Here is a 53,892-nt window from a genome sequence, read left to right on the forward strand (position 1 = left end):
GACTGATCCAGAAACTCCCGCCACTGAAACGGCCGCACAAAGATGAACTTCACCGCATCCGCCGACATCGAAAACAGGCCACCAATCGCCGACATCGGCCCCTTGGCGCTCTTCAGCGCAGGCATACCCACGGACCACCGGTCCGGACCCTTATTCGCCATGGGTTGTCGGCCCCTCGAGGATTGTCACGGCTGATACTGCGGTCGGACCACCGATGTTGTGCGCCAGGGCAATCCGCGCACCATCGACCTGGTTCACAGCTTCACCCCGCAACTGTTCGAAAAGCTCGACGCACTGTGCGACGCCCGTCGCGCCCGGCGGGTGGCCTTTTGCTTTCAGACCACCACTCGGATTCACCGGCAGGGCGCCACCAACGCTGGTCACCTCGGCCTCGAGCAGTTTGTGGGCCTCGAACCGGTCGGCGAAACCCAGGTCTTCATAGCTGATCATCTCGACTCCGGTGAAGAAATCATGCACCTCCGCGACATCGACGTCCGACGGCGACAACCCCGCCATCGCGAATGCCTGCTTCGCGGCCCGCACCGTCGACGGGAAGGACGTCATATCCCGTTTGTGTTGATGCATAACGGAATCCAGCCCGAGGCCCACGCCGCGGATCCACACCGGCCGGCTGGTGAAGCGGTCGACGACATCCTCGGCGGCCAGGATCAATGCGGCGGCGCCATCGCTCTGCGGTGCGCAGTCGAACGTCCCGAACGGCGTGACGACGGTCGGGGCTGCCAGCGCTTCTTCCAGGGTGATCTCAAAACGCAAGCGCGCCTTGGGATTTTTCACCCCGTGGCGATGATTCTTGACCGCGACCATCGCCATGTGTTCACGGGTGGCCGGCGACTCGTAGAGGTACCGCTTGAGGTGTAGGGCGAAACCCGCGGGCGCGACCAGACCGAGTGGATAATCCCAGGCCATATCGCGGGCCATCGCCTCCCACTCCCACAGCATCGCCTTCGATGCGGTTTCGCGCAGCTTGTCGGCACCCATCACCAAAGCCACGTCGAACGCGCCGGAAGCGATGCCGAACAACGCATTACGCACGGCATCGTTACCGGTCGCACACGAGTTCTCCACCCGCGTGACCGGCAGGTCGGGCAGACCGAGTGAGTCGGCGAGGATGCCGGAGGGAAAGCCGTCGGTGGTACCCATCGAGCCGAACCAGGCGGCTTGCAGATCGGCCTTGTCCACGCCTTTGTCGACGCTGGCGGCGCATTCGGCAAATGCCATCGGCAGCAGGTCCTTGATTCCGAGCGCGAAATGCTCACCAAAGGACGTCATACCCGCACCGACAATGGCAACCTTCCTCACGCTGCCCCCGCTTCCGGTTGGAACGCATACCCGTAGTCGGGAACACCGGATCGCACTGCCACTCTGCGCAGAACCAACCGGCCCCGATCCCCGATCTCCACCGAATCCGGCTCCGCGCCAGTCACCTTCACCAATGCCCGCACACCGACGTGGTCGAGCTCGACGATCGCCAGGGCGTAGGGGGTGCGCAGTCCGGGGACAGGCAGATGTACAGAAACCGAGGTGTACACCGTGCCGACCCGTGGCAGAGCCACCAGTTCGTAGCCGGTTGCCAACGCTCCGTTGTCGGCAACGCGATACCGCGGCGGGAAGTCCAACTGCTCACTGTCGGCGAATTTGCCGGCTTCCCAACGAGTTTTGGCCTCGAATGCACGTTCGTAGGCGGCCAGCGAGATGGGAATGTCGGCTTCGGCAACGAAGATGGTGCTCGGCTTGGGGCGTGCCGGCGACTCGCGCCGGTACACCGCCGCGCTGCCACCGGCGACGGTCAGCCCGGACAGGTTCGCCTGTTCCACCGCGACCAGTGGCCCGGTGGTGCCCGTCTCTGCGAGATGGGACAGCGCGAACAAACCGGCGCTCGCGCCGGTGGTGGGTAGTTCAGCGGGCCTGCCGACGCACAGCTCGGCAGCCTGACCGTGATCCACGCCGGCGACCGCGACGGGGGTGTCGAGCCACGCCGCTTCCAGTGAGGCCACCAGCCCGCGCTCGTGTAACAGCCGCGGGTCGCCGTAGTCGTGCACGACGCCGACTGCGTTGCGGGTGCGCACGGGAAGGCTCCGCGCCACCCGGGCGGCTGTACGCACCTGTAGACCGCGGTCCGCGGTGACGATCGCGGCCGCTCCGGCCGGGTCGACGTCGACACCGACGATCATGGTCCGTGGCCGCGCCGAGCTGAGCGCATCCAGTGTTGCGGGGGCGCCGCCGAGTCGCTCGGTCACCTCAAGCTCGGGGTCCAGTCCGAGCCCGGCCAACAGGACGGCCGCGTTGCTGCTCTCGGTCAGCGGCAGATCACGACTGACCAGCACGACGTTCTCCACCGTCGCGCCGCCCTGCAGGGCAGCCCGGCCCGCCTCGACGGCAAGTGTGATCGCATCCTCGTCATCACCGATAATGCGACGTACATCACAGCCCCAGCAGGGCAGATACGTACCAATCGCGGCGATGAACGGCATGGGAGTCTCCAGCGACCTAGGTGACCGCACCAGCAGTCTTGAGCTCGATGATGCGATCCCAGTCCAGGCCGAGCTCGACCAGAACGTCGTCGGTCTGCTCGGCGAAGGCCGGGGCCGGCCCGGTGTGCGGCGCCGTAACGTCGAACTGCACGGGATTGGCGACGAGGTCCAGTTCGCCTGCGTGGATGATGTATTCGTTGGCCAGTACCTGAGCGTCGTCGGCCGCCTGCAAGGTGTCCTGAACGGGAGCCCACGGCCCCGCCAGGGTGGCGAACCGTTCACTCCACTCCGGCAGGGTGCGGGTGACGATCACCTCCCGGAGGATGGCGACGGCGTCGGCGGTGTGCTCGGCAATCGACTCCGCCGTGGCAAAGCGCGGATCATCGGCAAGCTCAGGTCGGTCGATGTGCCTGCAGACGTCGGCCCAGAATTTTGTCGGCTGCATCATGACCAGCGAGATGTACCGGTTGTCCTTTGTCGCGTACACGCCGACCAGTGGGTTGACCGGCGAGCCGTGTACGCCCGGCGTCGGAGCCACCATCCGCTGATTGAGGTGTGAGGTCAGCGCGATGGTGTGGCCCATCGCCCACAACCCACTGCCGAGCAGTGAGACATCCACGGTCGACGGCTCACCGGTGCGCTCACGCTTGAGCAGTGCAGCGGCGATCCCGCCCGCGAGGTTGGTGCCGGAGATGGTGTCGCCATAGGCGGGGCCGGGCGGGCCGATCATGCCTTCGATGCCCGGCGGGGTGATGGTGGCGGCGGTACCTGCGCGGCACCAGAAGGCGGTCATGTCGTAACCGCCCTTCTCTGCTTCCAGGCCGCGGGGACCCAGCGCGCTCCCCCTGGCGTAGATGATCTTCGGGTTGACCGCGCGGATGTCGTCGAGATCGATGCCGAACTTCCTGCGGTGCCCGGGCAGGAAGCTGGTCAGGAAGACGTCTGCGCGACGCGCGAGTTCCAGGAGCACCTCACGGCCTTCCGGCTTCGACACATCCAGGCCGACGCTGCGCTTGCCGCGGTTGGCATGTTCGATGTTCGGGTTGGGATCACCCTCGACCCGCAGCGCTCCCGTCTGGCGCAACCCGCGCTGCGGGTCGCCGTTGACGGCGTGCTCGATCTTGATGACCTCGGCGCCCCACTCGGCCAGCACGGCGCCGGCCGAGGGCACGAAGCCGTACATCGCGACCTCCAGGACGCGGATACCTTCCAGCGGCAGACTCATGCTTGCCCTCCGGGAACGACCGTCGCGAACGTCTTATGCTCCTGGAACTCCTCGAGCCCGGCCACGCCCATTTCGCGGCCGATGCCGGACTGCTTGTATCCGCCGAACGGGCTCTCGGCCCCGAAGTAGTTGCCGCCGTTGATGCTCAGTGAGCCGGCGCGGATCCGGCGGGCGATGGCCAGTGCGCGGTCCTCGTCGCCGAAGACGCCGCCTGCCAGGCCGTAGATCGAGTTGTTGGCGATGCGCACCGCATCGTCGTCGTCCTCGTAGCCGATGACGACCAGCACGGGGCCGAAGATCTCTTCCTGCGCGATCTCGCTGTCCGGATCCACGTCGGTCAGCAGGGTGGGCGCATAGAAGAAGCCCGGGTCGAGCTTCTCGCCACCGGTCACCAGAGTGGCCCCGGCCTCGACGGCACGCTGGACGATGCCGTGCACCTTGTTGCGCTGCTGCTCGCTGATCAGCGGGCCCATGTACGTCGTGGGATTGGCCGGGTCGCCGTGGCGCACGTGGGCCAGGTTGCCTGCGACCTGCTTGACGATCTCGTCTTTCCGACTGTTGGGCACCAGGAGTCGTGTGGTGAGTGCGCAACCCTGTCCGGCGTGCGTGACGATCGTGAACGCGGCCATGAGTGCACATGAGGCGATGGCTTCGTCATCCAAGTCGTCGAGCATGATCATCGCCGACTTGCCGCCGAGTTCCAGGAACACCCGCTTCACCGTCGCACTGCCTGCGGCCATGATGGCCCGGCCGGTCGGGGTGGAGCCGGTGAAGGTGACGACGTCGACGTCGGGACTGGCCGTCAGGACGGGGCCGACAGCCGGATCGGCCGAACTGATTACGTTGACGACGCCGGCCGGGATATCGGTGTGGTTGGCGATCAATTCGCCAAGGGCCAGTGTGATCAGCGGCGTGTCAGGGGCACCCTTGAGCACCACCGTGCAGCCGGCGGCCAGTGCGGGCGCGACCTTGGCCAGCGCGAGCTGGTTGGGATAGTTGTAGGCGATGATCGCGGCGACGACGCCGGCAGCTTCCTTTTCCACCCAACGGTGATGGAGCTGGCCGCGGCTTTCGACATTGCCGATGTCTTCGGTCATCGGATAGGTCTTCAGCAGGTCGGCGTAATAGCGGACGATGCGGATCGGATCGTCGAGCTGGGGGCCGGCCAGGAGTGCTGGAGTGGCCCCCACTTCCGCGATGGTCAGGTCACCCAGCTCGTCGCGATGCTCGACCAGCGCCGCGTGCAGTTGCTCGAGGCAGTGCACCCGGAACTCGACGTCGGTGGCCCAGGTGGTGTTGTCGAACGCACGCCGGGCCGCGGCGATGGCGGCCTGCGCATCGTCGACATCCGCGTCGGGGGCGTAACCGAGAATCTCGCCGGTCGACGGGTTGAGGCTGGCGAAGACCGCGGATGCATCCACGAGCTGCCCGTTGATCAGCATGCGGCGATCTGCGGCGCGCGCCTGACCGTTCTGAGCGGGCTTCCGAACTACCTCAGCGGCCTCGTGGGATGCCATCCGACCTCCTGATCGCATTCGATAATTAGATTCTCATCCTAGGCGAAGATGACATTCTCCATACGAGAACTCATGCAACTAACCAGTACCGGCGGGGCGCTGTCAACACGGGCTGGGCCCCTTGTCCGGACCATTTGCGCATTTCAAGACTGTTCGTTCGCAAACCTTGCGTGACACTTCAGTCCGAGAGTACGGTTCTCACAATCGAAAGGGAGATTCTTGAGGTTCGAGACTATTCCCCTCGCTCCACGCGCCAGACAGTTCAGGTTCCGCAACGCCATCACGTGCGACGAGCCCCGGTCGTGATTCAGCCATCTAACGAGAGGAACTTCTGTGGGACGTGTTGAGGGCAAGGTCGCATTCATCACCGGCGCTGCCCGTGGGCAGGGCCGCAGCCACGCGATCCGGCTCGCCGAAGAGGGCGCCGACATCATCGCCGTGGACATCTGCGCCGATATCGACACCATCGGCTACCCGCTGGCCACGCTGGACGACCTCGAAGAAACCGCGGCGTTCGTCGAGAAGGCCGGCCGCAAAGCCGTCATCTCACAGGCAGACGTCCGCGAGGCCGGCCAATTGAAGCAAGCACTGGAGAACGGCATCGCCGAACTGGGCAAGTTGGACATCGTCGTCGCACAAGCCGGGGTCGCCGCCATGAAGGGCCAGCCGCCGATGCAGGCGTGGACCGACGGAATCAACACCAACCTGATCGGCACCATCAACGCCATCCAGGTCGCGCTACCGCATCTGCACGAGGGCGCCACGATCATCGCGACCGCGTCGGCGGCCGCATTGATGGACGCCCACAACAAGCCCAACCCCGGCGCCGATCCCGGCGGCATGGGATACATGGTCTCGAAGCGGATGATCTCCGAGTACGTGCACTATCTGGCCACCGAACTCGCCGTCCGCGGCATCCGGGCCAATGTCATCCACCCGACCAACTGCAATACCGACATGCTCCAGAGCGAGCCGATGTACCGCTCGTTCCGGCCGGACCTGGAAACACCCACCCGCGCCGATGCGGAGCCCGTCTTCAGAGTCCAGCAGGCGATGAAGGTGAACTATATAGAACCCGAGGACATCAGCAACGCAGTGCTGTGGCTGGCCTCGGACGAGTCACGATTCGTCACCGGCATGCAACTGCGGGTCGACGCCGGCGGCTACCTCAAGTGGTACGACTACCACGTCTGACCCGACTGCCCAGTCTTAATTGACTGTGGCACAACCGAACTCGCAGTGCTGAAGGGATGAAGGGATGCCAGTGAAGGCTTGGGTTGACTCGGACCGCTGCCAAGGACACACGCTGTGCGCGATGACAGCCCCGGACGCGTTTGAGCTCGACGACGTCGACGGCCACGCATCGGTGGTCTTCGACGTGATCCCCACCGATCAGGAGGCCCTGGTCCGCGAAGCCGCACATTGCTGCCCAGAACAGGCCATCACCGTCGAAGACTGATAGCCGCGAAAACCACTGCACCGCACCATTTATCGGCTAGGGAGACCACACCGTGAGCGTCGACGACACCGTTGCCGACAGCGATCCGAAGAAGCGTCCGTATCACTTCGATCGGCACACCCCGGAGTACCGCGACCAGTTCGACAAGATCACCGAGGAGATGCACGCCAAGTGCCCGATGGCGTGGACGGAGGTCTACGACGGGCACTGGATCGCGGCAGGTAGCAAGGAAGTCTTTGAGCTGGCCCGCTGCCCGGCGGTATCCAACGACCACGATCTCCACGGGGAGCGCAAGGGATATCAGGGCATCACCATCCCCAGGGCCCAACGCGCCACCGTCGTGCGAGGCGGCATCCTGGAGATGGACGAACCCGAGCACAGTACCTACCGCGGCGCGCTCAATCCCTATCTCTCCCCCGCCGCGATCAAGCGGTGGCAGCCGTTCGTCGATGAGATCACCCGGGCGGCCATCGATGAGAAGATCGAATCCGGCCGTATCGATTTCGTCGATGACCTGGCCAACGTGGTGCCCGCCGTCCTCACGCTGGCGATGATGGGTATCGAGCTCAACAAGTGGATGATCTACAGCGAGCCCGCCCACCTCGGGGTGTCCACACCGGAACACTCCCCCGATGCCCCGCGGGTCGCCGAGATGAACCGGCAGATGGGTATCGACATGATCACCACGATGATGGAGATCCGGGAGAACCCGCGACCGGGCCTCGTCAACGCGCTGCTGCAACTGCGTATCGACGGCGAGCCCGCACCGGATCTGGAGATCCTGGGCAACCTGGGGCTGGTCATCGGCGGCGGCTTCGACACCACCACCGCATTGACCGCACACTCACTGGAATGGCTGTCGGAGAATCCCGACAAACGCGAGCTGCTCAGCAGGGAACGCGACACCCTGCTCAACCCGGCCACCGAGGAGTTCCTGCGGTACTACACACCAGCTCCCGGCGACGGCCGGACGTTCGCCGAGGACACCGAATTCGAGGGTGCCAAGTTCAAAGAAGGTGAGCGCCTGTGGATCTCATGGGCGATGGCCAACCGCGATCCGGCCGTCTTCGAGCGGCCCAACGAGATCATCTTGGATCGAAAAGGAAATCGGCACTTCAGCTTTGGCATCGGGGTGCACCGTTGCGTCGGCTCCAACGTCGCCCGGACGGTGTTCAAGTCGATGCTGACCGCCGTGCTCGACCGGATGCCCGACTACGTCTGCGACCCCGCAGGCACCGAACACTACGAGACGATCGGCGTCATCCAGGGCATGAAGCATCTGCCCGCGACGTTTACCCCGGGCAAGCGGCTGGGCCGCAACCTCGACGAGACGCTTGAACAGCTGCAGCGGATATGTAACGAGCAGGAGCTGGCCCGGCCGATCACGGAGCGCAAAGAGTCAGCGGTCATCGACTGGTAGTGATTTCGGCGTGCTGATCGCCGGTCAGCGGTCGGCAGCACGCCGAAATCACAACTCAGCGCGGCAGGCCCAGTCCGACCGTCGCGATGATGTTGCGCTGAATCTCGTTGGTACCGCCCGCAATTGTTCCGGCAAAGCTGCGCATGTACCGCTCGAACCAGCCGGCCGAGAGGTAGTCGAGGTCGTACGGCGCGAACGCGGACGTGGTCGACGGATGGTTCAGCGCTTCCACTCCGCCGCAGGACAGCGCCTGCTCAGTCGCATCGCGCTCGGCCTCGGAGCCCAGCACCTTCAGCACGGCGATCGACGCGAGATCCACCTCGCCGCGGGCGGCCCCGGCGACGGCGGCCGAGCCGAGCAGGTGCAGCGCCTGAGTGTCCATCAGCAGCGTGGCGTACTTGTCGCGATCCAGGGCGCTGACCGGACGGAAGTCACGACTCAGGTTGTGCAGCCGGTCGGCGAACTGCATCCACATCATGGTGCGCTCGTGACCGAGGGCGCCATTGACCACCTTCCAGCCACCGTTGAGTGGGCCGAGCAGGTTCTCTTTGGGCACCCGGACGTCGGTGAAGAAGACCTCATTGAAGTCCAGATCGTCCTTCTCACATACCGTCGCGAACGGCCGGCGAACCAGGCCTTCACTCTCGGTCGGGATGAGCACGACGCTGATGCCCTTGTGCTTGGGTGCATCGGGATCGGTCCGCACCAACGTCATCAGGACATCGGCATCGTGCGCGCCCGAAGTCCACACCTTCTGGCCGTTGACGACGAAATCGTCTCCGTCGGAGACCGCCCTGGTACGCAGCGAGGCAAGATCCGAGCCGGCACCGGGCTCGCTCATGCCGACCGACGCCGTCAGCTCCGCCCGCAGGATGGGCACCGCCCAGCGCTGCTTCTGCTCCTCGGTGCCGAACGAGAGGATCGACGCGGCGACGATGCCCACGCCCTGCGGGTTGTAGCTGTGGTAAATCCGCCGCCGGGACAGCTCCTCCTGGTGTACGTACTGCTGGATCACGGTGGCGTTGCGCCCGCCGTATTCCGGTGGGTTGCCCGGCAGCAGCCAGCCGTTGTCGAACTGGAACCGCTGCCAGCGCCGCGCCCATTCAGGCACGTCCGAGCAGGACTGTGAGCGCTCACCGGTCTCGGACTCGGGCGGGAGGTGCTGGTCGAGGAAAGCGACGAACTCAGCCCGGAACTCTTCGACGTCGGCGTCAAACGTGAGTTGCACTGCTCTCCTCAGGGGCTGGATCGACTACCACAGACCATGCGAGAATATCATTCTGTAATACAAGAAACAGAAGTCTCACCTTTGCCCCGGCGGATTCCGCACCGCTGCGCCGGACTGAGAACTCCATTCTTGCCGTTGAAGAACCGGGTTGTACTATGGAGGACATGTCCGACTGTGGGCCCAGTGCGCCAAATCCCTCCGAACAGCGTGTTACCGCAGGTGGGTGGCACTGATGATCGAGTTCGACGACGGCAGCGGAAGCATCTCGAAGACCCCGGTCATCGACACCAGCGTCCACATCTTCTGCAAGTCCAACAAGGATCTGCGCGGGACGTTCCTGCGCGAGCCGTTCGCCAGCCGGGGCTTTCCCGACTACGAGATGGACTGGTACGGCGCGCCCGGCGGTGAGTACGTCACGGGCAGCAAGGGACCCGACCGGCAGTACCCCGGCTCAGATCCCGAACTGGTCGCCCAGGAGCTGTTCGACAACCGCGGCGTCGACATCGCGATCCTGCACCCGATGACCCGGGGCATCATGCCCGACCGGCATCTGGGCACCGCGATCGCCGCGGCCCATAACGAGATGCTGGTGACCCGTTGGCTCGACGGTGAATTCGGCGATCGGTTCCGCGGCACCATCCGGGTCAATCCCGACGACATCGCCGGCGCCCTCCGCGAAATCGACAAGTACAAGGACCACCCCGCGGTGGTGCAGATCGGCATCCCGCTACAGTCGCGCGAGCTCTACGGCAAGCCGCAGTTCTGGCCGCTGTGGGATGCCGCGGTGACGGCCAATCTTCCTGTGGCAGTGCATATCGAGGTGGGCGCGGGAATTCAGTTCCCGCCGACACCGTCAGGAAAGACGCGGACCTATGAGCAGTACCTCTCCTTCATGTCCCTGAACTACCTCTATCACCTGATGAACATGATCGCCGAGGGTGTCTTCGAGCGATCCCCGGACCTGAAGTTCGTCTGGGCCGACGGTGCCGCGGACCTGTTGACGCCGTTCATCTGGCGAATGGACTGCTTTGGCCGACCCCACCTGGAGCAGACACCGTGGGCGCCGAGGATGCCCAGCGACTACCTGCCCGAGCACGTCTACTTCGTGCAGGGCCTCTTCGACGGACCCGGCGACACCGATTTCGCCGGAGAGTGGTTCGGCTTCACCGGCAAAGAAGACATCACGATGTTCGGCTCGAGCTACCCCCATTGGGACAGCAACGAATTGACCGTTCCCAGTAGCTATTCGGCTGAGCAGCGCGACAAGTTCTGCTGGCGCAATGCCGCCGAGCTGTATGGCCTTGAAATGCCGGCAAGTCCCGTCGTACCGTCCGCCGTTCCGGCACAGTAGAGGGAAGCGAGGAAGCCACCATGACGACTACTTCGAGTACGTCAGCCCAACCACGAGTACCCGCCGCCGAGCGCATCGCGGTGCGCTGCGTCGACTCCGACGTGCACCCGATGCCCAAGCGCGGCCAGTTGATCGACTACATCCCCGAGCCGTGGCGCAGCAAGTACTTCCTCAACCATCCGGTCGGCGATACAATTTACTACGACGCGCCGGACTACGCGCACTCCTACGCGATGCGGGTCGACAGTTTCCCGCCGGACGGCGAATTCGCTTGCAGCGATCCCGATATGGCGTTGCGCCAGCTGATCATGGAGGCCGGCTCCGATATCGCGATCCTGGAGCCCACCCACGGGGAATCCCGGTTGGCCGAGGCCACGTCCGCCTACTGCACGGCGACCAACTCCTGGCTCGCGGAGAACTGGCTGGACGGTCACAACAACTGGCACGAGCGCTGGCGTGGGTCGATCTGCCTGGCCATCGAGGATCCGGTCGGTGCCGTTGCGGAGATCGAGAAATGGGCCGAACACCCGTACATGTCGCAGCTGCTGATCAAGGCCGAACCGCGCCCGTCCTGGGGTGACCCGATCTACGACCCCATCTGGAAGGCCGCCACCAAATACGACATGCCGGTCAGCTGCCATCTGTCGCGCGGTGTCTACGAGACGCTGCCGATCCCGCCGGTCGGACTGCCCAGCTACAACCACGATTTCATGGTCACCTACTCCCTGCTGGCGGCCAACCAAGTGATGAGTCTTATCTTCGACGGCGTCTTCGACCGCTTCCCCACCATGAAGGTCGTCTTCATCGAGCACGCCTTCACCTGGATCCTGCCGCTGATGTGGCGGATGGACGCCATCTATCAGAAGCGCAAGTCGTGGCTGGACATCAAGCGAAAGCCCTCCGAGTACGTCAAAGACCACATCAAGTTCAGCACTCAACCGCTGGACTATCCGGAGGACAAGACGGAGCTGTCGCGCGCCTTCGAGTGGATGGAATGCGAGAAGATCCTGCTGTACTCCTCGGACTATCCACACTGGACGTTCGACGATCCCCGCTGGCTGGTCAAGCACCTACCCGAACATGCCCGCGAGGCCATCATGTTCCGCAACGGAATCGAGACCTACAAGCTGCCGGATACCGTCCCGGTGCTCGAGGGTCAGGTTCGGGTCTTCTGAGTTGGCTACCGAAAGCACCCCGCCCCGGCTGGCGCAGGGGCGTGAACACATCGTCGCCACGGTAGACGAAATACCATCTGGCACACACAAACTGGTGCCGATCGGACGGCACGGCGTCGGGGTCTACAACGTCAACGGCACGTTCTACGCGATCGCGAACTACTGCCCGCACGAGGGCGGCCCCCTGTGCTCGGGCCGGGCCCGCGGGCGCACCATCGTCGACGAGGACGTCCCGGGGGACGCGGTGATGGTCCGGGACAAAGAGTTCATCTTCTGCCCATGGCACCAATGGGGTTTCGAGCTCGCAACCGGAACCACCGCGGTCAAACCCGAGTGGAGCATCCGCACCTACCCCGTCCGGGTCGTCGACAACGACGTCCTGGTCATGGCCTGACAGTTACAGGAGAACGTTGTGCCTACCCAGGCTTCCAAGAAGGCGTCCGAGAAGGCCACCTTGCGCCGCGGCGAGAAGACCATGGAGATCAACGGCGGCCAGGTCGTCTACGAAATCCTCGGTGCAGGTAACGAAGCAGGCCCTTTCATCGCCCTGACGCCGGGCGGGCGATTCAGCAAGGACATCCCCGGCCTGCGCCCACTGGCTCGGGCGCTGGTCAACGGCGGCTACCGGGTGCTGTTGTGGGACCGGCCCAACTGCGGAAAATCCGACGTGCAGTTCTCCGGGCTGAGCGAATCGCATATGCGGGCCGAGACGCTGGCCGCACTGATCAACGGCCTCGGCATCGGGCCGTGCATCATCGCCGGCGGCTCCGGCGGCGCCCGGGATTCGATGCTCACCACCATGCTCTACCCCGAACTGGTCACCAAGCTGGTGGTCTGGAACATCGTCGGCGGGGTCTACGGCTCGTTCGTCCTCGGCGGCCACTACATCGTGCCCAGCATTCTCGCGGTCCGCGGCCTCGGAGTCGAAGGGCTGCTACGGGTGCCTGAGTGGAAGGAGCGGATCGCCGAAAACCCCGGCAACAGAGCTCGTTTCGAGGCCCTTGATACCGACGAATTCCTCAAGGTGATGCTGCGCTGGCTCAACGCCTTCGTCTCCAAACCTGGTCAGACCATTCCCGGTGTGCCCGATGACATGTTCGACAACATCAAGGTGCCGGCGCTGATCATCCGTGGCGGTGAGAACGATTGGGACCACCCGAAGCGGACCTCGCTCGAAGTGAGCTGCCTGATCAAAGGTTCCGAGCTCATCGACCCGCCGTGGCCGGAGGATGCCTGGGAGCGTGCCGGCGAGAAGTTCACCGCCACAGGCAAGTTCTGCCTGTTCGACACCTGGGTACAGGCCGCCCCCGCGATCCTCGAGTTCCTCGGCCGCTGATGGTCAGCCACTCCGCCTCAGGCTCGCCCCTCGTCGACCAGGATGCGCACCTCACAGTTGAGCGACGCCTCCAGCGCCGTGTGGATGCGACTCTCCGGCACCCCGGCCAGGTCCTCTCTGCGCAGCGTCACGTCGACGATGTCCCACCCGTCACCGCCGGGACGCCGCTCGACCTGCCCGGTCAAACCGAAACCGGACAGCACTCCGTGGGCGTCGTCGTCGGTCCCGCGACTGACGAAGGTCACCACACCGGGCACCGGCGTGGCCCCCAGCGGACCGAACACCGTGGTACACAATCGCATTACAACAGCCAGCGCAGCATCGCGGTCGTCAGCGGCCAGCAGCACCTCAACCTCACGCCGACTCGGCGGCAGCGCCGCCAGATCCGCGCCGAGCACCTCGGCGCCCACGCCACGAGCCAATTCCCCGAGCGCTGTCATGGCCGCTCCGAGCTGATCGGCGGACAGCTCACCGCGGGGATCGACGCCGACTCGCACCACCGCGGTTCGCATGCGCGCAAGCGTAACGGCGACGCCGTGGCGGCAGGCCCGCAGGGCAGGAGCCCATCATAAACACTCTCGACGTGAACGAAGGTGCCGAAATCGCCGTTGCCACATGGCCCGGCCTGGTCCCGCGGCTACTGCGCACCGCTTCGGGCCTCGAGGATCTGGCCGACTACCGCGAGAGCGGTGGCTACCAGCCGCTCACGGACCCCGACGCCCTCCTGGCCGAAGTCGACCTGTCCGGTCTGCTCGGCCGCGGTGGAGCCGCATTCCCGATCGGGGTCAAACTGCGTACCGTGCTCGACGCCGGTCGGCGCGGCCAGGACACCGTCCTGGTCGCCAACGGCGAAGAGGGCGAACCGGCCTCGATCAAAGACCGGTGGCTGCTGCGGCATCGGCCGCATCTGGTGCTCGACGGTGTTCGACTGGCCGCGAGGATCATCGGAGCCGAACACGCGCATGTGTACGTCTCGGATCGCCAGGCGGCCTCGGCCATCGAAACCGCGTTGCGCGAGTTGAGCGGTTTCCCGGCCGGTCCGGGCAGCCTGACCGTCAGTGTGCGCGTCGTCGATCCGGGTTACGTCGCCGGCGAGGAGACTGCCGCGGTGCGGGCCATCAACGGCGGGCCGGCCAAACCGACCGACAAGCCACCACGCCCGTTCGAAGTGGGCGTCGGCGGGCTGCCCACCCAGGTCAGCAACGTCGAAACCCTGGCCCACCTGCCCTATCTGCACCAGCACGGGGCCAAGGCCTATCGCGCGGCGGGCACGCCGGGTTCCGCCGGCACGTTCCTGGCCACCGTGACCGGAGCCGGGCGACCCGCGACGCTGTACGAAATCCCCTACGGCACAGCGATTGCCGATCTCCTCCGGCAGCACGGCGTGGGCGCCGACCAGGTCCGCGGAGTGCTGATGGGCGGCTACTTCGCGGGTCTGCTGAACCGCGAGGTTCTCGACGCCACCCTCGATCACGAGGCCATGCGCCATCTCGGGAGCGGTCTGGGCTGTGGAGCCATCTCGGTCATCACCGACGAATGCCCGGTGGCGGTCGCCGCGTCGGTGATGAGTTACTTCGATCGCGAGAACGCCGGTCAGTGCGGGTCGTGTTTCAACGGCACCGCGGCGATGGCGGCAGTCACCGAGGCGCTGCGCGACGGTGTAGCCACCGGCGACGACCTTTCCCGGCTGGAACGGTGGTCGGTGGTACTACGCGGGCGCGGCGCGTGTGCCACGTTGGACGCCGCGGCCAACATCGCCGCCAGCCTGCTGGTGAAGTTCCCGCAGGAGGTGGCGCGCCACCTCGCCGGCAGCTGTACCGACTGCGGAACCGGCCCGTTCACCGCCGCACGCCCCTACGAAGTGGAAGTGGTGAGTGCACATGAGTGACGTTGTCGGCATGCAAATCAGGCTCGACCGGACCATGTGCGACGGCTTCGGGCTGTGCGCCAAGCATGCGCCCGGATACTTCTCCCTCGACGACTGGGGTTATGCCTCACTGATCGGCAACGGCACTGTGCCGGAACAAGATCAGGACGCAGTGCACCGCGCGCTTCTCGACTGCCCGGTGCATGCCATCATCGCCGTGCCTGTCCCCGCTACCGGACCGCCCCGTTGACCAGAAGCGCGGTTTCCGAAGTCCTGGTGGACGGCGGCATCTTCGGTGGGATCGACCGTGACGCGGTGGCGACGTTGACCCGAGAACTCACACCGGTCACCTTCCGGCGTGGCCACACCGTGTTCGTCGAAGGACAGTCGGGCGACGAGTTGTACATCATCGTCACCGGCAAGGTGAAGATCGGCAGGCGCAGCCACGACGGCCGGGAGAACCTGCTGGCCGTGCTCGGCCCGTCGGACGTCTTCGGCGAGTTGTCGGTGTTCGACTCCGGTCCGCGGACATCCACGGTCACTGCAGTCACGGCGGTGAGCGCGGTGACGATGGATCGCGACGCCCTGCGCGTATGGATGGCAGCACACCCCGAGATCGGCGAGCAACTACTGCGCGTACTGGCCCGTCGCCTGCGCGATACCAATGACAATCTCGCGGACCTGATCTTCACCGACGTGCCGGGGCGCGTCGCCAAGCTGCTGCTCCAGTTGACCCGTCGCTTCGGCGTGCCCCACCGCGGCGAGCCGGTTGGGCCCAACGGGGCCGACCGTGAGGCCATCCGCGTCGAACACGATCTGACGCAGGAGGAGATCGCCCAATTGGTCGGCGCCTCGCGCGAAACCGTGAACAAGGCGCTTTCGGAGTTCGCCGAGCGCGGCTGGATCCGGTTGCAGAGCAAATGTGTCCTCGTCCTCGACCGGCCGCGGCTGGCCCGGCGCGCCAGGTGAACCCGATCGCACCTAGATCCACCGTACTTCACACTGATAACGTGATTCTCCAAAGCGAATAAGCACAATATCCTCTCCGACTCTGGAGGCCGCGATCCCATTCCTCGAGCACCAGCCGATATCCAGCCGCGTGGTACTTCCCGAGCTACGGATGGACACCGAGTTCTTCTGGACCTCCGGCGCCGACGGGCAGTTGCGGTTCCAGCAATGCCAGGACTGCACTGCGCTGGTCCACCCGCCGGCACCGCTGTGCCGCCAGTGCCGCGGGCACAACATCGAGATCAAACCGGTCTCCGGACGCGCCACGCTATCGGCGTTCACCGTCAACCACCGCTTCAGTCTGCCCGGCCTGCCCGCCTCGTATGTGGTGGCCCAGGTCGCCATCGAGGAAGACCCGCGGGTGCGGTTGACCACCAACGTGGTGGGCTGCAACCCCGACGAGCTCACCCTCGGCCAGCAGCTCGAGGTCGTCTTCGAACATGCCCAGGACGTCTGGCTTCCGGTGTTCAGGCCCACTGGGGACACCGAGATCGCCCCACGGGTCGCCGATGAGATCGCGCCAGCGGATTTCGCCCGGTTCGTCCGGCCACCGGTCAGTGGCGACCGGTTCGAGGACAAGTCCGCTATCACGGGCATCGGCGCGTCCCGACTGGGCCGCCGGTTGATGGTTCCGCCATTGACCCTGACGGTCGAGGCCTGCGAGGCGGCCGTCGCCGACGCCGGACTCACCTTCGCCGATATCGACGGGTTGTCGACGTATCCGTCGATGGACGCGGTCGGAATGGGCGAAGGAGGCGTGACGGCACTCGAGGGTGTGCTCGGCCTGCGGCCGACCTGGATCAACGGCGGGATGGACACGTTCGGGCCCGGCGGTTCGGTGATCGCGGCGATGATGGCCGTCGCGACCGGGATGGCCAGGCACGTGCTGTGTTTCCGCACGTTGTGGGAGGCGACGTACAGCCAGCTGATGAAGGAAGGCAAGCTGTCACCGCCGGGCGGCGCGCGCACCACCAGCTGGCAGATGCCGTTCGGCGCGACCTCGGCGGCGCATACGTTGGCGCTCAACGCCCAGCGGCACTTCGCCCGGTACGGCACCACTCGCGAAACTCTGGGCTGGATCGCGATCAACCAACGGGCCAATGCCGCACTGAATCCGACGGCCATCTATCGCGATCCGATGACGATGGCGGACTACCTCTCGGCGCGGCCGATCACCACACCCTTCGGACTCTATGACTGCGATGTGCCATGCGACGGCGCGGTCGCGGTGATCGTCTCCACCGTCGACGCCGCACGTGACCTCGCCAAGAAACCGGTGCTCTTCGAGGCGGTGGGCACCCAGATCATCGAGCGGACCGACTGGGACCAGACGACGATGACGCATGAACCCCAGGTGCTCGGCCAGTCGGCCCACCTGTGGACTCGAACATCGTTGCGCGCCAAGGATGTCGATGTTGCCGAGCTCTACGACGGCTTCACCTTCAACTGCCTGTCGTGGCTGGAGGCACTCGGTTTCTGTGGAATCGGCGAGGCCAAAGACTTCCTCGACGGGGGGAAGAACATCGCCCGCGACGGGATCATCCCTCTGAACACGCACGGCGGACAGCTCTCCCACGGCCGCACTCACGGCATGGGCCTGATCCACGAGGCGGTGACCCAACTCCGCGGCGAGGCCGGTGATCGCCAGGTCAAGGACGCGCGGGTGGCCGTCGCCAGCAGCGGCGGCCTGACTCCCAGCGGCGTGCTGTTGATGCGGACCGACACGTGACGGGCACACCGATCCCCCGCGTGGTCCTCGTCGACGGCGTACCGATGTCAGGCCTGTTGGCCGAAGCGCCGAATCCGCGTGCCACGATCGTCGCCATCCACGGCGGTGCGACGACGGCCCTGTACTTCGACTGCCCCGGCTTTCCCGCCCTGTCGCTGCTACGGACCGGCACTGAACACGGGTTCACCGTGCTGGCCATCGACCGGCCGGGGTTCGGCAGCTCCGCGTTGTACGCCGACGAATTCACCAGCACGCCAAAACGAATCGATGCGGCCTACGGGACGATCGACACAATCCTCGGTACCCGCGACCGCGGCGCAGGGGTGTTCCTACTTGCCCATTCCGCCGGCTGCGAGCTGGCGCTGCGGATGGCCGCCGACGAGCGCGGCGACGCGCTACTCGGCATCGAGATCTCCGGCACCGGTGTTCGGCAACAGCAAGAGGCCATGGCGATCCTCTCGGGGGCCTCCATCGAGCGCATTCCGACCGGTCTGCGCCAGCTGCTCTGGGAGCCCGCACACCTGTATGCCGACGGTGTCGACCGTGCGGTGCGCATCCAGGGCGGCCCCGCCGGCGTCCGGTACGAGGCGTCGGTGGTGAGCGGGTGGGCCAGGGATCTGCCCGATCTCGCGGCCCTGGTGCAGATCCCGGTGCGCTTCAGCCTCGGCGCCTACGAGCGGGTCTGGGAAACGGGTCCCGCCGCGCTCACCGAGGTGGCCGCGCTGTTCACCGCCGCACCCCAGGTAGTTGTCCACGAGCAGGCCGAGGGTGGGCACAACCTCAGCCTCGGCCACACCGCGGCCGATTATCACGCGAGCGTGCTCACGTTCGTCGAGCAGTGCACGACCGGCAAGACAACCGATTTCACGATGGAAGGAAGCTGATGCGGGTCGGTTTCATCGGACTTGGCAGCCAGGGCGGACCCATGGCACGGGCGATCGTCGATGCCGGGCTTCCCCTCACCCTGTGGGCTCGCAGGCCGGAATCGCTTGAGCCATATGCCGATACCGCCGCCAAGGTGGCGGGCTCCCCCGCCGAGCTGGCTGCCGACAGTGACCTGGTCTGCGTCTGCGTGGTCGGCGACGCCGACGTGCACGAACTCGCCGACGGCGAGAACGGCCTGCTGGCCGGTATGGCCGAGGGCGGCATCATCGCCATCCACAGCACGGTGCACCCGGACACCTGTCGCGAGCTCGCCGAAAAAGCTGCTGCCAAGGGGATTTCGGTCATCGATGCACCTGTCAGCGGTGGCGCGCCCGCGGTGGCGGAAAGGCGTCTGCTGGTGATGGTGGGCGGCGCCGGGGAGCATGTCGAACGCGCGCGGCCGGTGTTCGCCACCTACGCCGATCCAGTGGTCCACCTGGGCCCGCTCGGCGCCGGCCAGGTCGCCAAGATCCTGAACAACCTGCTGTTCAGCGCGAACCTGGGCAGCGCGATGAGTCTGCTGGAACTCGGTGAAAAACTTGGAATTCCGCGCACCAAGCTGTGCGAGGTGGTCGCCAGAGGCTCAGCGAACAGTATGGCGCTGGGCAGTATCGCCGCATTCGGCGGCACGCTGGAGCGACTTGCCCCGATCGCGGGCGCACTGCTCCAGAAGGACGTCCGGCACGCCGCGAATCTCGCGGGAACCGCGGATACCCCGGAGGGGGCGGTGTTCACGGCCGCCGACGCGGCCCTGGTTTTGATGGATCATCCACGATGACCCGGATCGGCTTCATCGGCGCGGGACGACTGGGCGCCCCGATGGTCCGCCGACTGATCGGCGCCGGCCACCAGGTGGGCGTGCTCGGCCGCTCCGATGAGAAGTGCTCCGCCATAGCCGAATTGGGCGCCACGGCGGTCACCACGTTACAGGAGGCGGCCGACCGGGCCGAGGTCGTGGTGGTCTGCGCGTTCACCGACGAGCAGGTAAGGCAGGTATGCCTGACTGCCGGCCTGATCACCGCGATGGCACCGAAATCCGCCCTGGTGCTGCACACGACCGGAAGTCCCCGCACCGCAGAGGCGATCGCCGCTCGCGGGCAAGCCCTCGGCGTCGACGTCGTCGACGCACCGGTCAGCGGTGGACCACACGATATCGCCGCCGGGCACGTGACGATATTCGCCGGCGGTGGCGACGATGCCCTCGCCCGGGTGACCCCGGTGCTCGCGGCCTACGGCGATCCGATTCTGCATATCGGTCCGGTGGGGGCGGGCCAACGAGTCAAGCTGGTGAACAACACCCTGTTCGCCGGTCAAATCGGCCTACTCGTCGAGGCGGTCCGACTCGCCCGCAGCCTCGGAGTGCCCGAAACGGCGCTGCTGGCGGCACTTCCCCACGGCAGCGGCGCCAGTCGCGCCCTCAGCGGGGTCGCGACCAGAGGTTCTGTCGAGCAATTCATCGACACCGCCGGCAGCTTCATCGCCAAAGACGTCGAGGTGGTCCGCAAGATCTCGGCCGAGCTGGGGGCTGATCTCGGCGTCCTCGACGACGTCGTCAGCACGTGGCTGGGGTCCACCTGAACCACGAAAACCCGGGCCCATTCCGGGCATTTCGCCCTCTCCGATAGTCGCTACTGTTAGCGTTACAGTTGAAGAATCTTTCGTAACATTCCGCTTACCGGCCACATGCGGAGGAGAACGCAGATGACGAAGCCGAAATTGGTGTTCCATCCTTACGCGCAGAAGTATTTCGACGACCCGTATGAGGTGTACGCGCGGATGCGCGAGGAGACACCCCTGTACTACGACGAGGCCGAGGACTTCTACGCGCTGACCCGGCATGCGGACGTCGCCGCCGCGCTCAAGGACTGCAAATCGTTCTCGTCATCTCGCGGGTGCGACTTGGGCATGGTTCGCAGCACCGAGCCGCCGCAGAAGTCCATCATCTTCATGGATCCGCCTGATCACCGGCATATGCGCAGCCTGCTGAACAAGGCGTTCACCCCGCGCGCCATCCAGTCCCAGCGCGACACCGTCATCGAGTTGATCGAGCACTATCTGGGCAAGGTCGATCCGGACCGGTTCGACGTCGTGCAGGACTTCTCCGGTCCGTTCCCGGTGGAGGTCATTGCCCGGATGGCCGGCGTGCCCGAGGAATACCGCCAGCAGGTCCGGCACTGGATCGACGCCAGTTTGCATCGCAAGCCGGGCCAGATCGAGATGGACGACGACAACATGGCGGCCAATATCGACTCCGGCGTGTACTACTACGGCTTGGTTCAGGAGCGGCGGGAGAATCCGCAGGACGACATGATCAGCCGGCTGATCGCGGCGGAAATCCCGGACGACCACGGCATCCTGCGCAAGCTCGACGATATCGAGATCACCGGTTTCACCCTGCTTCTCGGTGGCGCGGGCGCGGAGACCGTGACCAAGTTGGTCGGTAGCGCAGTCGTCGAATTCGCCCGCCATCCAGAGCAGTGGCAGAAGCTGCTCGATGACCGAAGCAAGGTACCCGCCGCCGTGGAGGAGCTCCTGCGCTATGTCGGGCCCGTGCAGTACAACGTGCGCTACACCCTCAAGGACGTCGAAGTGCCGAGCGGCACCATACCCGCAGGCAAGGCGGTGTTCCTGATGAAGGGGTCAGCCAACCGCGACCCGCGGGCGTTCACCGACGCCGAGACGTTCGATATCGATCGCGACCGAACCCAGGCCCAGAATCTCGGGCTGGGATATGGGATTCACAGCTGCCTCGGGGCGGCGCTGGCCCGCATGGAAACTGCACTCGCACTGGAACATCTGCTGGATTTCATGCCCCGTTACGAGGTGGACTTCGCCGGACTGACGAAGGTCAACATGCAAAATGTCGCCGGCTACAAGAATGTGCCAGTGAGAGTGCTGAAGTGATGGCCAAGATCGCAGTGGACTTCGGCCTGTGCGAAAGCAACGGGATCTGCATGGGCATCATCCCGGAAGTCTTCGATCTCGACGAGGAGGACTACCTCCACGTGCTCTCCGACGAGGTGACGCCGGAAAATGAGCAGCAGATCAAAGAATCGGTGCGGCAGTGCCCCCGGCAGGCCATCGCGATCGTCGACTAGTCCGGCTCTCGCGGTCGCCGGGCTCAGCTGGCCGGGACAAGATCGGCGGCAACCGGACAGCAGGCCGGTGTGCCGCTGCGGAACGTTTCGGTGAACGCAATCCGGTCCACCGGCGCCGATGCGGCCGCCAACGCCTGAGCCTTGAATGCGCGGGCGGCGACGCTGAGCCGGTGTTCCACCGAGTCGACGCGATCCAGTTCGGCGGGCCAGGTGTCGCCCCACAGGGTGACCTCGGTCTGACCGCTCTCCAGCGCCTGACGAACGCCCTGCCGCACCCGGGCATCGCGATCGTAGAGTTCTGTGGCCACCGCCAGTGCGTGCGGACGTGGGCCGGTCAACCCCGATAAGCCCGAAGCCAGCGCCGTCTCGAGGTTGGCCGCTTCAGCGCCGAGGATCTGCAGCGGCCGGTCATCGCAGTTGTCGGCGACGAGCACGGTGACATCCCAGCCGGCCATCACCCGGTCGAACAGCCAGCCACCGGCGCAGGTGACCACCTCGACGACGCTCGGGGCAACGACGTCCAGCCGGTACCTCACGATCTGCCGTCCGGCGCGAACTCCCGTTCCAGCGATCTCGCGTACTCCTGAATCGATTCCTGCAGCGGGACTGACGGATCCAGCAACCATGAGATTTCCATTCCGGTGATGAGGGACACGATCTGGACGGCCTTGAGAGTCGGGTCGAAGTCGGTGCGATAGGTACCGGCCTGCTGGCCCCGCCGGATGAGATCGGCGACGATGTCGACGGCGGCGCGCTGACGGTCGAACAGTCGGTCATGCAGCGGAGCATCGGGCATCAGATTCTCGACCAGCAGCACCGCATAGGTTCCCACCAGTTCGGGCGCCCGGCTGATGCGCTCGCCGACGTGCGCAATGCTGGCGATCAGATCGCCCCCTCGATCGGCATTGGCGTCGTCATCGGCGTCACGAGCATCCACCACCGCGTGCAGCAGCTGTTCCTTGGACTGAAAGTGGTGCAGCAGCCCGGCGGGGCTGACCCCCGCCTCTTTGGCGATCTGCGCCAGGGTGGTGTTGCGCCACCCGTTGCGGGTGAGCAAGCGCTGCGCACCGGCGAGAATCCGCGCTTTGCGGTCCTCGCCCTTGGCGAGCAGGCTCGCATACGGCCTCGGGGAAGTCATCGTGCAGTCAGAGCCTTCGCTTTGCTGAACCAACCTAGTGAACACACAGTAGGTTAGTTTGACCCCTGTGACAAGGGTCTCACTTGATGAATTTTCCGGCCCCGGTCACCCAGGTCTGAAACGCAGACTAATCACGCCGCCGAGTTGATACCGGCGCTTTGGGCAGAATTGCCACAGGCGTCCGGTGTCGACGGTTTCAGCTCACAAGCCCAGCGATTTGGCGATGATGACCTTCATGACTTCGCTGGTACCGGCATAGATTCTGGCCACCCTGGCGTCGGTGTACAGGCGGGCGATCGGATACTCCGTCATGTAGCCGTAGCCGCCGAAGAGCTGCAGACACCGGTCGATCACCCTGGCCTGCATCTCGGTGCAGAACAGCTTCACCCGAGCGGCGTCCGCACCGGACAACTCGCCCTCGACGTGCAGACTCACCGCCCGGTCCAGCATCGCCTGCGCGGCTTCGACCTCCGTCGAGCACGCCGCGAGTTCGAATTTGGTGTTCTGAAAAGCCGCCACCGTGGAACCGAACACTGTGCGGTCCTTGGTGTAGTCGATCGCCGCACCGATCGCCGAGCGCGCCTGTGCCACCGATCCGACCGCGACAGTGAGGCGTTCCTGCGGCAGGTTGTGCCCCAGATAGCCGAACGCCTCGCCCTCCTCCCCCAGCATGTTGGCGGCGGGAACGCGGACATCGACGAAGGACAGCTCGGCGGTGTCCTGCACCTTGCAGCCCATTTTTTCCAGCTCGCGGCCGCGGGTGAACCCCGCCATGCCATCCTCGACGACGAACAGGGTCAGCCCCTTGCGCCGGTTGTCCGGATCGGTTGTCGTACGGGCGACGACAACCACCAGATCGGCTTGCATACCGCCGGTGATAAAGGTCTTGGCGCCGTTGACAATCCAATGGTCACCGGCGCGCACCGCCGTCGTGCGCATCCCGGCCAGATCTGAACCCGTGCCCGGCTCCGTCATCGCGACCGCGGTCAGCAGCGTGCCCGCGGCCAGGCCCGGGAACCACCGTTGCCGCTGTTCGTCATTCGCATAGTGCAGGAAGTACGGCAGGATCACCTCGAGTTGGGTGCGCACCGTCGAGAGGGTGACCAGCGCCCGTGCCGCTTCTTCCTGCAGGACGACGTTGTAGCGGTAGTCGGGCATTCCCGCGCCGCCGTACTCCTCGGGGATGGCCATCCCGAGCATCCCGAGCTCACCCATCTGCTTGAACACATCGCGAGGCAGCCGACCGCCCTTCTCCCACTCGGGATAGTGCGGCACCACTTCCTTCTCGACGAAGGTGCGGGCCAGCCCACGGAACGCCTCATGGTCCTCGGTGAACAGGTCTCGACGCATGGTGCTTTCCCCTCCTGCTACTGAAGGAGTTCGACCACGGTGGCATTGGCTGTGCCGCCGCCCTCGCACATGGTCTGCAGCCCGTAGCGAATCCCGTTGTCGCGCATGTGATGAATCATCCTCGTCATCAGCACCGCCCCCGAGGCGCCGAGTGGATGGCCAAGTGCGATGGCTCCACCAAGCGGATTGAGGCGGTCGGCATCGGCGCCGGTTTCGGCCAACCAGGCCATCGGAACGGGTGCGAACGCCTCGTTGACCTCGAAGACACCCACCTCATCGATGCCGAGTCCGGCCTTGCGTAACACCTTCTCGGTGGCCGGGATGGGTCCGGTCAGCATCAGCACCGGATCGGCCCCGGTGACCGCGCCTGCCACATAGCGGGCCAGCGACGTCAGTCCGAGATCACGGGCGCGGTCGGCAGTCATCACCAGCAGTGCCGCCGCACCGTCGGAAATCTGTGATGAGTTGCCCGCGTGAATCATTCCGTCCTCGGCGAAGGCCGGTTTGAGTCCGCCAAGCTTCTCCGTGGTGGTACCGCGGCGGATGCCTTCGTCTGTGAGCACGGGCTGGGCGCCATCGGGGGTGACCGCGACGATCTGTGCCTCGAAGGCACCACTGTCCTGCGCATTGGCAGCGAGTTCGTGTGAGCGCGCCGAATATTCGTCGAGGCCGGCGCGGGTGAATCCCCATTTCTGCGCGATCATCTCCGCGGAGATGCCCTGGTTGAACGAGAAACCGTCATAGCGAGCAAGCGCTTTGGGTCCGTACGGTATCCCGGTGGAGCGCGCCGCGCCGAGCGGGACCCGGCTCATCACCTCGACTCCGCCGGCGACGACGACCTCCTGCTGGCCGGACATCACCGCTTGGACCGCGAAATCCAGTGCCTGCTGCGATGATCCGCACGCCCGGTTGACAGTGGTGCCGGGAATGCTCTCGGGCCAGCCCGCGGCGAGCACCGAGTAACGCCCGATATTGCTGGACTGGTCGCCGACCTGCGACACGCACCCCCAGACGACATCGTCGACGATGCCGGGGTCGATACCGGTGCGCTGCCGCAACTCCTCGAGCACGATGCCCGACAGGTCCGCGGCATGCATGGCTGACAAACCGCCGTTCCGCTTACCGACTGCAGTCCGCACCGCCTCGACGATGACCGTTTCCCGCATTACTGTTCTCCTGTTCTCGCTACGATTTACGTTGCGGTACAGCCCATTTTCCGGTGAACGAGGCTTCGCGCTTTTCGGCGAACGCCGCATACGCCTCGGCGGAGTCGACGGTGGCGAAGTTGCCCGGCTGGGCACGTGCCTCATTGGCCAGTGCCTCCGCCAACGTGCTGTTCGCGCCCGCTTTGAGCAGTGCCTTGCTATGCGCCGTCGCCACCGGTGGCCCGGCAGCCAACCGGTCGCCAAGATCCTGCACGAAGTGGTCGATCTCCTCAGCCGACTGAACCCAGGTCACCAGGCCCATTGAGTGCGCCTCGCCGGCGTCGATGGTCTCGGCAAGCATCACCAACCGGTTGGCCTGTTGCATACCGACGAGCCTGGGCAGTAGCCACGACCCACCGAGATCGACCGACAAGCCACGCTTGGCGAAGATCTGGCTGAACGTCGAATCGGGTGTCGCGACCACGAAGTCGCACCCCAGGGCCAGATTCCAGCCGGCACCCACAGCCACGCCGGTAACCTTGGCGATCGTCGGGATCGGCAATTCGTCGAGTGCCAATGCAACGTCGGTCAGCCTGCGCAGCTTGCGATTGGGGTGCACATCTTCGGGCACCGAGACATCGGCCCCCGAACAGAAGGCTCCGCCGGCACCGGTGATGACCAGCACCCGCACGCTGTCATCATCGGTGATCGCCCGCAACGCATCGCGCAGCTCGACCCATAGTTGCGGGGACAGGGCGTTCTTGCGCAGCGGCCGGTTCAGGGTCAGGGTGCGCACCCCGTCGCGATCCTGCGTCAGGAGTATCTGGCGTTCGCTCACCGGTACAGCGGTCCGACCGCACCGTGCGCATGCAGGGCGGCGATGGCCGCGCGACCGTAACCCAGTTCGGCAAGGACGGCGTCGGTGTGTTCACCCAGTCCCGGCACCGCGCCCATCGCCGGCTCGTACCCGGAGATCACCGGTGGCGGCAGCAGCGCCGAGATCTCTCCCTTCGGCGTGTCGACCTGGCGCCAGCGGTCGCGCGCGGCCAGCTGCGGATGGGCGACCACTTCGCTGGGTAGGTTATAGCGCGAGTTCCCGATCCCCGCCTCATCGGCCGTCTTCTGGATGTAGGCGAGATCGTGCTGGGCACACCATGATCCGATCGCGTCATTGAGCACGTCCCGGTTGGCAACCCGGTCGGCGTTGGTGGCGAACCGCGGGTCCTGCGCCAGATCGGGCCGCCCGATGATGTCATTGGCCAGGCGCTGCCACTCGCGGTCGTTGGTCGTTCCGAGTACTACGGTCTGCCCATCCCCGGTCGGGTAGGCACTGTAGGGCGCGACCGCAGGCGAGCTCATCCCCAATGGCTGCTGGTCGACACCGGAGTGCTGCGCGTAGGTCAGCTGGTAGCCCATGATGTCGGTCATCGTGTCGAACAGGCTGACCGCCACCGCCGGAGCGGCAGTCGCGCCGGCGCGGGCCCCCTTGTGCGGACGGGCGATCAACAAGGCCATGATCGACAGCGCCGCATACAGACCGGTGGTGATATCGGCGACGGGCGGACCGGCTTTGGCAGGCATGCCGGGAAACCCGGTCACCGCGCACGCCCCGGATTCGGCCTGGATCAGCAGGTCGTACGCCCGTTTGTGGGAAATCGGGCCACCGGGTCCGTAACCGTCGATCTCGACCGGGATGACGTCGGGATGGCGCACTGCGAGGTCGGCAGGTCCGATGCCCAGCCGTGCGGCGGCACCCGGTGCGAGATTGGACACCAGAACATCGGCCCTCTCCAGCAGGCGATGCAGAATCTCCACTCCCTCGGGCGATTTCAGGTCGAGGGTGACCGATTCCTTGCCACGATTGGCCCAGACGAAGTGCGCCGCAAGGCCACCCGGTCCGTTGACGACGTCGTCGTAATCACGCGCGAAATCGCCGCCCTTGGGGTTCTCGACCTTGATGACCCGGGCGCCGAAATCAGCGAGGACGCGGGTGCACATCGGCGCCGACACCGCCTGTTCCATCGCGACGATCGTGATACCGGCCAGCGGCGCAGAATTCACCGTCAGTAGCTCCTGGGCAGGCCGAGCACATGCGAGCCGAGGAAGTTCAGAATCATCTCCTGGCTCACCGGTGCGATCTTCATCAGGCGGGACTCCCGGAAGTAGCGTGAGATGTTGTACTCCTCCGAGTAGCCCATGCCGCCATGGGTCTGCAGAGCTCGGTCCGCCGCGGCGAATCCTGCGTCGGCGCAGAGGTATTTGGCCATATTCGCTTCCCTCCCGCACGGCTTGCCGTTGTCGTAGAGCCAAGTGGCTTTGCGCAGGATCAACTCGGCGGCGTCGAGGCGAGCCAGGGAGTCTGCCAGCGGGAACTGAATGCCCTGGTTCATCCCGATCGGCCGGTCGAAAACTACCCGTTCGTTGGCGTACTTTACCGCCCGGTCGAGTGCGACGCGGCCGATTCCGAGTGCCTCGGCCGCGATCAGCATCCGCTCTGGATTGAGTCCATGCAGGATGTACTGGAAGCCCTTGCCCTCATCACCGATTCGATCCTCGACCGGTATCCGCAGGTCGTCGATGAACAGCTCATTGGAGGAGACAGCGTTGCGGCCCATCTTCTTGATCGGGCGGATCTCAACGTGGTCGCGGTCGAGGTCGGTCAGGAACAGCGTCAGACCGTCGGTCTTCTTGGTGACTTCGTCATACGGCGTGGTGCGGGTCAGCAGCAGGATCTTCTCGGATTCCAGCGCCTTGGAGATCCAGACTTTCCTGCCGTTCACCACATAGTGGTCACCTTTATGGTCATGACTGCGCTTGGCGAAGGTGGTGATCCGCGAAGTATCAAGGCCGGCACCGGGTTCGGTGACGCCGAAGCAGACATGCAGGTCGCCGTTGACGATGCGCGGCAGGGTCGCCTTCTTCATCTCCTCGGACCCGTACACCACCACCGGCTGCATCCCGAAGATGGACAGGTGGATCGCGCTGGCGGCATTCATCGCCCCACCGGAGCGCGCCACCTCCTCGGACAGGATCGTGGCCTCGGTGATGCCCAGCCCGTGGCCACCGTACTGCTCGGGAATGGTCATGCCGAGCCACCCGCCCTTGGCTATGGCGTCGTAGAACTCCTGCGGGAACTCGTGGTTGAGGTCCTTTTCCATCCAGTAGTGGTCATCGAACTTCGACGCCAGTTCGGCCACCCCTTTGCGGATCAGTTGCTGATCCTCGGTGAGCTCGAAACTCATTCCGCTAGACATACATTCCCTTTCACGCGGTGCGAATCACTTCGCGCCCGAGATCTCCTTGGCACTGGCCTGGAAGTCGGCGAAGCTGACCTTCTCGCCGGTGCGGTCGTGGCTCAGGGCTTGGATGGAGACGTCGTGCCCCGCGGCGGCCCGGCGCAGCGCGCCGACGGTGGCCTGCTCCTTCGGGATATGAATGAACGGCTCGAAGTGGTAGAGCTTCATCGCGTTCTCGTGGGTCATCTTGTTGATCTCGTCATCGGCGACGTCGTAGGACTTGAACACCGTATCGAGCTCTTCGGGCGCGCCGGGCCACATCGAATCACTGTGCGGATAGTCCATTTCCCAGCAGATGTTGTCCACCCCGATCTCGTGACGCAGCTTCACCCCGACCGGATCGGAGATGAAACACGTCATGAAATGCTCGCGGAACACCTCGCTGGGAAGTTTCCCGCCGAAGTCCTGATGGGTCCAGGTCGAATGCATGTCGTACGTCCGGTCCACGCGCTCCAGAAAGTAGGGAATCCAGCCCGTCCCGCCCTCACTCAAGGCAATCTTGAGGGTGGGGTACTTCTTGATCGGCGCCGACCACAGCAGATCCGCCGCGGCCTGAACGATGTTCATCGGCTGCAACGTGATCATCACATCCATCGGCGAATCCGGTGCCGGGATGCTCAGCCGTCCTGAGGACCCGATGTGCACGTTCATCACCGTCTCGGTTTCCACCAGGGCTTCCCACAACGGCGTCCAGTAATCGTCATGAAAGCTGGGATAGCCCAGCGCGGCCGGATTCTCGGTGAACGTCAACGAATGCACCCCCTTGGCCGACACCCGCCGGACCTCGGCCGCACACAGGTCGGCATCCCAGATCACCGGGACCGCCATCGGGATGAAACGGCCCGGATGCGCCCCACACCACTCGTCGATATGCCAATCGTTGTAAGCCTGCACCAACGCCAGCGAGAAATCGGCGTCCTCGGTGGCGAACAGCCGCGCCGCGAAACCAGGAAACGACGGAAAATTCATCGTCGCCAGGACTCCGCCGGCATTCATATCCTTGACCCGCTCCGCAGCGTCGTAACAACCCTTGCGGATCTCATCCAAGCCCTGAGGTTCTAGGCCGTACTCCTCTTTCGGCCGGCCCGCCACGGCGTTGAGTGCGACGTTGGGGATGACCGTGTCCCGGAACTGCCAAGTGTCCGAACCATCCACGTTGTGGACCAGCCGCGGCGCCTCGTCGGCGTACTTCGCCGGCAGATGATTGGCGAACATATCCGGCGGTTCGATGATGTGATCATCGACGCTGATCAAAATCATGTCGTCTTTGTTCATTGCCGTGCCTTCCTATCGCGCTTCCGGCGTGCTGGTCGCTGGTCCGCTGGCGTCGGGGTATGACCGGGACTCGCGCACCCGGCGCCAAGACCAACCCACCAGGCCACCTACCGGATACGTTCTCCCATCTAGAAAACTAGCTTCTCGCAAGGAGAGAATCAACGTCCGGAGAGTCCCCCTATGCGCCACATCCACCGAAAGCCGCCGATGAGGCGCCAATCGGCGCTCCGGCACGAGCTCACTTTCTTCAGCTGAGACGTTGACCAAACGGCCACTTCATGAAAATCTGTTATCCGGATATGAGAATATGATTCTCAACAGTGAGAGGCCCCCGGTCAGATGCCCAGCTCGCCGGCGGCGCCTCTCCCCCGTTCAGGACGAAAGGTAGACCGATGGCATTTTTTCCCAAACCCGCTGAGGGCAGCTGGACCGAGCATTGGCCCGAACTCGGCACCGCCCCGGTCAACTACAACGACTCGATCGACCCCGAGCACTACAAGCTGGAGCAGCAGGCCATCTTCAAGAAGACCTGGCTGAAAGTCGGTCGCGTGGAGCAGCTGCCCAAGAAGGGCAGTTACTTCACCCGCGAGATGCCATCGGTCGGGGCCGGTACGTCGGTGATCATCGTCAAGGACAAAGAAGAAAAAGTCCGCGCCTTCTACAACCTGTGCCGGCACCGCGGGAACAAGCTGGTGTGGAACGACTATCCCGGCGAAGAGGTCTCGGGCAGCTGCCGCCAGTTCGTCTGCAAGTACCACGCCTGGCGCTACGGGCTCGACGGCGACCTTACCTTCGTGCAGCAGGAGGGTGAGTTCTTCGACCTCGACAAGTCGCAGTACGGCCTGGTTCCGGTGCGCTGCGAGGTCTGGGAAGGCTTCATCTTCATCAACTTCGACAACAGCGCCGAGTCACTTGAGGACTACCTGGGGGATTTCGGTAAGGGCCTGCAGGGTTACCCGTTCCACGAGATGACCGAGCACTACAGCTACCGCTCGGAGATCAACGCCAACTGGAAGCTGTTCATCGACGCTTTCACCGAGTTCTACCACGCACCGATCCTGCACATGAAGCAGGCGGAGAAGGAGGAGGCCGAGAAGCTGGCCTCGTTCGGCTTCGAGGCGCTCGCCTACGACATCAAGGATCAGCATTCTATGGTGTCGTCGTGGGGCGGGATGTCACCACCGAAGGACCTCAACATGGTCAAACCCATCGAGCGCATTCTGCACAGCGGTCTGTTCGGTCCGTGGGATCGGCCGGACATCAAGGGCATCCTGCCCGACGAGCTGCCGCCGGCCATCAACCCAGGCCGCCACAAGACCTGGGGCACAGACTCGTTCGAGTTCTTCCCGAACTTCACCCTGTTGTTCTGGGCACCGGGCTGGTACCTGACCTACAACTACTGGCCGACCGCCGTCGACAAGCACATCTTCGAGGCCGACCTGTACTTCGTTCCGCCGAAGAACCTGCGCGAACGGCTCTCCCAAGAACTCGCCGCCGTGACGTTCAAGGAGTACGCCTTCCAGGACGCGAACACCCTGGAGGCCACCCAGACACAGATCGGCACCCGGGTGGTCACCGACTTCCCACTGTGCGATCAAGAGATCCTGCTGCGCCACCTGCACATGACCGCCCACGAGTACGTGGATCGGTACCAGGAAAGCAAGAACGCCAATGGATCTGCCGCACATGGCACGCCTGTCGCGGGCGCCGAAACCAAAGATATCGAGAAGGATGCAGTGAATGTCTAGGTTGCCGCAAGAATTCGCCGATCTGGAGCGGTTCGCCGACTGGTGCCTGCCCACCGAGGAAGAGCGCTACTCCAAACGCCTCAACTCCACCATGGCCGAGATGCAGGAACTGTACGACGCCGGCATGGCACGACTCGAGGACATCATGGTCTACGTCGATGCGCGCTTCCCACTCAAAGGGATGCCGGAGGATGCCAAAGCGCTTGTCCATCTGGGACAGTCGATTGTCATGGTGTCGTTCCCGGTAGAGGTGTGGAAGCAGCCCCGCGTGCTCGACAGCGGCGCCGCGTATATCCAACTCATCAAGGAGCCGGTGGTCTGACCGTGCTGACCCTCAAAGCGGCGGGTCTGCTGGATATCGACAGCGGCGAAATCGTCCGTCCCGGCATCCTCACAATCGACGGCGACCGGATCGTCGCCGTTGGTGGCGACGCACCCGAAGGCGCGGAAGTCATCGATCTCGGCGAGCAGATCCTGCTGCCCGGGCTGATGGACATGGAAGTCAACCTGCTGATGGGTGGGCGGGGCGAGAATCCCGGCCTGTCCCAGGTGCAGGACGATCCGCCGACCCGGGTGCTGCGTGCGGTGGGCAATGCCCGCCGCACGCTGCGGGCGGGGTTCACGACCGTCCGAAACCTCGGTTTGTTCGTCAAGACGGGCGGCTATCTGCTCGACGTCGCTCTGGGCAAGGCGATCGATGCGGGCTGGATCGACGGACCGCGCATCGTGCCTGCCGGGCATGCGATCACCCCGACCGGTGGACACCTGGACCCGACGATGTTCGCCGGCTTCATGCCCGGCGCGTTGGAGCTCACGGTGGAGGAGGGCATCGCCAACGGCGTCGACGAGATCCGCAAGGCGGTGCGCTACCAGATCAAGCATGGCGCCCAGCTGATCAAGGTCTGCGTTTCCGGTGGCGTCATGTCGCTCACCGGAGAGGCTGGTGCCCAACACTATTCGGACGAGGAGCTGCGAGCGATCGTCGACGAGGCACACCGCCGTGGCATGCGGGTGGCCGCCCACACCCACGGCGCCGAAGCGGTCAAACACGCCGTGATGTGCGGTATCGACTGCATCGAGCACGGCTTCCTGATGGACGACGAAGCCATCCAGATGCTGGTGGACAACGACCGGTTCTTGGTCACCACCCGCCGACTGGCTCAGGCAATGGACGTCTCGAGAGCACCGAAAGCTCTGCAGGACAAGGCAGCCGAGATGTTCCCCAAGGCCGAGACGTCGATCCGGGCGGCCTACGAGGCCGGGGTGAAGATCGCCGTCGGCACCGATGCGCCGGCGATCCCCCACGGCAAGAACGCCGACGAACTCGTCACCCTGGTCGAATGGGGCATGCCGCCGCTGGCGGTACTGCGGGCGGCGACCATCGTGGCCGCCGATCTGATCAACGTCACCGACCGCGGTCGACTCGCCGTCGGCCAGCTCGCGGATGTCATCGCGGTGCCGGGCGACCCACTGGTGGACATTACCGTTACGCAGAACGTAGGTTTTGTAATGAAAGGAGGCAAGGTCTTCCGAAATGACAGCACCAAGTAAGCCCACCCGCACCGAGGATCTCGTCGAGATCCAGCAGCTCCTCGCAAAGTATGCCGTCACCATCACCCAGGGCGACGTCGAAGGCCTGGTGTCGGTCTTCACTCCCGACGGCACCTACAGCGCGTTCGGGGAAACCTATGCACTGGAACGCTTCCCGGTGCTGGTGGACGCCGCCCCCAAGGGGCTATTCATGACGGGCACAGCACTGATCGACCTCGACGACGCCGATCCCGATCAGGCCGGCGGCACCCAACCTCTGTGCTTTATCGAGCACTCCCAGCACGATATGCGCATCGGCTATTACCGCGACACCTATCTGCGCACCCCCGATGGCTGGCGACTGAAGACCCGGGCGATGACGTTCATCCGACGTAGCGGCGACCACGACCACGGCCGCCCGCACGCGATCGGGCGTCCGAGCGCATGACCGAGCGACTGTTCGTCGAGGAGTTCCGCTCGAAGTTGGTGGCCTGGCTCGACGAGCACGACCTGACTCCCCCGCCGGGAGACCATTCACTGGATGCGCACCAGGTCCAGCACTCCCGCGTACTGCGGGCACTATATGACGCCGGCTGGATGCGTTGGGGCTGGCCAGAATCGGCCGGCGGCCTGGGCGGACCGATGATCCTGCGGGCGATCGTGGGCGAGGAGGTCGTCGGTCGTCGGCTCGACGAACCCGGACCCTATTCGATGCTCGAGGTGCTGACCCCGACGATCATCGACTACGCGCGTCCCGAGCTCGCGGCCGAGATGGTGCCAAAGTTGTTGTCGGGAAAGGAAACCTGGTGCCAGGGGTTCTCCGAACCCGGCTCCGGCAGCGATCTCGCGTCGCTGACCACCCGTGCCACCCAACGCGCCGCGAACACCTGGGTGGTCACCGGCCAGAAGGTGTGGACCAGCTTCGCACAGTACGCGTCCCGCTGTGTGTTGCTGACCCGCACCGGAGCACCCGGAACCCCGAACCACGAGTCGATCACCGCGTTCTTCGTCGATCTGGACACCCCCGGGATCACCGTCTCGCCGTTGCGCACGATGCACGGGGTCGACGAATTCTGCGAGGTGTACTTCGATGATGTCGAAGTGCCGGCCGACCGCATGCTCGGGAACGTCGGCGACGGTTGGCAGCTGGCGATGGATCTGCTGCCGTATGAACGGTCGACCTGCTTCTGGCAGCGCATCGCCTACCTGTATTCACGACTTGACGCACTGATAGACGAAGTCAAGGCCGAACTGGGGCCGGCTGCGGACGCGGATCTGGGAGCCGCGTATCTGGCGTTGCACACGTTGCGTTGCCGGTCCAGGGCCACCCAGCTGCGGCTGGCCGACGGCCAGAAACTGGGGCCGGACACCTCCATCGACAAGGTACTGCTGGCCGGTGCCGAACAGCAGCTCTACGACATCGTCCGGGATCTGTTGCCGGGCGCCGTCGAACTCGACGACACCCCATGGCGCACCGAGTTCCTGTACTCGCGGGCAGCCAGCATCTACGGAGGAACCGCCGAAGTGCAGCGCAACATCATCTCCCGCCGTCTATTGGACCTCGGGAAGGAGTGACCGTGGACGCCCAGATGGATACGAAGTCACTGGCTTTGCTCGAAGACAGCCTGCGCAAGACGATGTCGTCGGTATCGGGCGCCGAGCTGGATGCGGCACTGGCCGACATGGGCTGGACGGAGATGCTCTCGGATATGCCCGAGGTGGCGATTCCGCTGGTCTTCCGACTCCTCGGCGAAACAGGTTCGCACGCTTCGATCCTCAATGATGTCGTGCTCCGGTCATCGCGCCGCCCGACGGGCGGGATTCCGGTGCTGCCCTACGCCGGCGGAGTCCAGGTGATCTGGGAACGAGCCCCCGAGGATCAAGCGGCGGAGTGGCTGCTTGAGGATTCCACGGAGCTCCGTGTCCTCGGCGGCCTGCCACTGCGGCGGGTGGATGAAGGTGAGCTGCTCCGGTTGGCCGAGGCTCGTCGCGCTCTGGGCTGGTGGCTTGTCGGTAGCTCGCGTGCGATGCTCGCCTTGGCCCGTCAGCACGCGCTGGACCGGGTCCAGTTCGGCCGTCCGATCGCGGGGTTCCAGTCAGTCCGGCACAAGCTGGCCGAGACGCTGGTGGCCATCGAAGGTGCGGAGGCGACGCTGAGTCTGCCCGGCGCGGCGAACAACGACCTGACTGCGCTACTGGCCAAGGCCGCTTCGGGCAAGGCCGCGCTGACCGCGGCCAAACACTGCCAGCAGGTGCTCGCCGGTATCGGCTTCACTGCCGAGCACCCCTTGCATCACCACGTCCAGCGCGTCCTGGTCCTCGACAAATTGCTGGGCAGCTCACGGGAACTCACGAAAAAGGCCGGCGCCGGTCTGCGGGCCCGCGGCTCGACGCCGAGGTTGGCTCAGCTCTAACGCGGTAGGCCGAGCACCCGTTGGGCGATGATCGACCGCTGGATCTCCGAGGTGCCGCCCGCGATGGTGCCGCCGAAACTGCGGGCATACCGCTCGAACCAGCTGACCGATGTCGCATCCTCGCCGAACGGCGCGTGGGCTGCCGTCAGCGCCGGGTGGTGCAGACCGTCGATCCCCTCGGCGGTCAGCGCGTGCTCGCTGGCGGCCTGAACCGCCTCGGCACCAAGCAGTTTCAAGATCGACAGTGACGGGACATCCTGCTCGCCGCGAGCTTCGCGGGCCAGCGCCGCCGAGCCGAGCAGGCGTAGCGCGCGGGCGTCCATCAGCAGCGTCGCGTACTGGTCGCGCTCCAGCGGCCCGTCCGGCCGGAAATCGGCCACCAGGTCGTCGAGCCGGTCGGCGAACATCAGCCACAGCAACGTCCGCTCGTGACCGAGTGAACCGTTGGCCACTCCCCAGCCACCATTGAGCGGTCCGATCAAGTTCTCGGCTGGCACGCGCACGTCGGCGAAGAAGACCTCGTTGAAATCGAGATCGTCGCGGTCACAGATGGAGGCGAAGGGCCGGCACACCACACCCTCCGTCGCGGTGGGGATCACCAGCACGCTGATCCCCTTGTGCTTGGGCGCATGCGGATCGGTGCGGACGAAGGCCAGGATGAGATCGGCGTCATGGGCTCCGGAGGTCCAGACTTTCTGACCGTTGACGACGAAGTGGTCACCGCCCGGAGATGACGTGAGGACCGCGGTCGTGCGCAACGACGCCAGATCAGAACCGGCGCCGGGTTCGCTCATCCCGAGCGCGGCGGTCATCTCGGCCCGCAGGATCGGCACCGCCCAGCGGTGCTTCTGCTCCTCGGTGCCGAAGGACAGCAGCGACGCGGCGATGATGCCGAGCCCCTGCGGGTTGTAGCTCTGATAGATCCTGCGTTTCGAGAGCTCTTCGAGGTGGACGAACTGCTGCAGGATCGTCGCGTTGCGGCCGCCGAACTCCGGCGGATTGCCGGGCAACAACCAGCCGTGGTCGAACTGCAGTCGCTGCCATTGCCGTGCCCAGTCCGGGACATGTGCGGTGGACCGGGACCGCTCGACCGCGACACCGGGGTCGGGCAGATGCTCGTCGAGGAACGCCACGAACTCCGCGCGGAATGCCTCGATATCGGCGTCGAACGTCAACTGCACCGAATCCTCCTCACTATGCGCGGCTGTCGGCCAGCGACTGCTCGGCGATCAACGCGCGGTGATGCGCTGCGCCACCGAGGAGCAACTCGCCCGCCTTCGCCCGCTTCAGCGCGAACTGGACGTCGTTCTCCCAGGTGAAACCCATGGCACCGAAGAGCTGGACACCGTGGCGAAAGACCAGCGACTGACACTCCCCGGCAGCGGCCTTCGCCATCGCCGCCGCCAGCCGCCGCCGCGGATCGTCGGCGGCGATGGTCAGCGCGGCGAAGTACGACAGCGCCCTGGCCCGTTCGATGGCGATATGCATATCGGCGGCCTTGTGCTGCACGGCCTGGAAGGAGCCGATCGCCACTCCGAACTGTTGGCGACCCTTGACGTGCTCGAGCACCAAATCCAGCACCCGCTGGCAGGCGCCCACCATGGTCAGCGCCATCCCGGTCAGCGCGACGTCGTACGCGCGCTGCGGATCCGCGCCGGTGACCCGGTCCTGGTGACCGACGACAACCCCGGCGAACGTCACCTCCGCGATATGCAGCACCGGATCGAAGACGGACACCCGGCGGGCCGAAACCTGTTCGGAGCCAACAATGAAAACTCCCGCGGGTGTCACCACCGCGAACCTGTCGGCGCGGTCGCCGTCTAGGACGTGGCGGGCGGTGCCGTCGAGCACCCAGCCCGCGCCGACACGTGCCGCGGTCACGCCGTCGTACACGGCTGATCCAGCCAGACCCGGATCGGGATGCCCGGGCGCCAACGGAGTGAACTGCGTCATGGTGGCCAGGAACGGCGTCGGATCGGTAGCTCGACCGAGCTCCTCGAGAAGGATGCCGAGCTCAACCGCTTCAGACGGTTCAGCCAGCTCGGTCCAGCCCATCTCGACGTAGGTGCGCCACAACGGTGCCGGATCCACCTCACCCTCGGCGACACCGCGGACCAGTGATGCCGGACATTCCTTGGCAGCGGCGTCGCGCGCCGTATCACGCCACAACCGCTGATCGGAATCGAGCTCTAACAGCATGCAGCCACCTCATGTTTTCAGGCCTGTTCTACGCTACTGGAGAATAGCATTCTCGCAGAATGGTAGTACTGATCTCAAAAACTACCCGTCAGGAGAGGCCTGGAGACCAAATGTCGCTCCCATCTCCGGTACAGTTCTCGCATGTCTCTTCCCCCTGCGGGCATTTCGGCCAGCCGTGAATCGGAACGCCGGTGAGCAGTCCGAGCGAAGAACCCGCATGGAAGCAGCGTGCAGTCGAGCGGTCGATCAAGACCGCGAAGCTGCGTGCCGGCCAGCGGGTGCAGCGGTTCCTCGATGCAGCCCAGGCGATCATCACCGAAAAGGGCAGTACCGACTTCACGGTGCAAGAGGTCGTCGATCGTTCCCGACAATCGCTGCGCAGTTTCTACCTTCAATTCGACGGTAAGCATGAGCTGCTGCTCGCCTTGTTCGAAGACGCACTGAGTCGTGCCGCGGATCAAATCCGGGCTGCGGTCGAAGGACAGACAGATCCCCTTGAGCGCTTGAAAGTCGCAATTGAGTTGCTATTCGAGCTATCCCGGCCGGACCCGACTGCCAAGCGCCCGTTGTTCACGGACTTCGCGCCGCAGTTGCTGATTTCGCATCCAACCGAAGTCCGGGTAGCCCACGCCCCCGTCATCGCGCTGTTCGCCGAACTCATGGAGGCCGCGCACGCCGCGGGATGCCTGCGTCAAGGGGTCAATCCGAAGCGCATGGCGGCCATGACAATGCAGACTGTGATGTTCACCGCACAGTCGAGCACGCCGACTGACGAAGACGTCATACATCCGATCAGCGCCGATGAAGTGTGGACCTTCTGCGCCCAGGGATTCGCCGCCAACTAGCCGGAGAATTTCATTCTCACTCGGCAAGAACTTCGCTTACACTCAGAGAATGCCGGGTCTCTGGACCGATCTGCTGTCCTGCCTGGACCAAAGTCCGGTTACCCACGGCCGATCGGCGGCCGGTCACGGGGCTACCCGCCTCGATCGCTTCCTGCCCTCAGGAGGCCCTGGTCCGGTTCCACAACTGACCAGATCCACCCCTCGAAAGGGTCACCGGTGAGGTCATATCCCCTGCCGTCCAACACCGTCGAGAACACCGGCGGCACCAGACCGCTTCGCGTGGTGCAGTGGGCCACCGGCACCATCGGCAGCCGGGCGCTACGCGCGGTCATCGAACATCCCGGACTGAGCCTCGTGGGCGTCTACGTTCACGGCGCGGACAAAGCCGGTGTCGATGCTGGCGACTTCTGCGGGCTGGGCACCACCGGGGTGACCGCGACGCGGGAGATCGATGAGATCGTCGACCTCGACGCCGACTGCATTCTCTATATGCCCAGCGGCTGCAACATGGACGAGGTGGGCCGATTGCTCTCTGCGGGAAGCAATGTCGTGACCACCACCGGACAGTTCCACCATCCGGCGTCGATGGACCCCGACGTCCGCAGGACGGTGGAGGATGCGTGCCGGCTCGGTGGGACATCCATTCACAGCACCGGCAGCAGCCCGGGCTTCATCAGCGAAGCGATTCCTCTGGCCCTGACGTCGATCCAACGGCGTCTGGATTCCCTGACCATCGACGAGTACGCCGATCTATCCCGACGCCCTTCTCCTGAGCTCCTTTTCGATCTGATGGGTTTCGGCCAGCCGCCTGGGGAGTTCGCCGCTTACCGGGTGGCGTATCTGCAGGCCAGCTTCGGGCCGTCGCTGATGCACCTCGCCGACGCCCTCGGCCTGCCGGTCGATGCGCTGGAGTCCACGGGCGAAGCCGGTACCGCCAGCCGCACGGTCGAGATCGCCGCGGGCACCCTCCCCGCCGGAACTATTGCCGCCCAACGGATCAGTGTGACCGGTATGCGAGCTGGGCAACCCCTGGTCCGATTCCGCGCCAGCTGGTACTGCACCACTGAGCTCGAACAGGAGTGGGATCTGCACGAAACCGGATGGCATATTTCGGTGGCCGGCGACGCGCCTCTTGAGGTCGATCTGCGGATGCCGATCCCCCTGGACCGGATGGCCGAGATCTCCCCGGCGTACACCGCCAACCGGGCGGTGAACGCGGTGGCGGCGGTGTGCGCGGCACCGCCGGGCATCCGCACCACCGCGGACCTGCCTCAGTTCATCGCGGCGCTGGGCTGACCGGATCGACCCGATACCCGAGTAGCAGCTCGGCCGCACCGTAGGCGTCGCTGTACCCCTCGGCGACGGTGGCGGCGAGCCGGTCGAGATCGGGATGGCGCGCTAGCCGGCTCTGGGCCAGCGACAGAATCTGGGCCCGCGCCCGTGCCGCCCGACGGGCCGGAGTATCAGAGCGGCGATGTGCGGCGATGGCTTCGACCACCTCCTCCACACCATCACCTTGGGCGGCAACGAGTTTGAGGATCGGCGCGGACGTCTCCGCCCGCAGATCGCGCACTGTCTGGTCCGCGCCCTCGCGGTCGGCTTTGTTCACGATCACCAGATCGGCGACTTCGAGCAGACCTGCCTTGGCTGCCTGGATGGCATCGCCGGCGCCGGGATTGAGGATGACGATCGTCGGGTCGGCGACAGCGGCGATCTCGATTTCGGACTGGCCGACTCCGACCGTCTCGATGACGACGAGGTCGTAGGAGATGGCGGCGAGCAACCGGATCGCCGCGGGTACGGCCGCCGCCAGTCCGCCGAGGTGCCCCCGGCTGGCCACTGATCGGATCAACACATCGGGGTCGTCGATATGGGCGGCCATCCTGATGCGGTCACCGAGCAATGCGCCCCCGCTGTACGGCGACGACGGGTCGACGGCGAGCACCGCCACCCGTAAGCCACGCCTGCGGTAAGCAGACACCAGCACCGCCACCGTCGTCGACTTGCCTGCGCCCGGTGGACCCGTCACGCCGATCACCTGCACGTCCGTCGGGCCGACATGGGACAGCACGTCGCTGCGGCGCGAGCTTTCGACCAGGCTCAGCAATCGGCCGGCCGCCCGCGCGGAGCCGTTGCGCGCGGCGGTGATGAGTTCGGCGATGTCATCGGTCATCGTGAGCGTCGATCATCCCCGTCCGGTCTTCCCTCAGTGCAGTCTGCAGGTGGCGCGAGAGAATAGTATTCTCTCAGCTTGAGAGCGGTAGTTGCAAGAAGGGAAACAGAATGCAGATCAGTGGCAATTCCGCGATCGTCGTCGGCGGGGCCGGCGGGCTCGGCGAGGCCACCGTGCGGCGGTTGCACGGCGCGGGCGCGAAGATCGTGGTCGCCGATATGGCCGACGACAAAGGCCGAGCCCTGGAAGCCGAGTTGGGAGTACGCTACGTCCGTACCGACGCAACCAGCGAAGACAGCGTCAACGCGGCCATCGCCGAGGCGGAATCGCTTGGCCCCCTGCGCATTTCGGTGGACACCCACGGCGGCCCGGCAAGTGGCGGCCGGTTGGTCGGCAAGGACGGGGCACCGCTCGACCTCGAGGGTTTCAAGACGACCATCACGTTCTACCTGACCGCCGTGTTCAACGTGATGCGGCTGGCTGCAGCGGCGATCGCCAGGCAGGAGCTGCAGGACGAGGGTGGCCGCGGCGTCATCATCAACACCGCGTCCATCGCGGGCTACGAGGGCCAGATCGGCCAGGTGCCCTATTCGGCAGCCAAAGGCGGAGTGATCGGCATGACGCTGGTGGCGGCACGCGACCTCTCACCACTGGGCATCCGGGTGGTCACCATCGCCCCAGGCACCGTCAACACCCCCGCCTACGGCAAGGCTGCCGACCAGTTGGAGCAGTACTGGGGCGCGCAGGTGCCGTTTCCGAAACGGATGGGCCGCTCTACCGAATACGGTCAACTGGCCGCGTCGATCATCGAGAACGACTACCTCAACGGTGAAGTCATCCGGCTCGACGGCGGCCTACGCTTCCCACCCAAATAGCCTGTGATTTCGGCGTGTTCCCGACCAGTGAGCGGTCGCGAACACGCCGAAATCACTTGGAAACGAGCCCGTCGACGATCTTGTTGAAATCGGCCGTACCGAAGGACACGTACTCGGCCAGGTTGGCGTAGTCCAGCGAAGCGAGCACCGACTTCTCCAGCTGAATGTTCATCAGCCGCTTGGTGCTCTCGACGGCCTGCTGTGGCAACTCCAGGATCTTCTTGGCGCAGACGATCGCTTCGGCCAGCGGGTCGACGACGACATGGTTGGCCAAGCCGAGTTCCACTGCCCGCTGAGCCTTGATCCGCACGCCGGTCAACGCAAACTCCTTGGCCTGCAACATGCTGATCTGCGACGGCCACACCAGCGGCCCGCCGTCGGCGGCGACCAGACCGATCTGCACGTGCGGGTCGGCGAAGAACGCTGTCTCCGCCATGTAGACGATGTCGCTCAGCGCCGCCAGACTGCAGCCGAGCCCGACGGCGGGACCGTTGACCGCCGCGATCACGGGGACGCGACACCGCACCATGCCGATCACCAGGTCGCGGCCATGCTTGATGGTCTTGACGCGCAAGGCCTCATCACCACGTAGCTCGTTGAGGTAGCTGAAGTCACCGCCGGCCGAAAACGCCCGGCCTGCACCGGTGATCACCGCGGCGCGCGCCCCGGCGTCCTCGCTGATCTCGCCCCATATCCTGGCCAACCCGACATGCAAGGCGTCGTTAACCGCGTTGAGCTCGTCGGGCCGGTTGAGAGTGATGATGCGCAGCGGGCCGTCGGCCGTGACGTCGATCTCCGCCGGCATGTCATACATCGTCATTTGACTCCTAGTCCAAGGATTCTGGCAGCAATGATGTTCTTCTGGATTTGCGACGTGCCGCCCATGACGCTCTGCGCACGGCTGTACAAATACGCACCGAGCAGGTCCGGGTCACGGGTTCCGGTCACCGCCAGCACGGCATGTCCGACGGACTGCTCCGCCCACGTCATCAGCAATTTGTCGATCGAGCCCTCGGACCCGTGGGACACCCCGTCGAGCTGCTCGGAGAGCCGCCGCTGCACATGGTGGGTGAGCATCTCGGTTTCGACTGCAGCCCAAGCGAGTTCGTCGGGCACCCGCTCACCCGCCTCGAACTCGTCGAGCAATTGGTGCACGGTCTTGCCGTATCGGGCCGCGAAGCCGAGCGTCGACGGTTCCCGTTCGTGGCCGACCACGGTCATGGCCAGCGGCCAGCCCTCACCGGGTCCACCGACCATCTGATCCGCCGGCACTGTCGCCCCGTCGAAGGCGACCTGACCGAACTCCTTGGTCACGCCGCTGATCATCTTCAGCGGCCGCTGTTCGATACCCGGCTGGTGCATCGAGACGATGAACGCTGAAATTCCTTTGTGCCGCTTGGCTTCCGGGTCGGTACGCGCCAACAGCAGGCACCAGTCGGCATCATCGGAATAGCTGGTCCAGATCTTGTACCCGTTGATGACGTAGTTCTCACCGGCCTCATCCAGCACGGCGGTGGTGGTCAGCGAGGCCAGGTCGCTTCCGGCGCCCGGTTCGCTGAAGCCCTGGCACCAGCGCTCGGTACCGTTGATCATCCCGGGCAGGAACCGCTGCTGCAGTTCCTTACCGCCGTGCCTGCCCAGGCCGGTGACGAGGTAGCCCAGGCTCGGGCGAGCCGGCGCACCCGCGCGCGTCAACTCGTCGTCGAGGATGACGTCGTAGACCGGCGGCAGGTCCTGACCGCCGTACTCCCGTGGCCAGGACAATCCGAAGAAGCCGCCGCCGTAGAGGGCGCGGTGCCACTCCCCTGCCTTGGCCCAGTACTCGTCACCGGACGTCGGGAAACTTCTCGCATGCTCGGACAGCCAAGCGCGCAACCGCTCGCGGAAGGCGGCCTCGTCCGGCGAGTCACGAAAGTCCAAAATCGATCTCCTCCAGCTTGACGGGCAGAAGCTCCGTCGCGGTCAGCGCGCGACGGAGATAGATGTGAGCCAGGCACTCCCAGGTGTTGCCGATACCGCCGTGCACCTGGATCGAGGTTTCACAGACGGTCCGCGCGGTGCGTGCGCAGTAGACCTTCGCGATCCGGGCGGACCGGATCGCCTCTGCCGGCGCGAGTTCGTCGACGGCCCATGCAGCGTGCCGCACGATGCTGACGGAACCCTCGATGAGCGCGGCGCTTTCGGCCAGCAGATGTGCGACGGCCTGGTAGGAGCCGATCGCGTTGCCGTACTGCTCACGGATTTTCGCGTAGTCGGCGGCCAGCGCGAGTGCACCCCGCGAGACACCGACCAGATCCGCCGCCGTCGCAGCCAGAGCCAGCGCGTACCAGCGGGCGGCGGCCTGATCACCGAGCGCGCCGATGACCGACGGTTCGGATTCCACGGCAGCGACGGACCGGCTGAGGTCGACGCCGCGCTGCGCTACGCCGAGGTCGGCGGCCAGAACGGCGCTGTCCCGCAACAGAAGCGCGCGGTGGTACCCCCTGGCGTCGATCGCCTTCCCGTCGATGATGACGGTGGCCGGGCCCGGGTCGGCGTCGAGGTGGCGGATCAGGTCATCGGCCAGCACCGGTCCGAGGAACGGTGCATCCACCAGCCCGCGGCCGAACTCCTCGACGACGATCGCGACCTCGACACCGGATGCCTCGTCCGAGCGCAACGAGCGCCAGCCGGTGGCCCCGATCTGCTTGTCCAGTCGCGCAATGCGACTTTCGTCGTCGAGTTCAGCAACCGAACCGGGACCGAGGTCGTCGGCCAGTTTGGCTGCCGCGTCCCGCAATTGCTGTTGTTCAGTAGTCAGACGAACGTCCATGGCGCTCCTTCAGCACGCGACGCAAAGCCTTACCCGAGGGCAGGCGCGGAATCTCCGGAACGAAGACGATCTCGCTCGGACGTTTGTAGGACGACAGCCGCTCACCGACCCAGGCGATGAGTCCGGCCTCGTCGACCGGCCCGCGCACTGGGTCGCGCAAGGTGATCGCCGCCATCACTGCTTCCCCGTCGGCCTCATCGGGCACGCCGAATACGGCGCAGTCCGCCACCGCGGGATGGCCGTGCAGCACAGCCTCGACTTCGGCGGGTGCGACCTGGAAGCCGCGCACCTTGATCATCTCCTTGGCACGGTCGGTGATCCGCAAATAGCCGCCCGTGTCGAGGTGGCCGACGTCGCCGGTGCGGTACCAGCCGTCGTGAAATGCTGGTGCCGTAGCGCTGTCCGGAAGATAGCCGGCCATCATCGAATTCGACTGTGCCTCAATCTCACCGACCTCATCGGGCGCAAGCTCCTGGCCGGTCTCCAGCGAGACCACGCGCAGGCTGACACCGGGCACGGCGCGCCCCACGTTGTCCAGCCGGGCGCCGGCGATCTCGTTGCAGGTGAGCACGGGTAGCTCACTGGCGCCGTAGGCCGTGACCCAGGTGACGCCGGTCCGCCTGGTGACAGCCTCGGCGACGCTGACGGTCACCGGGGTCGCGCACCACAGGAGGTAGCGCAGGGAGGACAAGTCGAAGTTCTCCAGCGTCGGGTGCGAGGCCATCGCCAGCGCGATGGGGGCCACTGCCATCTCGACCGTGATGCCATCGGACTCGATATGAGCGAGGAGCTGGTCGATGTCGAACCGGCGGTGCAGCCGCAGCCAGCCGCCGGCCTGCAGGACGGTCACGATGTTGAGCAGCCCCAGGATGTGACTCGGCGGTGTGACGATCTGCATCCGGTCCCGAGCCCCCAGCTGTAGTGCCGAAGCCCACTGCTGCACGGCGAGGCCAAAGCCGGCATGGCTGTGCCGGACCGCTTTTGGCATCCCGGTGGTGCCCGAACTGAAGACGAGGACCGCGTCATCTCCTGGCGCACGAGCCGGCCGAGACGGCGCCTGGGCCACCGCAGCGATCGGCTCGTCGAGGTGCAGCATCGGCATCAGTTCGGCCAGCAGCGGCTGGTCGCCGACCGCATGCTCGGGCCGGGTGAGTGCCAGAGCGTGCTCGACTTCGCCGCGCTTCCAGGACGGGCTGATCAACACGACGGCAGCACCGAGGCGCCAAATCGCCCGCAGGGCTATCACGAACTCGGGCCGGTTGGACGACATCAGCGCGACCCGTTGCCCGTGGGTCACCCCGCGGCGGTCCAACGTCTCAACCAGTCCGTCGGTCAACGCGCCCAATTCCGAACGGCGATACTGGCGGTCCTCGAAGGCCAGCACCCAAGGGTCGGCATCGCGGCGTCCCAGGGTCTCCTGGGACGCCCCCTCGATTGCTGGAAACGACGCTGAAGTCATACTGAGAGGATCCTATCGCTCTGTGAGAATATTATTCTCACAGGGGCAGAATTGACATACCAAAAGAGGAGGCGTGGTGACGAGACCTTCGTCCGGCAGTACCGCACCTGCGGCACCCGACACCGCCAACGGCCCGGCGACGGCACTCATCCAGCTCGACGGCAAGACCGTCGCCGCCGCCATTCGCCCCGGCGAGACCCTGCTGGAGATCGCCAGGCTTGCCGGAATGGCACCGCCATTCTCCTGCGAGGCGGGCAACTGCGGTACCTGCATGGCCAAGGTGACCGAGGGCTCAGCGACCATGCGGGTCAACGACGCGCTCGACGATGACGAAGTCGCGGACGGTTACACATTGACCTGCCAGGCCATTCCCGATGGTCCCCTGACCGTCAACTACGACGAGTGAGCCGGCAGCTCGCCGTGCTGCCCCAAGGCAGGCGGCGGCCGGTACTCCGGGCGATACCCGTCGACGCGAATCGAGCTGCCGACCAGCCGGTAAGCACCGGCTGACACGATGGCCTCGGGGGTGGCCTCAAGCGCCTCGGGCAGCGTCCGTACCGCAGCAGCCGGGATGCCCAGTGGCCGCAGCCGGGCTTCCCACTCGATCGCGGTGTCGTTCGCCAGGGCCGAGGAAACCAGTGCCAGCACCTCTTCGCGCCGCGCCGACCGCTCGGCCATCGTCGGATACGGCAGCCGATCGCCGGCGATCCCCGCCTCGGTCGCGAACAGTCGCCAGAACGCGTCGTGGGTGACGAACAATGCCAGATACCCCTCGACGGTCGGAAACAGCTGAGCGGGAACGTAAAACGAATGCGCCCCGTTGGGATAGCGCTTCGGCTCGATACCGTCGTTGAGGTAAGCCGCTGCCCGATAGTTCAACTGCGACAGCATCACGTCGCGCAGCGAAACATCCACCTGCCCGCCGGAACCGGAAACGATCTGCGCCAGCAGACCCAGTGCCGCAGTCAATCCCGTGGAGTTGTCGGCCGAGGAGTACCCAGGCAGGGTCGGTGGGCTCTTGGGGTCCCCCGTGAGCGTTGCGATACCCGTGGCGGCCTGGACGATGTAGTCGAAGGCAGGATCGTCGCCGCCGTACAGCCCGAAGCCGGTGAGCGCGACGCAGACGATCTTCTCGTTGAACCGGCGCAAGGCCCGATAGGTCAGGCCGAGTTTGTGGATGGTCGACGGTTTCTGATTCACCAGCAGCGCATGCGATTGCGCCACCAGTTCCCCGAGCCGCCGCTGACCTTCATCGGTGTTCAGGTCGAGGCAGATGCTGCGCTTGCCCCGGTTGAGGCTGGCGAAGTAGCTGTCGCTGACCTGGCGGGAGATGTCACCCGCGAGTGGTTCGATCTTGGTGACCTCGGCCCCGAGGTCGGCCAGCATCATCGTGGCGTACGGGCCGGCCAGCATGGTGCCCACCTCGAGAATCCGGATAGCGGCCAGCGGCCCGTTCACTGCACTGCTCTGGCGAGGTCGGCGATCACTTCCCTGGTGCGGTACTTGGACGCGACGAGTTCGTCACGAGTGTCGCCGATCGGCAACAGGCGCACCGACAGATCCGTCACGCCTGCATCGGCAAAGGCCCTGAAGCGCTTCAGGATTGACTCCTCATCACCGGCAGCGCAGAGATCACCGACCGTGCGGGCGTCACCCCGGTCGAGCAGGCGCTGGTAGTTGGGCGACGTCTCGGCCTCGGCCAGGATCCGGTTGGCCCGGTCCTTGGCGGCATCGATCTCGGAATTGGCGCACAGGCAGACCGGAATACCCGCCACGATCCGCGGTGCCGGTTTGCCGGCGTGGGCTGCCGCCTTGGTGATCTTGGGCGCGATGTGATCCCCGATGGCCTTCTCGTCGGCCATCCACAGGCTGGTGCCGTCGGCGTACTCACCGGCGATCTGCAGCATCACCGGCCCGAGCGCGGCCACCAGGACGGGCATCTTGGTCTCGGCCCCGAGCACTGTGGGATTGTGCACGGTGAACGTGTGATTCTCCACATCGACCGGGCCGGGCCCGGCTATCGCCGCGTTCAACACCTGTAAGTAATCGCGGGTGTAGGCGGCCGGCTTGTCGTACGGCAGGCCCAGCATGTCCCGAATGATCCAGTGATGCGATGGCCCGACCCCTAGCGCCAGCCGCCCGCCCGAGACGGCATGCACCGAAAGGGCCTGGCGAGCAAGCGCAATGGGATGCTGCGCCGGTAGCGGTACCACGGCCGTGCCGAGTTCGATTCGCGTGCTGTGCGACGCCATCAGCGCCACCATGGTCAACAGATCGAAATCGTCGGGCACCTGCGGCATCCACGCGGTGGACAGGCCCGCCGAGTCGGCCCACTCGATATCGGCGATCAGCTTCTGCACCTTGCGGGCCATACCGCCGCGCTCGGCCCCGATCATCACGCCCAGTCTCATTGCTCGGAAACCCTTTCCGCGGTCAACACCCGCACGCCGGTCACCAGGTCCTCCAGCGATGTACCGGTCGGGAACACCGCCGCGGCTCCCGCCGCCGTCAGCTTCGCCACATCGGCCTGTGGGATGGTTCCGCCGACCACCACCGCGATATCGGCTGCGTCAGCGGCTTTCAGCGCATCGACGACTCGAGTGGTGAGCGCGAGATGGGCACCGGAGAGGATGCTCAGCCCGACGACGGCGACATCTTCCTGCAGAGCGATCGAGACGATGTCCTCGATGCGCTGCCGGATGCCGCTGTAGATCACCTCGAATCCGGCGTCGCGCAACGTGCGTGCGACGATCTTGGCGCCGCGGTCATGTCCGTCCAGGCCCGGTTTGGCCACCAATATGCGAGCACTCATCAGAACACTCCCCTTCTAGAAGACGACCGGCTGCTGGAACTCGCCCCAGACCGCCTTGAGCGCCGAAACCATCTCACCGACAGTGCAATACGCGTTCGCGCAGTCGATCAGCTTGTGCATCAAATTGTCGGATCCCTCGGCAGCTGTCGACAGTGATGCGAGTGCGTCCTTCACCGCCACCGGATCACGGTCGGCCTTGACTTTCGCCAGCCGCCTGAGCTGCAGATCACGGCCCTGCGCATCGAGTTCGTAGGTATCGATGTCCGGCGCCGGCTCGTCGACGACGAACTTGTTCACTCCGACTACCGGACGCACGCCCGCCTCGATGTCCTTGTGCATCTGGTAGGCCTCGTCGGCGATCAGGCCCTGCAGATAGCCATCCTCGATGCAACGCACCATGCCGCCGTGCTGTTCGAGATCGTGCATGATCTCGATGATTTTTTCCTCGGTGGCGTCGGTGAGAGCCTCGACGAAGTAGGAGCCACCCAGCGGGTCGGCGACCCGGGTCACGCCGGTCTCGTAGGCCAGGATCTGCTGGGTGCGCAGCGCCAGCGTCGCCGACTCCTCGCTGGGCAACGCGAACGGCTCGTCCCACGCGGCGGTGAACATCGACTGCACGCCACCGAGCACGGAAGCCATTGCCTCATAAGCGATCCGGACGACGTTGTTCTGGGCCTGCGGCGCGTACAGGGAAGCCCCGCCGGAGACGCAACCGAACCGGAACATCGACGCCTTGTCGCTGCTGGACCCGTAGCGCTCACGCACGATGGTCGCCCACCGGCGCCGGCCCGCGCGATATTTGGCGATCTCCTCGAAGAAGTCGCCGTGGGTGTAGAAGAAGAACGAGATCTGCGGAGCGAACTGGTCGATGGTCATCCGGCCGCGTTCGACCACGGTGTCGCAGTAGGTGACTCCGTCGGCCAAGGTGAACGCCATCTCCTGGACCGCGTTGGCGCCGGCGTCACGGAAGTGCGCGCCCGCCACCGAGATCGCGTTGAAGCGGGGCACCTCGGCGGCACAGAACTCGATGGTGTCGGCGATGAGGCGCAGCGACGGTTCCGGCGGCCAGATCCAGGTGCCGCGTGACGCATACTCCTTGAGGATGTCGTTCTGGATGGTGCCGGTGAGGTTGACCCTTGGCACGCCTGCCTTCTCGGCGGCAGCGACATAGAAGGCCAGCAGGATGGCGGCCGTTCCATTGATGGTGAAGCTGGTGCTGATCTTGTCCAGCGGAATCCCGTCGAACAGGATCTCGGCGTCGGCGAGGGTGTCGACGGCCACACCGACGCGGCCGACCTCCTCGCCGTACTCAGCGTCGTCGGAGTCGTAGCCGCACTGGGTCGGGAGGTCCAGCGCAACGGACAGGCCGGTGCCACCCTGGTCGAGCAGATAGCGGTAGCGCCGGTTGGATTCCTCGGCCGTGCCAAATCCGGAGTACTGGCGAAACGTCCACAACTTGCCCCGGTATCCGGAGGCGAAGTTGCCGCGGGTGAACGGATAGGTCCCCGGTAGCGGCGGGTCACCCGGGGAGACCGTGCCGTCCGCTGGTCCGTATACCGGCTCCACCGGGATGCCGGAGGCAGTCTGAACGTTGTTGTCCACGCCGGAGGAGGCGCGCGAAGGCACTTGAACCACGTGGATAACGTACTTGCAAAAAAAGAGAATGCCAATACCATCGCTTGTTGGCGAACGGCCGGGACAGCCCGGCGGTAGCCGGTCGACCCCGGGAGATGAATGGCCGAGAACAGCAGTTCCCTGCACGACCGCACCCTCGTCATCTCCGGCGCCAGCCGCGGGATCGGCTTGGCCATCGCGATCGGGGCCGCCCGCCGGGGAGCCAACGTGGTGCTCCTGGCCAAGACCGCCGAACCGCACCCCAAACTCAAGGGCACGGTCTACACCGCGGCCGAGGACATCGAGTCCGCCGGCGGTCAGGCCGCAGCCGTCGTCGGCGACGTGCGCAAGGAAGAGGATGTCCAGCACGCCGTCGACACCGCGGTGGAACGCTTCGGCGGCGTCGACATCTGCGTCAACAACGCCAGCGCCATCGCGACCGAGGGCAGCCAAGAGCTCTCGGCCAAAAAGTACGACCTGATGCAGGACATCAACTGCCGTGGCACGTTCCTGCTGACCAGGGCGTGCCTACCTCACCTGCGGAAGTCGTCGAACGCTCACGTCCTGACGATCTCGCCGCCGATCAACCTGAGCCCCTACTGGCTGGGCCGGCACCCGTCCTACACGCTGTCCAAATACGGAATGACACTGCTCGCACTGGGCTGGGCCGAAGAGTTCCGCGCGCGAGAAGGACGATCCGGAGTCGCCTCGAACTGTCTGTGGCCGCAGACCTATATCGCCACCGCGGCGGTCACCAGCATGTCCGACGGCAGCACCTTGGCCGCGTCGTCCCGCACTCCGGAGATCATGGCCGATGCCGCCGTCGAGATCCTGTCCCGCCCAGCGCCAGAGACCACCGGTCAGTGCTTCATCGACGCCGACCTGTTGATCGAATCCGGCGTGACCGATCTGTCCCGTTACGGCGGCGGCGATCAGCCCATTCCCGACCTTTTCCTCGACCTCTGACGCGCAGATGGCGATCCCCACCGGCGCAGCCGCACGTCCTCAGGGTCGGCCGGACGAGCGATTCGACGGAAACAACCATCGCGCACTAAGAGAAGGTTATTCTCGAATATGCGAACGGCCCGGATGGTGTCGGCGTGACGGTGAACAGCCGGACCGCGCCCGCGGTCGAGCGAGCCCTGGCCGAGCGCAGGCGCACCGCCGAAGAAGTGGACCGGATTCTGACCGCTGCGGTCCGGGTGATGGCACGCTCGGCGCCGGAACCACCCAAGGTCAGCGAGATCATCGTGGAGGCGGGCAGCTGCAACAAAGCGTTCTATCGCCACTTCGGTGGTAAGGACGATCTCCTTCTGGCCGTGATGCAGCGCGGCATCGCCGTCGTCGCCGCGCTGCTCGAGGAGCAGATGAGCCGCGAGTCCGATCCGGCGGTGAAGGTCGCCCGATGGGTGCAAGGCCTGCTCGCCCAGGTCACCGACCCGCACATGTTCAGCATGTGTGCGGCCACCGTCGCGCAGATGTCGGCCAGTGCACACCGCCAGGCGTCCGACGACGACGTCATGCGACCGCTTCGGGAGTTGCTGAGCGAGCCGATCGAGCGAATGGGCCGGACTGACCCGGACCGCGACGCCGACGCGGTGTTCCACTGCACGATGGGCACATTGCGTCGCTACGTCGGCTCGGAGCGACGGCCGCCCCCGGCGGACGTCGACCACCTGGTGCAGTTCTGCCTCAGCGGCATCGGGGTGGCGACGGGGATCAGGGCACGGGTTGGGTGAAGCAACCTCCCACCGGTGATGCGGCAGGACTGGCATTTCGGTACGCGTCAGGCGTGACGATCGCTCATATCCTGGCGGTCACCGAGGTGGTCGTCATCATGACCGCGCTTGGTCGGGAGACCGCCGGCCCCGCGCGCAGCATGTTCGAGGGCCGCCACGCCGCTGCGATCGTCGCCGTCGTCATCGCCGCGATCGTGGCCGTCGCGGTCGGCAGCGTCGTCACCATCTGGCCGACACTGCGCTGGTTCGTCCCCGGGGCCGAACCAACTCGCGCCCAACTGAGATCGGCGACCCGGATCGGTCGGCGACAGTCGCTGTTACTGATCACGGTGTGGCTGGCCAGCGGCGCCGTCGTGGTCCTGGTCAATCTCGACAGCGCCGTCACCGTAGCTGCGCTCACCGCACCCGCGATCGTCTTCGGCTCCATCGCCGCCGTCTGTACCGCGATGCTGCTCACCCTGCGGACGTTACGTCCGATCACCGTCGCCGCCGCCCCAGGCATGGACACCGGCGATACCGCACCAGGGGTGCTCGCCCGCCTGCTCAGTATGTGGGTGTTGTGTTGTGCACTACCGAGTCTCGGTAGCGCACTGCTGATCGTGGCCAGGGCCAACGGCTGGCTGATCGACAAATCCGCCTCGGTGGAGGTGCCGGTGCTCGTGCTCTCGCTGATCGCGGTGCTGTGGGGCCTGCGGGCCATCATCCTGGTCTCGCGGTCGATCTCCGACCCGTTGCGCGACGTCGTCGATGCGATGGCCGAAGTGGAGCATGGTCACCTCGACCACACCGTCGATGTCTACGAGCGGTCCGAAATCGGCCGCCTGCAAAGCGGATTCAACCGAATGATCGCGGGCCTTCAGGAGCGGAACCGGATCCAGGATCTGTTCGGCAGGAACGTCGGCGCCGACGTCGTCCGGCTATTGGTGCAGCGGGAGGAGTCGCTGTACCGCGACGTGCGCGAGGTGGCCATTCTCTTCGTGGACCTGGCCGGCTCCACGCAGTTCGCGGCGAGTCGCCCACCGCAAGATGTCGCCGACGTTCTCAACCACTTCTTCCAGACCGTTGTCACCGCGGTCGACCGGCACGGCGGCTTCGTCAACAAGTTCCAGGGCGATGCCGCACTGGCGGTCTTCGGGGCGCCGCTGGATAGCCCGACCGCGGCATCGGACGCGTTGGCGACGGCTCGCGAACTCGCTCTGGATATGCGGCAGCTGCCCTACCTCGACTTCGGTATCGGCCTGTCCGCCGGACCGGTATTCGCCGGTTTCGTCGGCGCGCTGAGTCGCTTCGAATACACGGTGATCGGCGATCCGGTCAACGAGGCGGCCCGGCTGGCCGACCGCGCGAAGGCCTATCACGGCCGGATCCTGACCTCCGGTGCCGCGCTCACCCGGGCCGACGACGACGAACGCGCGCTGTGGTCATCGCTCGGTTCGGTACTGCTGCGGGGACGTTCGGCAGCGACTGCGATATCCGCCCCTGCGGACGGGACTTAGCGCCCTCAGTGCAATCTCGAAGTGCGACAGCCACCCGTGACCGTCAGTAGACCCAGACCGAGGGGTCGCTGGGTGGGTAGTTCATGCAGACGTCGGTGGAGTTGGCGACGACGCCTTTGTTGTTGAAGAACAGTTTGGCCCAG

Annotated in this window: 55 protein-coding genes and 1 pseudogene; 29 read left to right on the forward strand and 27 right to left on the reverse strand. The window is 65.4% G+C overall.

Annotated features, from left to right (window positions below; all coding sequences use genetic code 11):
* From H7J73_RS10130 to H7J73_RS10150, 5 genes and pseudogenes are all read right to left on the reverse strand, one after another.
* Positions 1 to 161 (reverse strand): annotated as a pseudogene (locus tag H7J73_RS10130) (ABC transporter permease); the annotation flags it as partial.
* Positions 151 to 1,320: a thiolase C-terminal domain-containing protein gene (locus tag H7J73_RS10135; RefSeq protein ID WP_264067219.1), complete on the reverse strand. Its 1,170-nt coding sequence runs from the start codon at positions 1,318 to 1,320 to the stop codon at positions 151 to 153. The gene H7J73_RS10135 and the pseudogene H7J73_RS10130, both read right to left, overlap by 11 nt.
* Positions 1,317 to 2,492 carry a Zn-ribbon domain-containing OB-fold protein gene (locus tag H7J73_RS10140; protein ID WP_264067220.1) on the reverse strand — a complete coding sequence of 392 codons (1,176 nt, stop codon included), beginning with the start codon at positions 2,490 to 2,492 and terminating at the stop codon, positions 1,317 to 1,319. Before H7J73_RS10140 ends, H7J73_RS10135 begins: the two co-directional genes overlap by 4 nt.
* A gap of 16 nt (positions 2,493 to 2,508) precedes the next feature.
* On the reverse strand, positions 2,509 to 3,717 hold the full coding sequence (locus tag H7J73_RS10145) for a CaiB/BaiF CoA transferase family protein (RefSeq protein WP_264067221.1): 1,209 nt from the start codon (positions 3,715 to 3,717) through the stop codon (positions 2,509 to 2,511).
* A complete protein-coding gene (locus H7J73_RS10150) occupies positions 3,714 to 5,234 on the reverse strand; it encodes an aldehyde dehydrogenase family protein (RefSeq protein WP_264067222.1) in 1,521 nt (506 codons plus the stop codon). The genes H7J73_RS10145 and H7J73_RS10150 overlap by 4 nt, the downstream gene beginning before the upstream one ends.
* A 333-nt stretch (positions 5,235 to 5,567) precedes the next feature.
* On the opposite strand from H7J73_RS10150, the gene H7J73_RS10155 reads away from it, so the two are divergent.
* The 3 genes from H7J73_RS10155 to H7J73_RS10165 all read left to right on the forward strand — a co-directional run bounded on the left by H7J73_RS10155 (position 5,568) and on the right by H7J73_RS10165 (position 8,113).
* Positions 5,568 to 6,428 carry a mycofactocin-coupled SDR family oxidoreductase gene (locus H7J73_RS10155; RefSeq protein ID WP_264067223.1) on the forward strand — a complete coding sequence of 287 codons (861 nt, stop codon included), beginning with the start codon at positions 5,568 to 5,570 and terminating at the stop codon, positions 6,426 to 6,428.
* Positions 6,429 to 6,498: 70 nt separating this feature from the next.
* Positions 6,499 to 6,693 (forward strand): ferredoxin, encoded by a 195-nt coding sequence (locus H7J73_RS10160; RefSeq protein ID WP_264067265.1) that lies wholly within the window; start codon positions 6,499 to 6,501, stop codon positions 6,691 to 6,693.
* A 52-nt stretch (positions 6,694 to 6,745) separates the two neighbouring features.
* Positions 6,746 to 8,113 (forward strand): cytochrome P450, encoded by a 1,368-nt coding sequence (locus tag H7J73_RS10165; protein WP_264067224.1) that lies wholly within the window; start codon positions 6,746 to 6,748, stop codon positions 8,111 to 8,113.
* A 55-nt stretch (positions 8,114 to 8,168) separates the two neighbouring features.
* Here the strand turns inward: H7J73_RS10165 and H7J73_RS10170 are convergent, their stop codons facing one another.
* Positions 8,169 to 9,341 carry an acyl-CoA dehydrogenase family protein gene (locus H7J73_RS10170; RefSeq protein ID WP_264067225.1) on the reverse strand — a complete coding sequence of 391 codons (1,173 nt, stop codon included), beginning with the start codon at positions 9,339 to 9,341 and terminating at the stop codon, positions 8,169 to 8,171.
* 232 nt (positions 9,342 to 9,573) lie between these two features.
* On the opposite strand from H7J73_RS10170, the gene H7J73_RS10175 reads away from it, so the two are divergent.
* The 4 genes from H7J73_RS10175 (at position 9,574) to H7J73_RS10190 (ending at position 13,203) form a co-directional block, all read left to right on the forward strand.
* Entirely contained in the window at positions 9,574 to 10,692 is a 1,119-nt protein-coding gene (locus H7J73_RS10175; protein ID WP_264067226.1) for an amidohydrolase family protein, read from the forward strand.
* A gap of 20 nt (positions 10,693 to 10,712) precedes the next feature.
* Positions 10,713 to 11,867 carry an amidohydrolase family protein gene (locus H7J73_RS10180; protein WP_264067227.1) on the forward strand — a complete coding sequence of 385 codons (1,155 nt, stop codon included), beginning with the start codon at positions 10,713 to 10,715 and terminating at the stop codon, positions 11,865 to 11,867.
* A gap of 1 nt (position 11,868) precedes the next feature.
* Positions 11,869 to 12,261, forward strand: a complete 393-nt coding sequence (locus H7J73_RS10185) for a Rieske (2Fe-2S) protein (RefSeq protein ID WP_264067228.1) — start codon at positions 11,869 to 11,871, stop codon at positions 12,259 to 12,261.
* A gap of 81 nt (positions 12,262 to 12,342) precedes the next feature.
* A complete protein-coding gene (locus H7J73_RS10190; protein WP_264067266.1) occupies positions 12,343 to 13,203 on the forward strand; it encodes an alpha/beta fold hydrolase in 861 nt (286 codons plus the stop codon).
* Positions 13,204 to 13,220: 17 nt separating this feature from the next.
* On the opposite strand, the gene H7J73_RS10195 is transcribed toward H7J73_RS10190, so the two are convergent.
* Positions 13,221 to 13,715, reverse strand: coding sequence for a hypothetical protein (locus tag H7J73_RS10195; RefSeq protein WP_264067229.1), 495 nt, complete (start codon positions 13,713 to 13,715; stop codon positions 13,221 to 13,223).
* Between the two features lie 71 nt (positions 13,716 to 13,786).
* Between H7J73_RS10195 and H7J73_RS10200 the strand changes: the two genes are divergently transcribed.
* The 9 genes from H7J73_RS10200 to H7J73_RS10240 all read left to right on the forward strand — a co-directional run bounded on the left by H7J73_RS10200 (position 13,787) and on the right by H7J73_RS10240 (position 21,829).
* The gene (locus H7J73_RS10200; RefSeq protein WP_264067230.1) at positions 13,787 to 15,091 is read left to right on the forward strand and encodes an NADH-ubiquinone oxidoreductase-F iron-sulfur binding region domain-containing protein; all 1,305 of its coding nucleotides are present in this window, start codon (positions 13,787 to 13,789) and stop codon (positions 15,089 to 15,091) included.
* A 10-nt stretch (positions 15,092 to 15,101) separates the two neighbouring features.
* Positions 15,102 to 15,320, forward strand: a complete 219-nt coding sequence (locus tag H7J73_RS10205) for a ferredoxin (protein ID WP_435405462.1) — start codon at positions 15,102 to 15,104, stop codon at positions 15,318 to 15,320.
* Positions 15,317 to 16,039, forward strand: coding sequence for a Crp/Fnr family transcriptional regulator (locus H7J73_RS10210; protein WP_264067231.1), 723 nt, complete (start codon positions 15,317 to 15,319; stop codon positions 16,037 to 16,039). Before H7J73_RS10205 ends, H7J73_RS10210 begins: the two co-directional genes overlap by 4 nt.
* Positions 16,040 to 16,190: 151 nt before the next feature.
* On the forward strand, positions 16,191 to 17,807 hold the full coding sequence (locus H7J73_RS10215; protein ID WP_264067232.1) for a thiolase C-terminal domain-containing protein: 1,617 nt from the start codon (positions 16,191 to 16,193) through the stop codon (positions 17,805 to 17,807).
* Positions 17,804 to 18,691 (forward strand): alpha/beta hydrolase, encoded by an 888-nt coding sequence (locus H7J73_RS10220; RefSeq protein ID WP_264067233.1) that lies wholly within the window; start codon positions 17,804 to 17,806, stop codon positions 18,689 to 18,691. The genes H7J73_RS10215 and H7J73_RS10220 overlap by 4 nt, the downstream gene beginning before the upstream one ends.
* Complete coding sequence (locus H7J73_RS10225; protein WP_264067234.1) at positions 18,691 to 19,509, forward strand: NAD(P)-dependent oxidoreductase; 819 nt, start codon at positions 18,691 to 18,693, stop codon at positions 19,507 to 19,509. The genes H7J73_RS10220 and H7J73_RS10225 overlap by 1 nt, the downstream gene beginning before the upstream one ends.
* Positions 19,506 to 20,309, forward strand: a complete 804-nt coding sequence (locus H7J73_RS10230; protein WP_264067235.1) for an NAD(P)-dependent oxidoreductase — start codon at positions 19,506 to 19,508, stop codon at positions 20,307 to 20,309. Before H7J73_RS10225 ends, H7J73_RS10230 begins: the two co-directional genes overlap by 4 nt.
* Positions 20,310 to 20,432: 123 nt before the next feature.
* Positions 20,433 to 21,635 (forward strand): cytochrome P450, encoded by a 1,203-nt coding sequence (locus tag H7J73_RS10235; protein WP_264067236.1) that lies wholly within the window; start codon positions 20,433 to 20,435, stop codon positions 21,633 to 21,635.
* Positions 21,632 to 21,829 carry a ferredoxin gene (locus tag H7J73_RS10240; RefSeq protein ID WP_264067237.1) on the forward strand — a complete coding sequence of 66 codons (198 nt, stop codon included), beginning with the start codon at positions 21,632 to 21,634 and terminating at the stop codon, positions 21,827 to 21,829. The genes H7J73_RS10235 and H7J73_RS10240 overlap by 4 nt, the downstream gene beginning before the upstream one ends.
* 23 nt (positions 21,830 to 21,852) lie before the next feature.
* Here H7J73_RS10240 and H7J73_RS10245 read toward each other — a convergent pair whose 3' ends face one another.
* The 8 genes from H7J73_RS10245 to H7J73_RS10280 all read right to left on the reverse strand — a co-directional run bounded on the left by H7J73_RS10245 (position 21,853) and on the right by H7J73_RS10280 (position 30,033).
* The gene (locus H7J73_RS10245) at positions 21,853 to 22,365 is read right to left on the reverse strand and encodes a hypothetical protein (protein WP_264067239.1); all 513 of its coding nucleotides are present in this window, start codon (positions 22,363 to 22,365) and stop codon (positions 21,853 to 21,855) included.
* Positions 22,362 to 22,967: a TetR/AcrR family transcriptional regulator gene (locus H7J73_RS10250; protein WP_264067240.1), complete on the reverse strand. Its 606-nt coding sequence runs from the start codon at positions 22,965 to 22,967 to the stop codon at positions 22,362 to 22,364. The genes H7J73_RS10245 and H7J73_RS10250 overlap by 4 nt, the downstream gene beginning before the upstream one ends.
* Before the next feature lie 201 nt (positions 22,968 to 23,168).
* Positions 23,169 to 24,317, reverse strand: a complete 1,149-nt coding sequence (locus tag H7J73_RS10255) for an acyl-CoA dehydrogenase family protein (RefSeq protein WP_264067241.1) — start codon at positions 24,315 to 24,317, stop codon at positions 23,169 to 23,171.
* 17 nt (positions 24,318 to 24,334) lie between these two features.
* The gene (locus tag H7J73_RS10260) at positions 24,335 to 25,483 is read right to left on the reverse strand and encodes a thiolase family protein (RefSeq protein WP_264067242.1); all 1,149 of its coding nucleotides are present in this window, start codon (positions 25,481 to 25,483) and stop codon (positions 24,335 to 24,337) included.
* A 19-nt stretch (positions 25,484 to 25,502) separates the two neighbouring features.
* Positions 25,503 to 26,300 carry an enoyl-CoA hydratase/isomerase family protein gene (locus H7J73_RS10265; RefSeq protein ID WP_264067244.1) on the reverse strand — a complete coding sequence of 266 codons (798 nt, stop codon included), beginning with the start codon at positions 26,298 to 26,300 and terminating at the stop codon, positions 25,503 to 25,505.
* Entirely contained in the window at positions 26,297 to 27,529 is a 1,233-nt protein-coding gene (locus tag H7J73_RS10270) for a CaiB/BaiF CoA transferase family protein (protein WP_264067267.1), read from the reverse strand. The genes H7J73_RS10265 and H7J73_RS10270 overlap by 4 nt, the downstream gene beginning before the upstream one ends.
* Complete coding sequence (locus H7J73_RS10275) at positions 27,526 to 28,716, reverse strand: acyl-CoA dehydrogenase family protein (protein ID WP_264067245.1); 1,191 nt, start codon at positions 28,714 to 28,716, stop codon at positions 27,526 to 27,528. Before H7J73_RS10275 ends, H7J73_RS10270 begins: the two co-directional genes overlap by 4 nt.
* Before the next feature lie 24 nt (positions 28,717 to 28,740).
* Positions 28,741 to 30,033: an amidohydrolase family protein gene (locus H7J73_RS10280; RefSeq protein WP_264067246.1), complete on the reverse strand. Its 1,293-nt coding sequence runs from the start codon at positions 30,031 to 30,033 to the stop codon at positions 28,741 to 28,743.
* A gap of 392 nt (positions 30,034 to 30,425) precedes the next feature.
* On the opposite strand from H7J73_RS10280, the gene H7J73_RS10285 reads away from it, so the two are divergent.
* From H7J73_RS10285 to H7J73_RS10310, 6 genes are read left to right on the forward strand one after another with little or no spacing between them, the layout of a single operon-like run.
* The gene (locus H7J73_RS10285) at positions 30,426 to 31,781 is read left to right on the forward strand and encodes an aromatic ring-hydroxylating oxygenase subunit alpha (protein WP_264067247.1); all 1,356 of its coding nucleotides are present in this window, start codon (positions 30,426 to 30,428) and stop codon (positions 31,779 to 31,781) included.
* On the forward strand, positions 31,774 to 32,103 hold the full coding sequence (locus H7J73_RS10290) for a hypothetical protein (protein WP_264067248.1): 330 nt from the start codon (positions 31,774 to 31,776) through the stop codon (positions 32,101 to 32,103). The genes H7J73_RS10285 and H7J73_RS10290 overlap by 8 nt, the downstream gene beginning before the upstream one ends.
* Before the next feature lie 2 nt (positions 32,104 to 32,105).
* On the forward strand, positions 32,106 to 33,332 hold the full coding sequence (locus H7J73_RS10295) for a metal-dependent hydrolase family protein (RefSeq protein WP_264067249.1): 1,227 nt from the start codon (positions 32,106 to 32,108) through the stop codon (positions 33,330 to 33,332).
* Entirely contained in the window at positions 33,316 to 33,759 is a 444-nt protein-coding gene (locus H7J73_RS10300) for a nuclear transport factor 2 family protein (RefSeq protein WP_264067250.1), read from the forward strand. Before H7J73_RS10295 ends, H7J73_RS10300 begins: the two co-directional genes overlap by 17 nt.
* Positions 33,756 to 34,886 carry an acyl-CoA dehydrogenase family protein gene (locus tag H7J73_RS10305; RefSeq protein WP_264067251.1) on the forward strand — a complete coding sequence of 377 codons (1,131 nt, stop codon included), beginning with the start codon at positions 33,756 to 33,758 and terminating at the stop codon, positions 34,884 to 34,886. The genes H7J73_RS10300 and H7J73_RS10305 overlap by 4 nt, the downstream gene beginning before the upstream one ends.
* Positions 34,887 to 34,900: 14 nt before the next feature.
* A complete protein-coding gene (locus tag H7J73_RS10310) occupies positions 34,901 to 35,725 on the forward strand; it encodes an acyl-CoA dehydrogenase family protein (RefSeq protein ID WP_264067268.1) in 825 nt (274 codons plus the stop codon).
* Here the strand turns inward: H7J73_RS10310 and H7J73_RS10315 are convergent.
* Positions 35,722 to 36,906: an acyl-CoA dehydrogenase family protein gene (locus H7J73_RS10315; RefSeq protein ID WP_264067252.1), complete on the reverse strand. Its 1,185-nt coding sequence runs from the start codon at positions 36,904 to 36,906 to the stop codon at positions 35,722 to 35,724. The genes H7J73_RS10310 and H7J73_RS10315 overlap by 4 nt on opposite strands.
* 13 nt (positions 36,907 to 36,919) lie before the next feature.
* A complete protein-coding gene (locus H7J73_RS10320; protein ID WP_264067253.1) occupies positions 36,920 to 37,924 on the reverse strand; it encodes an acyl-CoA dehydrogenase family protein in 1,005 nt (334 codons plus the stop codon).
* Between the two features lie 191 nt (positions 37,925 to 38,115).
* On the opposite strand from H7J73_RS10320, the gene H7J73_RS10325 reads away from it, so the two are divergent.
* Complete coding sequence (locus H7J73_RS10325; RefSeq protein WP_264067254.1) at positions 38,116 to 38,769, forward strand: TetR/AcrR family transcriptional regulator; 654 nt, start codon at positions 38,116 to 38,118, stop codon at positions 38,767 to 38,769.
* A gap of 216 nt (positions 38,770 to 38,985) precedes the next feature.
* Positions 38,986 to 40,065 carry an NAD(P)H-dependent amine dehydrogenase family protein gene (locus H7J73_RS10330; RefSeq protein WP_264067255.1) on the forward strand — a complete coding sequence of 360 codons (1,080 nt, stop codon included), beginning with the start codon at positions 38,986 to 38,988 and terminating at the stop codon, positions 40,063 to 40,065.
* On the opposite strand, the gene meaB is transcribed toward H7J73_RS10330, so the two are convergent.
* Entirely contained in the window at positions 40,046 to 40,942 is an 897-nt protein-coding gene (gene meaB, locus H7J73_RS10335; RefSeq protein WP_264067256.1) for a methylmalonyl Co-A mutase-associated GTPase MeaB, read from the reverse strand. The genes H7J73_RS10330 and meaB overlap by 20 nt on opposite strands.
* A gap of 110 nt (positions 40,943 to 41,052) precedes the next feature.
* Between meaB and H7J73_RS10340 the strand changes: the two genes are divergently transcribed.
* On the forward strand, positions 41,053 to 41,817 hold the full coding sequence (locus H7J73_RS10340) for an SDR family NAD(P)-dependent oxidoreductase (RefSeq protein WP_264067257.1): 765 nt from the start codon (positions 41,053 to 41,055) through the stop codon (positions 41,815 to 41,817).
* Positions 41,818 to 41,869: 52 nt separating this feature from the next.
* On the opposite strand, the gene H7J73_RS10345 is transcribed toward H7J73_RS10340, so the two are convergent.
* From H7J73_RS10345 to H7J73_RS10360, 4 genes are read right to left on the reverse strand one after another with little or no spacing between them, the layout of a single operon-like run.
* Entirely contained in the window at positions 41,870 to 42,631 is a 762-nt protein-coding gene (locus H7J73_RS10345) for an enoyl-CoA hydratase/isomerase family protein (RefSeq protein WP_264067269.1), read from the reverse strand.
* Positions 42,632 to 42,633: 2 nt separating this feature from the next.
* Complete coding sequence (locus H7J73_RS10350; protein ID WP_264067258.1) at positions 42,634 to 43,737, reverse strand: acyl-CoA dehydrogenase family protein; 1,104 nt, start codon at positions 43,735 to 43,737, stop codon at positions 42,634 to 42,636.
* Positions 43,724 to 44,629: an acyl-CoA dehydrogenase family protein gene (locus H7J73_RS10355; RefSeq protein WP_264067259.1), complete on the reverse strand. Its 906-nt coding sequence runs from the start codon at positions 44,627 to 44,629 to the stop codon at positions 43,724 to 43,726. Before H7J73_RS10355 ends, H7J73_RS10350 begins: the two co-directional genes overlap by 14 nt.
* Positions 44,607 to 46,088, reverse strand: a complete 1,482-nt coding sequence (locus H7J73_RS10360; protein WP_264067260.1) for a class I adenylate-forming enzyme family protein — start codon at positions 46,086 to 46,088, stop codon at positions 44,607 to 44,609. Before H7J73_RS10360 ends, H7J73_RS10355 begins: the two co-directional genes overlap by 23 nt.
* Positions 46,089 to 46,164: 76 nt before the next feature.
* Here H7J73_RS10360 and H7J73_RS10365 point away from each other — a divergent pair, with 76 nt between their 5' ends.
* A complete protein-coding gene (locus H7J73_RS10365; RefSeq protein ID WP_435405461.1) occupies positions 46,165 to 46,494 on the forward strand; it encodes a 2Fe-2S iron-sulfur cluster-binding protein in 330 nt (109 codons plus the stop codon).
* Here H7J73_RS10365 and H7J73_RS10370 read toward each other — a convergent pair.
* Genes H7J73_RS10370 through H7J73_RS10385 form a run of 4 tightly spaced genes read right to left on the reverse strand, consistent with a single transcriptional unit; the run spans position 46,482 to position 50,502 of the window.
* Positions 46,482 to 47,546 carry a CaiB/BaiF CoA transferase family protein gene (locus H7J73_RS10370; RefSeq protein WP_264067261.1) on the reverse strand — a complete coding sequence of 355 codons (1,065 nt, stop codon included), beginning with the start codon at positions 47,544 to 47,546 and terminating at the stop codon, positions 46,482 to 46,484. The two genes, H7J73_RS10365 and H7J73_RS10370, sit on opposite strands and share 13 nt — an antisense overlap.
* Positions 47,543 to 48,499 carry an LLM class F420-dependent oxidoreductase gene (locus H7J73_RS10375; RefSeq protein WP_264067262.1) on the reverse strand — a complete coding sequence of 319 codons (957 nt, stop codon included), beginning with the start codon at positions 48,497 to 48,499 and terminating at the stop codon, positions 47,543 to 47,545. The genes H7J73_RS10370 and H7J73_RS10375 overlap by 4 nt, the downstream gene beginning before the upstream one ends.
* Positions 48,496 to 48,900, reverse strand: coding sequence for a methylmalonyl-CoA mutase C-terminal domain-containing protein (locus H7J73_RS10380; protein WP_264067263.1), 405 nt, complete (start codon positions 48,898 to 48,900; stop codon positions 48,496 to 48,498). The genes H7J73_RS10375 and H7J73_RS10380 overlap by 4 nt, the downstream gene beginning before the upstream one ends.
* A gap of 15 nt (positions 48,901 to 48,915) precedes the next feature.
* Positions 48,916 to 50,502 (reverse strand): methylmalonyl-CoA mutase family protein, encoded by a 1,587-nt coding sequence (locus tag H7J73_RS10385; RefSeq protein ID WP_264067271.1) that lies wholly within the window; start codon positions 50,500 to 50,502, stop codon positions 48,916 to 48,918.
* A 132-nt stretch (positions 50,503 to 50,634) separates the two neighbouring features.
* Here H7J73_RS10385 and H7J73_RS10390 point away from each other — a divergent pair, with 132 nt between their 5' ends.
* From H7J73_RS10390 to H7J73_RS10400, 3 genes are all read left to right on the forward strand, one after another.
* Complete coding sequence (locus tag H7J73_RS10390; RefSeq protein WP_264067264.1) at positions 50,635 to 51,480, forward strand: SDR family oxidoreductase; 846 nt, start codon at positions 50,635 to 50,637, stop codon at positions 51,478 to 51,480.
* Positions 51,481 to 51,620: 140 nt separating this feature from the next.
* Positions 51,621 to 52,253, forward strand: a complete 633-nt coding sequence (locus H7J73_RS10395) for a TetR/AcrR family transcriptional regulator (protein ID WP_264067272.1) — start codon at positions 51,621 to 51,623, stop codon at positions 52,251 to 52,253.
* A gap of 53 nt (positions 52,254 to 52,306) precedes the next feature.
* The gene (locus H7J73_RS10400; protein WP_308207404.1) at positions 52,307 to 53,749 is read left to right on the forward strand and encodes an adenylate/guanylate cyclase domain-containing protein; all 1,443 of its coding nucleotides are present in this window, start codon (positions 52,307 to 52,309) and stop codon (positions 53,747 to 53,749) included.
* A 43-nt stretch (positions 53,750 to 53,792) separates the two neighbouring features.
* On the opposite strand, the gene H7J73_RS10405 is transcribed toward H7J73_RS10400, so the two are convergent.
* Positions 53,793 to 53,892: DUF5078 domain-containing protein (locus H7J73_RS10405; protein WP_264067274.1), on the reverse strand; the 100-nt coding region annotated here is incomplete at its 5' end.

The sequence above is a fragment of the Mycolicibacterium komossense genome (assembly GCF_025822605.1).
Classification (GTDB): Bacteria; Actinomycetota; Actinomycetes; order Mycobacteriales; family Mycobacteriaceae; genus Mycobacterium; species Mycobacterium komossense.

Bases quoted from the DNA above. Each gene is read 5' to 3' on its own strand.
- H7J73_RS10140 (WP_264067220.1), bottom strand. From the start codon at position 2,492: ATGCCGTTCATCGCCGCGATTGGTACGTATCTGCCCTGCTGGGGCTGT.
- H7J73_RS10145 (WP_264067221.1), bottom strand. From the start codon at position 3,717: ATGAGTCTGCCGCTGGAAGGTATCCGCGTCCTGGAGGTCGCGATGTAC.
- H7J73_RS10150 (WP_264067222.1), bottom strand. From the start codon at position 5,234: ATGGCATCCCACGAGGCCGCTGAGGTAGTTCGGAAGCCCGCTCAGAAC.
- H7J73_RS10175 (WP_264067226.1), top strand. From the start codon at position 9,574: ATGATCGAGTTCGACGACGGCAGCGGAAGCATCTCGAAGACCCCGGTC.
- H7J73_RS10180 (WP_264067227.1), top strand. From the start codon at position 10,713: ATGACGACTACTTCGAGTACGTCAGCCCAACCACGAGTACCCGCCGCC.
- H7J73_RS10190 (WP_264067266.1), top strand. From the start codon at position 12,343: ATGGAGATCAACGGCGGCCAGGTCGTCTACGAAATCCTCGGTGCAGGT.
- H7J73_RS10195 (WP_264067229.1), bottom strand. From the start codon at position 13,715: ATGCGAACCGCGGTGGTGCGAGTCGGCGTCGATCCCCGCGGTGAGCTG.
- H7J73_RS10205 (WP_435405462.1), top strand. From the start codon at position 15,102: ATGCAAATCAGGCTCGACCGGACCATGTGCGACGGCTTCGGGCTGTGC.
- H7J73_RS10215 (WP_264067232.1), top strand. From the start codon at position 16,191: ATGGACACCGAGTTCTTCTGGACCTCCGGCGCCGACGGGCAGTTGCGG.
- H7J73_RS10225 (WP_264067234.1), top strand. From the start codon at position 18,691: ATGCGGGTCGGTTTCATCGGACTTGGCAGCCAGGGCGGACCCATGGCA.
- H7J73_RS10230 (WP_264067235.1), top strand. From the start codon at position 19,506: ATGACCCGGATCGGCTTCATCGGCGCGGGACGACTGGGCGCCCCGATG.
- H7J73_RS10235 (WP_264067236.1), top strand. From the start codon at position 20,433: ATGACGAAGCCGAAATTGGTGTTCCATCCTTACGCGCAGAAGTATTTC.
- H7J73_RS10250 (WP_264067240.1), bottom strand. From the start codon at position 22,967: ATGACTTCCCCGAGGCCGTATGCGAGCCTGCTCGCCAAGGGCGAGGAC.
- H7J73_RS10255 (WP_264067241.1), bottom strand. From the start codon at position 24,317: ATGCGTCGAGACCTGTTCACCGAGGACCATGAGGCGTTCCGTGGGCTG.
- H7J73_RS10260 (WP_264067242.1), bottom strand. From the start codon at position 25,483: ATGCGGGAAACGGTCATCGTCGAGGCGGTGCGGACTGCAGTCGGTAAG.
- H7J73_RS10275 (WP_264067245.1), bottom strand. From the start codon at position 28,716: ATGTCTAGCGGAATGAGTTTCGAGCTCACCGAGGATCAGCAACTGATC.
- H7J73_RS10280 (WP_264067246.1), bottom strand. From the start codon at position 30,033: ATGAACAAAGACGACATGATTTTGATCAGCGTCGATGATCACATCATC.
- H7J73_RS10285 (WP_264067247.1), top strand. From the start codon at position 30,426: ATGGCATTTTTTCCCAAACCCGCTGAGGGCAGCTGGACCGAGCATTGG.
- H7J73_RS10290 (WP_264067248.1), top strand. From the start codon at position 31,774: ATGTCTAGGTTGCCGCAAGAATTCGCCGATCTGGAGCGGTTCGCCGAC.
- H7J73_RS10300 (WP_264067250.1), top strand. From the start codon at position 33,316: ATGACAGCACCAAGTAAGCCCACCCGCACCGAGGATCTCGTCGAGATC.
- H7J73_RS10305 (WP_264067251.1), top strand. From the start codon at position 33,756: ATGACCGAGCGACTGTTCGTCGAGGAGTTCCGCTCGAAGTTGGTGGCC.
- H7J73_RS10310 (WP_264067268.1), top strand. From the start codon at position 34,901: ATGGATACGAAGTCACTGGCTTTGCTCGAAGACAGCCTGCGCAAGACG.
- H7J73_RS10320 (WP_264067253.1), bottom strand. From the start codon at position 37,924: ATGCTGTTAGAGCTCGATTCCGATCAGCGGTTGTGGCGTGATACGGCG.
- meaB (WP_264067256.1), bottom strand. From the start codon at position 40,942: ATGACCGATGACATCGCCGAACTCATCACCGCCGCGCGCAACGGCTCC.
- H7J73_RS10340 (WP_264067257.1), top strand. From the start codon at position 41,053: ATGCAGATCAGTGGCAATTCCGCGATCGTCGTCGGCGGGGCCGGCGGG.
- H7J73_RS10345 (WP_264067269.1), bottom strand. From the start codon at position 42,631: ATGTATGACATGCCGGCGGAGATCGACGTCACGGCCGACGGCCCGCTG.
- H7J73_RS10355 (WP_264067259.1), bottom strand. From the start codon at position 44,629: ATGGACGTTCGTCTGACTACTGAACAACAGCAATTGCGGGACGCGGCA.
- H7J73_RS10360 (WP_264067260.1), bottom strand. From the start codon at position 46,088: ATGACTTCAGCGTCGTTTCCAGCAATCGAGGGGGCGTCCCAGGAGACC.
- H7J73_RS10375 (WP_264067262.1), bottom strand. From the start codon at position 48,499: ATGAGACTGGGCGTGATGATCGGGGCCGAGCGCGGCGGTATGGCCCGC.
- H7J73_RS10380 (WP_264067263.1), bottom strand. From the start codon at position 48,900: ATGAGTGCTCGCATATTGGTGGCCAAACCGGGCCTGGACGGACATGAC.
- H7J73_RS10390 (WP_264067264.1), top strand. From the start codon at position 50,635: ATGGCCGAGAACAGCAGTTCCCTGCACGACCGCACCCTCGTCATCTCC.